Below are 44,354 nucleotides of genomic sequence, written 5' to 3'. Positions count from 1 at the left end.
GGCCGGCAATGCCGCGCCCGCGCCGGCAGCGTCGCCCTCGCCTGCGCCGACCCCGTCGGCATCGTCAACGCCGGCGTCGAAATAAGCGCCTCGCCCGATCTGGTCCGGCCGCGATTTTTTTCGCGGCTGGAACGGCTTGCGCCCTTAAAACGCCATCGCGGCACACCAGTTGTTAAATCGGATGGCGGAGATATCTTTCGCTCCGCCGCCACGTTGGTCGAACCCAGGGGACGGGTTCGCTTAGTCCTCAATCTCAGGCCCCGTATGGTTTAACCGCGATGCGCGCCGTCGTCGCCGTCCTGTTGCTTGTCACCGCCGCTCACGCCGCCCTGTGGGGTCTCTTCCAGGAGAAACAGGCAGCGCCCGATTTCCGTGGCACGTTGCCTAGCCTGTCCTACGCTCCGTTCGAGTCGGGCCACACCGTCGCCGACGTTGCTGCTGACACCGAGAAAGTGCGCACCGACCTCAGGAAGCTCTCCACGCTGACCAAGGCGGTCCGTCTCTATTCGTCGACGGAAGGCAACGAGCTGGTGCCGCAGGTTGCCGCCGAGTTCGGCATGAAGGTCACGGTCGGCGCCTGGATCGACAAGGACGCCAACCGCAACAATCGCGAGCTCGAAGCCGCGATCAACCTTGCCAAGCGCAACAGCAACGTCATCGGCATCGTGGTCGGCAACGAGACCGTGTTCCGCGGCGAGCAGGTGCCGCTCGAAAACCTCGGCTCGGTTCCGGAGGTCGGGGTGCCGCCTGAGGAATCCGAACGGATCCTTCGCGAGGAAGCGCAGCGCCTGCACGACGCGGAAATGCAGCCCGAGGACAAGCGCGCCGAAGCGGTCAAATGGGCGATTGCCGAAAGCAACGTGCACCGGCTGATCAAGGTGATCCAGCGCGTCAAGAAGTCGGTCAACGTTCCCGTCACGACAGGTGAAATCTGGAACATCTGGCGCGACCATCCGCAGCTCGCCAATTCGTCCGACTTCATCGCCGCGCACGTGCTGCCGTACTGGGAAAACTTCACCGACAAGCAGGCGGTGGACCAGGCGGTCGACCGCTACAATTTGTTGCGCGACTCCTTCCCCGGCAAACGCATCCTGATTGCCGAATTCGGCTGGCCGAGCCAGGGCTACAATCTGCGCAGCGCCGAGCCCGGTCCGTTCCAGCAGGCCACGGTGCTGCGCAACTTCGTCACCCGCGCCGAAGCCATCGGCATGGACTACAACATCGTCGAAGCCATCGATCAGCCGTGGAAGTTCTTCGAAGGCGGCGTCGGTCCCTACTGGGGCATCCTCAATGCCGATCGTGAGGCGAAGTTCGCCTGGACCGGTCCGGTTACCGATCTGAACTACTGGAAGATCGCGCTGGTCGCGGTCCTCGTCGGCCTCTTCATGTCGCTGCCGATCCTGCGGCTGGACCAGCCGACCGTGATGCAGGCGCTGCTGCTGTCGGCCGCGGCCAACGGCGTCGGCGCCTGGGTGGCCACCGTATTTTCATATTGGACGACGCACTATTTCGTCTGGGGCTCGGCCTTCGCGCTCAGCCTCGGCCTCGTGCTGCTGGTGCCGCTGGTGCTGATCGCGATGGCACGGATCGAGGAGATCGCGGCGGTGGCGTTCGGCCACGGCCCGCGCCGGCTGATCGCAAGGAGCGAGCCGCTGGCACCCGCCACGATCGGCGAGGACGTCAAATTCCCCAAGGTCTCGATCCACATCCCGGCCTATTTCGAACCGGTCGAGATGCTGAAGCAGACGCTCGATGCGGTGTCACGGCTCGACTATCCGAATTTCGAGTGCGTCTGCATCATCAACAACACGCCCGATCCCGATTTCTGGCGGCCGATCCAGGACCACTGCCGGCAGCTCGGCGAGCGCTTCAAGTTCATCAACGCCGAGAAGGTGCAGGGCTTCAAGGCCGGCGCGCTGCGGATTGCGATGGAGCGGACCGCGGCGGACGCCGAGATCATCGGCATCATCGATGCCGACTATGTCGTGCATCCGGACTGGCTGAAGGACCTCGTGCCGGCGTTCGCCGATCCGCGCGTCGGCCTGGTGCAGGCGCCGCAGGAGCATCGCGACGGCGACCGCTCGCTGATGCACTACATCATGAACGGCGAGTATGCCGGTTTCTTCGACATCGGCATGGTCCAGCGTAACGAGTTCAACGCCATCATCGTGCACGGCACGATGTGCCTGATCCGCCGCGCCGCGATGGACAAGGCCGGCGGCTGGTCCTCTGACACGATCTGCGAGGACACCGATCTCGGCCTCTCGATCCAGCAGCAGGGCTGGCTCACGCACTACACCAATGTGCGCTACGGCGAAGGCCTGCTGCCCGACACCTATGAGGCGTTCAAGAAGCAGCGCCACCGCTGGGCCTATGGCGGTTTCCAGATCGTCAAGAAGCACTGGCGGCGCTTCCTGCCGGGCGCAAGCCGGCTGACACCGGACCAGCGCCGCGAATTCTCGCTCGGCTGGCTCAACTGGCTCGGGGCCGAAAGCCTCGGCGTGGTGGTCGCGATCCTCAACCTGATCTGGGTTCCGATCGTCGCCTTCGCCGACATCGCGATCCCCGACAAGATCCTGACGCTGCCGATCATCGCCTCCTTCGTCGTCTCCCTGGTGCATTTCGTCGCGCTCTACCGGCTGCGCGTGAACATCAAGGCCGGCCAGATGCTGGGCGCCATGATCGCGGCGATGAGCGTGCAGTGGACGGTGTCGCGCGCCGTGGCGCAGGGCCTGATCACCGAGCACCTCGCCTTCGCCCGCACCTCGAAGGGCGGCCTGTCGCGGATGTCGATCGAATTCCAGGCGTTCTGGGAAGCCGTGATCGGCGTGCTGCTGTTGATCGGCGCCATCGTGCTGGTCGTCACCAACGGCTACAAGCAGGTGCGCGAGATCTACATCTTCGCCGGCGTCCTGGTGTTGCAGAGCCTGCCATTCCTGGCGGCGGTCTCTATCGCGATCCTGGAGAATTCGCGGATCAACGAGTTCGCGTTCTGGCGCAACAGCGCGATCCGCACCGCGGAACTGATCGGACTACGCCCGGTCAGCCTGCCCTCGGTCACCGCCCCGTCGCAGCCGGTCGGCTCGGAAATCGGCCGCGACAACTGAGCTACTTCAAGAAACGGCCCTAAACACAGGCATCGGAACGGCAAATCCGCCCCAACGGCGCACAATTGACCGCCCCTCGGCTATTGACCCGATGGGCCCTGCCCCCTACACAGCGCGGGCTGGAGCATGATCCGGAGCGGTTTCACCGCTCGGTCCGGATCCGATGTTCAGGTGAGTGAGCGCGTAGCTCAGGCGGTAGAGCACGTGACTTTTAATCATGGGGTCGAGGGTTCGAGTCCCTCCGCGCTCACCAAACAAAATCGAGCACTTAGGTTATATTTCGACTAGCGGCCTAACGGCCGGTTTTCCCTCCGTTCTCTCGCCCATCCCTCATAACGAGGGGCGGCCATGATCGCTCTCGCACTGTGGTGCTGTTCATGCCTTTGCTCGCCGCGGTCGCGTTGATCGCCAAGGTCAACAGCTTCGGTGAGGCGGGATAGGATGTCGCCATGTGGTACCTATTCCAGTTGCTCGTGACCTTCGCGGTAGTCGCGTCGAACATTCATTGGCGCTGGACACCGAATTGGTACGGGTATTTGGCGGCTGCGATCGGCGCCGGGCTTGCGTGGCTGCTCACCCAGATCGTCAACGAACTGCCGCAGACCCTCGCCGGATTGCGGTGTCGCTTGTTCCCAATGAAACCATTTTGACAGCCTCACGAAATAGGCCTGAAACAGAACAGTGCCTACCGTAGCTCCTCTCTTCGCCAACGGAGCGACGGCCATGATGGATTCACAGCGTGTTCGCAAAGTACGCGTGCTGGTGATCGCAAATCTGCTGGCCTGCGCCGCCGTTCTGTTTGCATTGGCCGCGCCGCGTGCCGTCTCAAACGTCGAGCTCGGTGATGAATGGCAATGCAGCAAGGCTGCATTCGTAACGACGTGCCGTCAGGCTCCCAATCAGTAACCCGGAAGCTGCCCGCGGTGCCGAACGGTTCGGCACAGACCGTGCAGTTCTATCGGTGCTGGGGATTTCAGTGTCCCAGTTCAGGAAGAAACCGCCGCCGGGCGTGTATTTGTGAGACCGGCGGCGTCTTTTTCTGGGATTTGAGGCAGGTCAATAGGAGCTTTTGCACAAGTTGTAAGTTGAGGCGCAGCACCGGGGCAGGTCCAAAACCGAGGTCGAGCCATGGGTACTGTCCCTCTGGACGTTGAACGAAAGATCGCGCAGCGGTGGGCCGCAAGATTTGCGCGACCGGAACTCTCGCCGCCCGGGCACGAGCCCGAACAACCGTGCCGCGCCAGCCTACCGCCTGGACAATCGCCACCGCTCGAACTTGAGCCTGTAGCGCATCAGCAAAGCTCGGATCAGGCGCATTAGGCCATCGCCCCCTGCTGCCAATCCTGGGGGCCGACTTGCTCGAGCAGGCCATCCCAATCGCCTATCCCGCTGTCGTTGTCCTCCTCCAGGTCGTCGGCGCCGCCGGCCGCCCAATGGAGCTGGATGGGCCGTTCAGCGCTTCCAAGGTAGGCTCGTCGTCTTCGAAGCAGTCCTCGCGGTCGCAGGCAGAATCTACGCCTATTCAGTGACTTAAGGTGATTTTTGAGATTTATGCGGCGATGAAAGGACTTAGCCTGTGTGCCGCCTGTAACTTTTAATCATGGGTCGAGGGTTCGAGTCCCTCCGCGCTCACCAAAAATAGCTTGCGCAAAGCCACCCGGCCGCTGGCCAGATCAACGAACCGGCGGGTTGTAGCGATCCCAGATTACGGTTCTCGAGCCACTCTGCGTCGATCGCGAGATGGCGTCGTCGAACTTGTGATAGTGGTCGAACTGCTGCTGCTCATCGCGCAACTGCGACGCTTGGGCAGACGGGTAAAGACTATTCGTACCGTTCCACTGATCAGATCCCGACACGACACAACCCCATCCTGGTTCAGATGCACGCTGGTTAGCATCGTTGCGCTTGTACCTCTGTATCGTCGCCGCAACAGCGCCAGCAATCCGCGCAAATATGCGCACACGGATTGTTTCCGTGGTTCTCCGTGCGTGAACGGTGTTCCAACCCTTGATTTCCGTGACGATACTGCAAAATGCGATGCCAGGAGCCAGCACATGAAACTTGCCAGGGCCATCGCGGTTTGGCTCGCGCCTTGCGTATTTTCCGCAGCTGCCAATGCACAAAGCTGCCTCACGGGCCCCATCAAAACGAAGGACGGCACGTTGCAGACATGGACCGTCGTCAATCGCTGCGGCGCGCCGGTAACATTGCGCTATTCGCTGACAGGTCCCCTGGGCAAGGAGCCGAGAAGCGCAATCGTCTCCGCCTGCAGCAGACAGCGGATCGTGCAGACCTTCGCGACAGATCAGGTCGATTTTCTGGACACGGCCTATGGTCCCGGCTGGGAGAAGACTTGTCCGTCATTGGACGATGAGGTTCGTCCCAGGACACGACCGGCAAAATCAACCAACGAAACAGATCAGATCCCGTTTCCATCCATTAGCCCTCCGCCCCTGGCGGGTCCCAAGCCGATAAGCCCTGCGGGAGGGAAACCGATTCCCAAGGGATAGGCTGAGAGCTGCGGAAGCAATCGGGCATGCTCCAGCACCGCGTCCAGCACAGCGGCCAGATCAGCGTCGACCGAAGTTCAAGTTGTTCACGATGACAACGGCAGCTCGCCCTGCCCGCCCGTCCAGTCGATGATATCGACCTGGAGTCCTCGCTTCAGCATCTCGGCCTCAAGACTGCCGGCGTGCCGCTTCCACTCGGGCGTCGAGCGGACGCGGAATTTCGGCTCCTCGCCGTTGACCTCGAATTCATCGTCGGCCTTGAGCGCGCCGCGGACGGCTTCGTACATCATCTTCAGGCTGGCGTCGGTGAAGGCGCCGTAGTCCATCGGTCGTCTCCCTCAGCACTCTCGGAGCGCAAAAGGCCGCCACGGAGCTACTCGTGACGGCCTTCTGCACAGCGGCCCACCCAGACGGCCCAACATGAGCGTTGCGTGAGTCGGGTTAATGAAACGTTGTCGCGCGACGGCGCATCGCCTCGCGGAGCTCGCCAACAATGCCGACAAAAAAGGCCTCGCCGAAGCGAGGCCCCCTTTGATTGCACGAGATCCGTCCGGCGCTCGCTAGTCGTCGTCCCAGTCACGACCACGGATGACGACGCCACGGTCGCGGTAGTAATCGCGATGATGGTACCAGCCGTGGTGCCAGCCGCGATCGTACTCCCGGTATACGCGCGGGCCGTCATATCGATAGCCGTAATAGCCGGGGCTGCTGCCGATATAGACGCCCACGCCCTGCGCGCTAGCAATGGTGGGTGCCGCTATCGAAAGCGCCGCCGCTGCGGCAAGAGCGTAAGTAAGCTTCGTCATGACATCCTCCTTTGCAGTACCCGGTGCTAACGGCTGACGTCCGCGCATGTTGCAGGAACACGTTCGGAACTTTCGTGAACGCCTGTTCAACATCATGGCGAGTTCGACGCCACGGTAGGGGCGCGCGGAGGAAGACCGTAAGAGCCGTTTGCGATCCCGTGTTTCCCCGGATCCCGCTTTAGTCGCAAACCGCGCTACCAGCCGGGAACCGGGACTGGTTCCGTTCGGTCCGCAGTTTCCAGATTTGCCGGTGGGGCTGTGGCGTGACGCGGCCCCTTTCATTTGGCCGTGCGCCGAAGCGCGGGAGTTCTTCCGAGCACGCTTTGATCTACGTCAGCCGTAGCGGACGTCGCGGCTCACAGCTTCAGGCATCGAACCAATTGGGCGAGCGCCGTGTTGGCGGATTGCGCGCGCCGTTCGAGCATCTCGGCCGCGGTGGCGTAGTTGCGGGCGAGGATCTGGAGCGCATGTCGAGCATCCGGCAGTGTCGACTGCTTGGCCATCTCCAGGCACTGGTGCTCGAAGTATCGAAGCTCCTCGAGTTCGGTCATTTCGATTCGTCCGATTCCGTTCGGCATTTTCGAACTCACTGCGCCAACGGCCTAGTGAAAGTTTGGCAAGATTGTTGCGAACGCCGGACTATCTGGTCGGAGTGTTGCTGGACGCATGATTTGATAATCACCGCTCCGTGACCAGCGCGGCTGCGCACCGGGCGCGGACGCGCGCGGAAGCCGCGCCGGGCTGATCGACAAGCGCACCCGATCGCTTCAGTATGCGTGAGTCTTGCTTCGGACGCAGCAACTCTCGACCGGAGTGCGGGGGCATCTTCGCGAGGATGGCGGCGGCGCGGCGCTGAGTTGGCTTTGTTGAACCAGATGAGGAAACGCGATTGGGTCTTCGTGGCGGCGTGCGTGGCAGGCGCGCTGCTGTTCGGTATCTGGAGTGTCCAGATGGGCTTCGCGTTTCATCGCTCCCGGCAGGGCCCGACCGATCTGTCGAGCTCGCACCGGCGCAGCCAGGACACCTCGTCCGCGCGCAGCCCTGCCCGGCTCGAGGCCGATCACGGCGATCAAGCGGACCACCAGTCCCGATAGGCCGTGCAATCGCGTTTCTCATCGCCACAGAGCCTAAGCCCAGGCCAGGCCTGCGACGACGGCGCCGTCATCGTCGTCATTCCCGGCACGCGTGAGCCGCCTGCGGCGCGCGCTGTCCGTTGCGCGACGATGACGCATGTCAAACCTTTGCAGCGCCGCCGGCACACGCCCCGCGATGTCGCGAACGAACGCGATGGCCTGGCTGACGATGGCCATCACGGTCGCAACGCGCGCGAACAAGCCGATCAGGAAGACCATCGAAAAGACGTCGATATAGGCCAGCACATCGCCAACCAGCATCAATTCGGGAGGAAGCGGAATCCGGTGCAGGTAGGCGACGATCAGGATGACGACCGGGATCAGCGCAATCAGCTTCCGGAGCGTCAACCGGTCGAGCAAGGCGGCGAGCTCAACGACCAGGACCAGCCAGAGCCAGTCGCCAAACGCGGCCGGCTTGTCGATGGTCCAGGTTTGCCACAACCGCTGCCACAACCGTTTCCACATTACCGCGTCCGCCTTGTCCCCAGGGCAATACGGCTACGGCTTTGCCGTCGCCTCGCTGCCGTCGCTCTCGACCGCGGCGCCCTGCGGATCAGCCGGATCGGCCGATGGGAAGATGCGCTCGTAATTGGCCCGGGCCTCGCGGATCAGACGCGCGCGCTCCAGTTCCGACTTCGAGATGAACCTGATGATCTCGCCCATGTGCTCTCCAACGCAGGGGGGAATTATTCGACCATCGGCGATGCAACCATCGTGCCTGATGGCTGCCCGGCCGACATGCGCGCGGCGCCTACCGGGGTGCCCGCGGCGCCGTCCGCTGCTGACTGAACGCAACGCGCGGATTGATGCCGCAATAGGCATCACGGCCTGACGCCGACGCCTGGCACTGCTCGTAGGTCTGATAGCCGCAATAACCGGGATATCCCTCGTCCCGGCCCTGGATGCACCAGGGATAATCGTAGGGATCGGCCGCCGCCGGCTGCACGGAGCCGGCCATCCAGCTCATCCCGAGCGCCGCGAACGCGACAATCGCCCAACTCGTCCTGCGCATGATCCTGCTTCCTTCGTCGATCTGCATCCAGCCGTCGATGTAGGTACGCCGGCGAGATCTGCGAGGTTTCTGCTCACGGCCTCAAGAAGCTGTGACCCGGGCGTGACCGCGCGCAGGGAGGACAAAGGCGCCCGGATGGGATCGGGACCATACAAAAAAACACGAGGCCCGGTGTGCCTAGGAGACCGGGCCTCGTGTCTGATGTCCCCCGCCTCGTGGCGGATCAGGTGTTGTGGTTACGCGAGCTTGCGCGCGCGATCCATCCCGGATGACTACGGGGATCAGCCGCGCGCGGACATCACTTGCTGTAGCTGTAGAACCCCTGCCCGGTCTTGCGGCCGAGATGGCCGGCATCGACCATCTCCTTCAGCAGCGGCGCCGGCCGATATTTGGGATCGTTGAAGCCGGTATAGAACACCTCCATCACCGACAGCATGGTGTCGAGCCCGATCAGGTCGGCGAGCGCGAGCGGTCCGATCGGATGGTTGCAGCCGAGCTTCATGCCGGCATCGATCTCCTCCGCCGTCGCAATGCCTTCCTGCAGCGCGAAGATCGCCTCGTTGATCATCGGGCACAGGATACGGTTGACCGCAAAGCCCGGGCTGTTCTTCGCGGTGATCGCGACCTTGCCGACGCGCTTGGCGAACGCTTCGGCCTTGGCGACCGTGTCGTCCGAAGTCTGCAGTCCGCGGATCAGCTCGAGCAGCGCCATCACCGGGACCGGATTGAAGAAGTGCATCCCGATGAATCGGTCGGGACGATCGGTCGAGGCCGCAAGGCGGGTGATCGAGATCGACGAGGTGTTGGTCGCGACCAGCGCGCTCGGCTTCAGCCCGGCGCAGAGATCCCTGAGGATCTTGACCTTGAGCTCCTCGTTCTCGGTCGCGGCCTCGATGACGAGATCGCAGGCGGCAAGCTTGGACTTGTCGGTGGTCGCGGTGATCCGCGCGAGCGTCGCGTCGCGATCGGCGGCGGTCATCTTGTCCTTGGAGACCAGGCGATCGAGACTGCTCCCGACCGTCTTCAGGCCGCGTTGCACCGCCGCGTCCGAGATATCCACCATGGTCACGTTCAGTCCTGCGGCCGCGCAGATCTGCGCGATGCCGTTGCCCATGGTCCCGGCGCCGATAATGCCAACCGTCTCAATCATTGCGTTCGTTCCTCGCAGCTAGCGCGGCCGCACGGCCGCATCCTCAAAAACGACGAACCCGTGGGGTCCGCGGATGGCGCAGGAATAGCAGTCCGGCCGGGTGGCCGATACAGGAGACGCAGGTATTATGGTAAGGTTTATTCGGGGCGCGGGGGCAGCGGCCGCCGTGGCGGAACGGCGGTGCGCGACGGCAGCTCGGTACGCGGCGGATCGGCCATCCGCGGCGGCTCGAACACGCGATTGAGCCGTACGATCCACCAGGCCAGTCGCCCGTAGTTGCGGCGAAGAGCCGATCCGAATCCTTCGTCGATGTCCTGGTCGCGATCCATACCCCTCTCGTTAACGTGCATCCTTGAAGGAACGGTGAGTGCCGTCACGTGCTGTGCCGGCAATCGTTAGGAACTTGGCAACTATTTCGCGCAAGCCTTGGTGCGTTGACGGCGCCGGCACCGGTAATCGTCCGGATTGCGTATTGAAGACCCTGCGCCGCAGCATCGCCATAGCGGTGCGACTCGCATTTAGTTGATCGAATTTTCCGCGGAGCGCCGCGACATAAGGACATTAGACGACGAGGGCTACGCCCATGCTTTCTGAAAAGTTCTTTTTGGTTCTCGAGACATTGCTCAACGGTCAGACCCATTCCGACGGAAGCCCGCGCGTGGTGAGCACTTCGCCGCACGTCCCGGTCAAGCTTCCGCGGGAAGGCAAGCCCGAAGGCAACCAGCCTCGCTAGGCCGCTTGCGGGCGGCAGGTGAGCCTCCACCGCCCATCCGATTTCTCAATCGCCGCGGCCACCACCCGGCGCAAGCGGGATCGTTGCTCTCCGGCTCGCCGGCCGGATCGATCGCCGTGACGTGCGAAGCCGATCGACGGCCTCGCACCCGATTGCACTGGATTGCTGTGCACCGACGCGTGCGGCGCAGTGGCAGCCTGCCGCGTCCGATCTCTCCCCCGTCGTACACGCGCCTGAAGCAACATAGCGCTAGGTGAAGCGACGCGAATCAGCGTTACTTTGCAACTGATCACTTCGTGGGATTTGGCTGCATGACCCAGCCCGGCGTGGATCAGAAGGTTTTGGATCAGAACATTCGCGAGCTGCAGGAATGGCTCCGCAACGCCTGGCAGCAGCTTGCGGACCCCTCGCTCACCGCGTTCTCCCGCCGCGAACTGCGCAACCAGATGAAGCAGTGCAACGCCGATCTGCGCGTGCAGCTGCAGGCCGCTTCCAAGCAAATGCTGAATCAGCCCGCGGCATCGGGCAAGATATTCGCCAAGCCTGAGCTGCGGATCCTCGCCTAGAAGCGCGCCCGCGCGAAGCTGGCGCTTGCCGGCATTTGCGGCCGCATCCGTGTCACGAACGCCTGCGCGCCAAAATGCCGCGATCTCGTGCTGCATGCGCGCCATACGCACCCTCTGCTTGTGCAGATACGCACGACGAGGCACAGCAAAACCGCGCCGGCATGCCTATATTGGGCGTCGTCAAGCGGCCAACGCCGCCAAAGCTTAGGGACTTCCGTGTTATATCTGGAACTTGCGATCGTGGCGGTCTTGATCGTCGTCAACGGTCTGTTGTCGATGTCGGAGCTTGCGATCGTCTCCTCCCGTCCGGCGCGGCTCGCGGCGCTGGTCGAACGCGGCGTCAGCGGTTCACGCCGCGCGCTGGCGCTGGCCTCCGATCCCGGAAAATTCCTCTCCACCGTGCAAATCGGCATCACGCTGATCGGCGTGCTGTCGGGCGCGTTTTCGGGTGCCACGCTCGGCCAGCGGCTCTCGCAATGGCTGTTCGAGCTCGGGCTGTCTGCAAACGTCGCCGATGCGGCCGGTGTCGGCATCGTCGTCGGCGTGATCACCTATGCCTCGCTGATCGTCGGCGAACTGGTGCCGAAGCAGATCGCACTGCGCGACCCGGAGTCGGTCGCCGTGCGGGTCGCCCCTGCGATGACCATGATGGCGCGGCTGTCGCTGCCGCTGGTGTGGCTGCTCGACCGTTCCGGCAAGTTCTTGCTGTGGGTGCTCGGTCATCGCGAGGACGCGCAGGACCGCGTCAGCGAGGACGAGATCAAGACGCTGGTGGTGGAGGCCGAGAACGCCGGCGTGCTCGAGCCCGGCGAAAAGGAGATGATCGCCGGCGTGATGCGGCTCGGCGATCTTCCGGTCGGCGCCGTGATGACGCCGCGCCACGAGGTCAGCTTCATCGACCTGTCAGATCCGACGCCTGAGATCCTGGCGGCGCTGCAGAAGAGCAATCACTCGCGCTGCGTGGTGTTCGACGGCAACCGCGATCATGCGCTCGGCATCGTGCAGGCCAAGGACGTGCTCGACGTCTACCTCGCCGGCCAGACGCCCGACATCCGCGCGCTGACGCGTAATGCGCCGATCGTTCCCGAGACCGTCGACGCCCGCGACGTGGTCGCGATCCTGCGCGACTCCGCGGTGCATATCGGCCTCGTGCACGATGAATACGGCACCTTCCAGGGCGTCGTGACCAGCGCCGACATTCTCGAGGCCATCGTCGGCGCCTTCCATACCGAGGAGGGCCCTGCCGAGCCCGCCTATGTCAGGCGCGACGACGGCTCCTATCTGATCTCGGGTTGGATGCCGGCGCTCGAGTTCAGCGAACTGCTTGGCATCGCGCTGCCCTCGCCGCGGCCCTACCAGACCGCAGCCGGCTTCCTGCTGCATGCGTTCGGCGCGATCCCCGATACCGGCGCGAAGACCACCGCGCAGGGCTGGGACTTCGAGATCGTCGACCTCGACGGCCGGCGCATCGACAAGGTTTTGGCGAGCAAGCCTGCGGCCTGACATTGCCAGCCGGCCGGCCTGTTGATAACGGGCAGGACAGCGAAACAGGCGGCCGCTGTGTGCTATCCGCATAACGGCCGCTGAAATCCCTCCGAGTAAACCCCACGGAATAGATCCCCATGCGCATTACCCTTGTCGGTTCCCGCCATTTCGGCGTGACGACCCTGAACATGCTGCGCGCGCACCACGTTACGCTGGTCAGGGTGGTCGTCCATGACGGCGAGGACCGGCTGGCGGCGGCGGCAAGAGCGGCCGGCATCGACGTCGTCGTCCAGGCCGATCCCAAGCTGGTGACCGCCGACGAGATCGCACCCGGCACCGACCTGATCGTGACCGCCCACAGCCATGCCCGCGTCAGCAGAGAGGCGCTTGCCGTGGCCAAGTTTGGCGGCATCGGCTACCACCCGTCACTGCTACCCCGCCATCGCGGCATCGCGGCGGTGGAATGGACCATCAAGGAAGGCGATCCGATCGCCGGCGGCAGCATCTATCACCTCGCCGACCGCATGGACGCCGGCGCCATCGCCGCGCAGGACTGGGTATTCGTCAAGAAGGGCGAGACCGCACGCGAATTGTGGGAGCGTGCGCTCGCGCCGCTCGGCCTGCGCCTGCTCGGCGAAGTCATCGACTACGGCAAGGTCAACGGCGCGTTGCCGGCCAAGCCGCAGGACGAGCAGTTTGCGACCAAGGCGCCCAATCTGAGCCCGGGCAAGCACTGATCCGAATTTCGGTATTAAATTACCGAAGCTCAACTGACAGGGATCGGATTCTTCGTTCCCTAGCCGGAACCGAATTCACCATGATGTGTTTGAGTTCACAGGAACATTTGGGGACTCCCGCGACGCAGCAAATTTTGAACACATTGTGACAGGATAAGCCGCGTCATCACACGAAATGACAGGGATTTGATTCATGCGTTCGATCCGCATTCGCGACCTGATTTTGGTCACCTCGGTCGCTTCGGCTGCCGCGCTCACCGCAGCTCCCGCCTCCGCCCAGCAGCCTTATGACGGCCTTTGGAACGTCACCGTGGTCACTAAGACCGGCAGCTGCGAGCCGTCGCAGAGCTCGACCGTGACCGTCGCTGAAGGAAAGATCTCGGCGCAGGGCGCGGCGATCTCCGGCACCGTCGGCAGCGGGGGCCTTGTGCGAGTCTCGATCAATGGTGCATATGCGAACGGACAACTCAGTGGCAACTCCGGATCGGGGAAGTGGAATGGGGCATCAGCTGGCGTACCGTGCAGCGGCCGATGGGAAGCGTCCCGTCAGTAAGATCACCAGCGTATCGCGTTTCTTCGCCATCGCGCGGCGGCCAGCATTTGCAGCCGCCGCGTTTTTCGTGACCGCACTCGCGAGCACCGCCGGCCATGCCCAGTCCGGCCCGTTCGCCGGCATGGCGGGCACCTGGTCGGGTGCCGGTTCGGTCATCCTCGACGACGGCTCCAGCGAGCGGATTCGCTGCCGTGCGACCTATCACGTCGGCGGGCCCAGGATGACCATGAACCTGACCTGCGCCAGCGACGCCTACAAGTTCAACCTGGCGGCCGACGTGCAGGCTGAAGGCAGCGCGGTCGCCGGCAACTGGAGCGAGGCGAGCCGCAATGTCAGCGGCGACCTGCGGGGTCGCGGCGGCGGCGGCAACTTCCAGGTCGTTGCCAGCGCCCCCGGCTTCAACGCCGACATCGCGATGCGTACCGCCGGCAACAAGCAGTCCGTCACGATCAGGGCCGACAGCCAGTTCCGCGGCGCCAACATCACGCTGACGAGGTAACCGGCCTTCAGACAACAACGCCCCCGAGACCCAAGTCTCGAGGGCGTTTTTCGTTGGCCATGCACTCGCTATGCCGTGCGTGGCTTGCCAAGATTCTCGGCGGTCTGCTGGATGGTGCGGGCGATCAACAGCGCCTGCTCCTTGGTGACCGCAAAGTCGTGCACGTCTTTGTCCGTCGTCATGGAGATCACCATGATATCCGGCTGTTGCTCCGGCCAGCCGGTCGCGAACCCCGTGAGGAGGTCAGGCGCCTTTCGCATGTTGCTCTTGTTCATCGCTGAAGGTCCTATGCTGCGGGAACGAACGCCGTGACCTCGATCTCGACCTTGGCGCGCTGATCGACCAGCCCGTCGATGTAGAGCAGCGTGGACGGCGGGAAATTGCGCCCGAGCGTCTCCTTCCAGGCCGCACCGATACCGGCGCCCGCCGCCTCGTATTCGCTACGGCTGGTCAGGTACCAGGTCAGGCGGACGATGTGCTCGGGACCGGCGCCGGCTTCGTTCAGGAGCTTGATGATGCGCTTCAGCGCGGTGCCGACCTGCGCGGCCATGTCGGGCGCATACTCGCCCTTCTCGTCGCCGCCGGTCTGCCCCGCCAGCACGATCCATTTTCCCGGGGCGTCGAACGCGACCCCGTGCGAGAAGCCGCGGGGTTTCGACCACTCGGCCGGTTGCAAGACACGCATGAACAGATCCTCCTGATGTGATTATTCCCGACCTGCTTAGCATCGATCGCACGTCCGGCGCATCACCGCGTCGGCAGAATTGCGCGTTGCAAATTCGTATCAGCTCGCTGATACCGGGCGTCCTTTCTCACCTTGTTCCCCGTCATGGATCGCACGCCCTCAAAGACCCGCGCAGCACTGTGGATGTCCGGCTGGCTCGCGCTGATGCTGATCGTGGCGGTGGCCGGCCGCGAGGCGACGCGCGAGGTCAACGTCTTCCAGCTGATGGCCGTGCGCGGCGTGCTCGGCTTCGTGATGCTGTATCCGCTGATCCACATCAATGGCGGGCTTGCGATCGTGAAGACCGCGCGCGTCCACGTCCACATCGCGCGCAACCTGATCCATTTCTGCGCTCAGCTCGGCTGGTTCTATGCGCTGACATTGATCCCGATCGGCCAGGTGGTCGCGATCGAGTTCACGATGCCGATCTGGACCGCGATCCTTGCGGCGAGCTTCCTCGGCGAACGGATGACATCCTGGAAGATCGTCGCGATCGTGCTGGGCGTGATCGGCGTGGTCGTGATCGTCCGGCCGGCCACCGGTGCGATCAATCCGGGCCAGCTGATCGCGCTCGCCGCAGCCGTCGGCTTCGGCATCTCGGTCGCCGTGGTCAAGTCGCTGACGCGGACCGAGCAGACGCTGACGATCATGTTCTGGATGCTGGTGGTGCAGTCGCTCGCCAGTATCGGGCCGGCGCTCTATGTCTGGACCTGGCCGCCGCTTTCGACCTGGGGCTGGCTCGCGGTGATCGCATTCTGCGGCACGTTCTCGCATTACTGCATGGCGCGCGCTTTGCTCCACGCCGACGCGACCGTCGTGATCCCGATGGATTTCGTCCGCGTCCCGCTCACCGCGATCGCCGGGTGGCTGATTTATGCCGAGCGGCTTGACGCCTACACAGTCCTCGGCGCGGCCATGATCCTGGCCGGCAATCTGCTGAACCTGAAACCCGGCGCAACAAGGCCGGCGCGCGCAAGATGAGCGCCGCCTGCAACGCTGCCGCTCCATCACAGCAAAAAGCCCGGGGACCATCCCGGGCTCCTTTGCCTGCGACGCGCGTTACTTGCCGGCGGCCTTGCGCAGCGCCGCATTGATGCGGTCCTGCCAGCCGGGACCGCCCTCCTGGAAATATGCCAGCACATCCTGATCGATCCGCAGCGTGACCTGCTCCCGGACGCCGGGGACGGCCACGGTCTTTGGCACCGCGTCAGCGACCTTGGTGGTGGCGCGTTTGAACGCCGCCTCGGCTTCGCTACGGGCATCGTTCAGGGTTCGCGGGCGCCTCGGCTGATCGGCCATATCTTGGATCCTGTGTCTCAGATTCCTTCAAACAACACTGTGGAGAGATAGCGCTCCGAGAATGACGGCACAATCGCCAGGATGGTCTTGCCCGCAGCTTCCGGCCGCTTGCCGATCTGCAAGGCGGCCGCGATGGCCGCGCCCGACGAAATACCGCCGGGAATTCCTTCGTTGCGCGCCAACGCGCGCGCGGTCTCGATCGCAGTTGCGCTGTTGACCTTGACGATCTCGTCGATCACGGAGCGGTCGAGGATGTCGGGAATGAAGCCAGCCCCGATACCCTGGATCTTGTGCGGCGTGTGCTGACCGCCCGACAGCACCGGGCTCTCCTCCGGCTCCACCGCGACGATCCGCAACGACGGCTTGCGCGGCTTCAGCACCTGCCCGACGCCGGTGATGGTGCCGCCGGTGCCGACGCCGGCGACGAAATAATCGATATTGCCGCCGGTGTCGTTCCAGATCTCCTCCGCCGTGGTGCGGCGATGAATTTCCGGATTGGCGAGGTTCTTGAACTGCTGCGGCATGACCGCGTTGGGTGTCGTGCGCACGAGTTCTTCGGCGGTCGCGATCGACCCCTTCATGCCCTGCGCCGCCGGGGTCAGCACGATCTCCGCGCCTAGGAAGGCCAGCATCCGCCGCCGCTCGATCGACATCGACTCCGGCATCACGAGCTTCAACCGATAGCCTCGCGATGCCGCGACATAGGCCAGCGCAATGCCGGTGTTGCCCGAGGTCGGCTCGATCAGCACGGTGTCGGCGTTGATGATGCCGGCCTTCTCCATCGCCACGATCATCGCCGCCCCGATGCGATCCTTCACGCTGGCCGCCGGGTTGAAGTATTCCAGCTTGGCGAGGATCGTCGCGTTGACGCCGTTCGCCTGCGGCAGTCGCTGCAGCCGCACGATCGGGGTCGAGCCGATCGCATCGACGATCGAGTCAAAGACGCGGCCGCGTCCGGGTTGCACTGCACTCGTTGTCGACGGCGCGTCCATCAGGCGGCTCCTGTTGCGGGATATGCAGGGAATATGCGGTCTTCTCTCATGTGGAGCAGCGCGTCATGACGCGCAAGTGAGAAACCGCTGCGACGCACATTCGTTGCATCTTCGCTGCATCGCAAAAATCAGAACCCGCACAAATAACGTAAAAGCTACGCATTTGTGTTGCGACAAGGTCAAACAAATGGGCTTATATACTTTCGTCAGGTGCAGCTCAGAACGCAAAGGGAGGCGCACAATGCCGGCACTTGCTGAAGTTCTGTCGACGGTCGCGTCCAGGCCCGATCCGCGCGGTAGCGATTTGCCGACCTGTCCGGTGTGTGCTGACTCAATGGTCGCGGCGGAAGCGTCCGCGTACCTGTTCGACAATCTGATCAGCTATCTCTGGACCTGCGACAATTGCGGTTACGGGTTCGTGACCAAGCACTCGGTGAAACCGATCCCGATCGTGTGCAACTGATCACATAAGCTCATCTCGGAGCGATGTCACCGCGCGCCCATCCGGCGCGCGTTTTCGTTCTGAAGTCCTCGAACGTGCCGTTGGCCACCGCTGCACGGATGCCCTGCATCAGCTCCTGGTAATAGGCGACGTTGATTTCGGACAGCAGCATTGCCCCAAGGGTTTCGCCTGCTCGTACCAGATGGTGCAGATAGGCGCGCGAATAGTCGCGTGCCGCCGGCCATGGACTCGCTTCATCGAGCGGACGCGGATCGTCGATGTGACGGGCGTTGCGCAAATTGATCTGCCCGAACCGGGTGAACGCCATGCCGTGGCGCCCGTTCCGTGTCGGCATCACACAATCGAACATGTCGACGCCGCGCGCGACCGCCTCAAGAATGTCGTCCGGCGTACCGACGCCCATCAGATAGCGCGGCCGATCGGCCGGCAGCGCCGGCGCGGTCTCCTCGATCATCGACAGCATCACCGCCTGCGGCTCGCCGACGGCCAGCCCGCCGATCGCGTAGCCGTGAAAGCCGATGTCCGTCAGGGAGCGCGCGCTGGCGTAACGGAGATCGGGGATATCGCCGCCCTGCACGATGCCGAACAGCATGTAGCCGTCGGGTGCGCTCTCGAAGGCGCGCTTGGAGCGTTCGGCCCAGCGCAGCGAGAGCTGCATCGCACGCTCGATGTCGGCGCGCTCGGCCGGCAGCCGCACGCATTCATCCATCTGCATCGCGATGTCCGAGCCGAGCAGCCGCTGCACCTCGATCGAGCGCTCCGGCGACAGTTCGACCTTGGCGCCGTCGATATGCGAGCGGAAGGTCACGGCCTTCTCGGTCACCTTGCGCAGCTCCGAGAGCGACATCACCTGGAAGCCGCCGGAATCCGTCAGCATCGGGCCGCCCCAGCCGGTGAAGCGCTGCAGGCCGCCAAGCCCTGCGATCCGCTCGGCGCCCGGCCGCAGCATCAGGTGATAGGTATTGCCGAGCACGATGTCGGCGCCGGCATCACGCACCTCGCGCCAATGCATGCCCTTCATCGCCCCCGCAGTGCCGACGGGCATGAATGCGGGCGTCCGGACGAGACCATGCGGCGTGGCCAGGCGTCCGGTGCGGGCGGCGCCGTCAGTTGCCAGCAACTCGAAATGATTGGGAAGATTCATGCGGCTGCTTATTGCGTGTCACTGAAGCCCGATCAACCCGTCCGATAACGGCTTCCGCGCGACTTCGTGAACGCGAACCGACCGACGGACGCTTGCCCTGCAACGGAACCTCCGTTAAACAAAACGAAACCGTATCGTTTTATGTCAACAATAGGGCGACGGACCTCCCCGCCGCGACTTCAATCCGCGCGAAACCAGACCGAGATGTTCCCCCTCTTCACAGCCCGGCCTGACGGCGCCCGCCATCGGACGGCAGTCGCCCATGCGATGGGCCAAGTGGCCCTGCTGTGCGGGCTCGCGTTCACCCTTGCGGCCTGCAGCTCGCTGCCGCGGACGCCCTACACGGCTGCCGACGCCGTCAATTCGCGGGTGCTCGATCTCGACGGCCTGCGCCGCTATGCCGACGAGCCGGCATCCAAGTTCAAGCTCGAGAAAGACACCCTCGCCCCGATCAAGACCTATCTCGCCCTCTCCGGCGGCGGCGCCGACGGCGCCTATGGCGTGGGTGTGCTCAACGGCTGGACCGCGGCCGGCAACCGGCCGAGCTTCTCGGTCGTCTCCGGTGTCAGTACCGGCGGGCTGATTGCACCGTTTGCGTTCCTCGGCTCGCGCTACGACGAGACGCTGAAGGAGGTCTACACGTCGGGCATCGCCGAAAGCCTGCTGCAGGACCCGAGCCTGATGCGGGTGCTGTTCGGCTCCGGCCTGTTCGGCAACAAGCGGCTGCGCCAGCTGGTGGCGCGCTACGTCGGCGAGGACATCCTGAGCGAGGTGGCGCGCGAGAACGCCAAGGGCCGAAAGCTCCTGATCGTCACCACCGATCTCGACACCCAGCGCACCGTGATCTGGGACATGGGACGGATCGCTGCCGTCGGCACGCCCGAGGCGCTGCAGCTGTTTCGCGACGTGATGGCCGCCTCGGCCAGCATCCCGCTGGTGTTTCCGCCGATCTTGATCGACGCCGAGGGCCAGGGCCGGCGCTTCCAGGAGATGCATGTCGACGGCGGCGTGACTGCGCCCGTGCTGACGCTGCCGGACGCATTGATGTTCCGCGAGCGTGCCTGGCCAGCCAATGGCCGCATGAACATCTACATCCTCGTCAACAAGAAGCTCGAGGGCAATTTCGAGCTGGTGTCGAATTCGACGATCGACGTCGCCTCGCGCAGCATTTCCGCGATCACGCAGGCGCAAACCCGCTCCGTCATTCTCTCGACCTATGATTTCGCCCGGCGCAACCGCCTCGGCTTCCATCTGTCCTATATCGAGCGCGACTACCCGGCCGCGGAAACCCAGGGCTTCGACACCGCCTATATGCGCGCGCTCTACCGGTACGGCTACGACAAGGCCGCAGCGGGGCAGGCCTGGACCGCGACGCCGCCCTGAGCGGCTCCCCGCCCCCCGGTACCGCCGAATGGACGAATCCGCACCGCGCGGGTTATAGACCGGACGAACCCGTCCGGCGCACAACGAGATGAATGGGCAAATGGGATTGACGGCTACCAAGGCCAAGGCGGCCAACAAGGCGGCCAAGCGCGGCGTGATCAAGTCACGCGGCGGCCGGCCGACCCGGGACGCTGCGATCGAGCGCGACCAGCGGCTGATCGAGGTCGCCACCCGCCTGTTCCTCGAGCGCGGCTTCGATGCGACGTCGATCGACGCGGTAGCCGAGGCTGCCCGCGTCAGCAAACCCACCGTGTACGGCCAGTATGGCGACAAGCGCGGCCTGTTCACGGCGGTGCTCCGGCGCGAAATTGCCCGCTGGCTCGCTCCGCTCGCCGCCGCCGCGGCCGAAGCGCAGGGCGACGGCACCTGCGATGGCTCGGCCGAGGAACGGCTGATCGAGCTCGGGCGCCAGCTATTGGTGCTGAATTGCAGCGCCGACTCCATCGCCTTCAGCCGCATCCTGACCGCGCAGGCGATCAATTTCCCCGAGGTCGCCAAGCTGGCCGTCGACGAGGGCTGGTCGAAGGCCGTCTCCACGACCGCTGATTTCTTCGACCATCTGGCCGACAAGGGCGTGCTCGATCTCGAGGACACCACGATCGCGGCCGAGACCTTCCTCAACATGGTGGTCGGCCACACCCACCGGATGGCGACATTCGGAATTCCGATCGACATGAAGGCGGCCGAGACGCGGATGGAGGTCTCGATCCGGCTGTTCCTGGCCGGCGCCGTCGGGCCGCGGGATCGGCTGCGCGACACCGCCAAGGGGGCGGCCAAAGCGCGCCGCCGTCCGGCCCGCTGACCTTTTTTAGGATCGTTCGATCGTCTTACACGTTGCCGTGATGAGCCTTGAACAAACGGAACGAAACCGTATTGTTTAGTTGCAAAGAGACGCGAAACCCAAGTTCAGCCCCCAACGGTTTTGCGTCACCTTGTAACTTCGATCGTCACGATGGAGCAGCCGCCATCGCTTCATCTGAACGTTCGGCGGCCGACCTCTGACTAACAAGGGTCGGCCGCATCTTTCTTTGCCTGGGCGGCGGTTCGACGCGACGGATGCGACATGACGATGGGACGATCACACGCACTGCGGCATTGGGCATTCGGAACGCGGCTGCTTGCGGCCGTGCTGCTGGCCCTGCCCCTGAGCCTTCCCTTGGCGTCGCCGGCTCATGCGGTCACGGGTTCGGCGGCCGCAGCTCTCACTCCGCCCGACAATGACAGCGCGTTCGACATGCACGCGGTGCGTCGCGAGCTCGACAGCTTCCAGGCCGCCCAGATCTCGCTGCGCAAGGCGATGGCGATTGCGGAGGCGCTGCACTCCGGCGCGATCACCGCCGACGTCAGCTTCGACGGTGCGACGGAGCCCGCGATCTACCGGGTCAAGACTATGCAGCGGGACCGCATCTGGCAGCATTCGATTGACGCCTCGACCGGCGAAGTGATCGGTGGCGAGGCGCCTTCGTCACTGGCATCCCTCGGTGCCGAAGACCGTGACAACCTCGCCGTGCTCAGGGCGCTCCGTCATCGCCTCGCCGATGCGGTGCGGGTTGCCGAACGCACCACCTCGGGCAAGGCGATCAGCGGCGGCCTGATGCGCGAGCGCGGCAAGCTCAATTTCGTCATCGTGGTGCTCGCCGGCAGCGATCTGAAAGAGGTCATCCTCGAACCGCCGGGCGCACGCAGGCGCTGAGAGCCGTATGGGCGCTGCCAGATTTTCGCCCAAAAGCCGTTGACGGACGCCGATCCGTCCCGCATAAGTCCGCACCATGATCACCGCGACCAAACGCACCACCAAAACCACCAAGCCCTCCGGGGCCTCGGGAGGCGTGCGCGCGTAGCCGGTCGTACCGCATCATCTCTACCCGAAGCCCCGCCTGATGAAGGTCCGGGGCTTTTTTGTTGCCTGCAGCACAACCGCATGATCCGGAAAAGTGGGAACCGGTTTTCCGATCAGATCATGCTCAACCGAGACTCGAATGGAGGACAAAGTGAGTAACGATCCCGTCGTCGCGATTGTCGGCGTCACCGGCGCAGTCGGCGCCGAATTCATCGCCACCATGGACAAGCGCGGCTTCCGCGTCGGCAAGCTGAAGGCGCTGGCGAGCGCCCGCTCGGCCGGCAAGACCGTCAGCTTCCGCGGCAAGCCGGTCGTGATCGAGGAACTGACCGAGCGCGCCTTCGAGGGCGTCGACATCGCACTGTTCTCGGCCGGCAGCGGCATCTCGAAGAAGTTCGCGCCCGTAGCGGTGAAGTCCGGTGCCGTCGTGGTCGACAACTCCTCGGCGTTCCGGATGGATCCGAACGTGCCGCTGGTGATCCCCGAGATCAACGCCAACCGCATCCGCGATCACAAGGGCATCATCGCCAACCCGAACTGCGCCGCCATCACCGCGCTGGTGCCGCTGTGGCCGATCCATCAGAAGAACCGCATCAAGCGCGTGATCATTTCGACCTACCAGGCCGCGAGCGGCGCGGGAGCAGCCGCGATGGAGGAACTGGTCGAATCGACCCGCGCCAATCTCAACGGACAGGTCTACACCCCGAAGGTGATGCCGCACCCCTACGCCTTCAATCTGTTCAACCACAACACGGCGGTCGATCCGGAGACCGGCTACAACGACGAAGAGACCAAGGTCATCAAGGAGACCCGCAAGATCTTCGAAGACGAGAAGATCGCGATCGGCGTCACCTGCGTGCGGGTGCCGGTGCTGCGCGCGCATTGCGAGGCGATCACCTTCGAATGCGAGAAGCCGATCACCGAGGACCAGGTCCGCGCCATCATGGCGCAGGCGCCGGGCGTCAAGATCGTCGACGATCGCGTCAAGAACTACTTCCCGATGCCGATCGACGCCTCCGGCCAGGACGACGTGCTGGTCGGCCGCATCCGCAAGGATCTCAGCGATCCCTCGGGGCACTCGATCTCGATGTTCGTCGCCGCCGATCAGCTGCTCAAGGGCGCCGCGCTGAACGCGGTGCAGATCGCGGAGCTGCTGCCCGAACGCGCGATGGCGTGAGGTAGCGGCACGAAGCTCTCTGACCCGTCATCCTGAGGTGCGAGCAGAGCGAGCCTCGAAGGATGCATCGGCCCCAATCGGGCCGTCGCCCTTCGAGGGCCGCTGAAGAAGCGGCCACCTCAGGGTGACGGTTATCGAATTGTGCTCGCTGAACTACCCGATTGCCCGAAACAGCAGGCACGCATCGCCATACGAATAGAACCGGTAGCCGTTCCTGATCGCGTGCGCGTACGCGCCTTGCATCGTCTCGAGGCCGGAGAAGGCCGAGACCAGCATGAACAGCGTCGAGCGCGGCAGATGGAAATTGGTCAGCAGGACATCGACCGTGCGGAAGCGGTAGCCGGGCGTGATGAAGATCGAGGTTTCCGCCGCGAACGGCTGGACCTCGCCGTCCGGTGTCGTTGCGCTTTCCAGCAGCCGCAGTGACGTGGTGCCGATCGCGACGATCCGGCCGCCGTTTGCGCGGGCGGCATTCAAGGCCGCGGCGGTCTCGGCGGTGATGCAGCCCCATTCGGCGTGCATCTTGTGTTCGGAGGTTTCGTCGACCTTCACCGGCAGGAACGTCCCTGCCCCGACATGCAGTGTCAGGCGATGCAGCGCGACGCCGCGGCCCTTCAGCGTGGCCTCCAGCGCCGGCGTGAAATGAAGTCCCGCCGTGGGCGCCGCGACCGCGCCTTCATTGGCGGCGAACATGGTCTGGTAGTCGCTGACGTCCTGGTCGTCGGGCGTGCGCTTGGAGGCGATGTAGGGCGGCAGCGGCGTGGCGCCGACATCGGCGATGGCCTGGTCGAGCACCGGGCCATGGAACGAGAATGACAGCGTCACCTCGCCCTCCTGCCCCTTGGCTTCGACTTCTGCATCGAGATTGCCGAGCAGGCAGACCTTGCCCTCATTGCCGAAGCGGATGGTGTCGCCGGGGCTAAGCTTCTTCGCCGGCTTGACCAGCGCCTGCCAGCGCGAGCCGTCGAGCCGCTTGATCAAGGTCGCCTCGATCTTCGGCTCGGTCTCGCGCCCGATGCGACGGCCCTTGAGCTGCGCTGCGATCACCTTGGTGTCGTTGACGACGATCTGGTCGCCGGGCTCGAGCCAATGCGGCAGATCGGCAATCGTCGCGTCGCGCAGCACGCCGTCCGGATGCACCACCAGCATCCGCGCGGAATCGCGTGGGCTCGCGGGCCGGAGCGCGATGCTCTCGGGCGGCAGTTCGAAATCGAAGAGATCGGTGCGCATGGCGCGATTGTTACTTCAACGTTGCCGTCACGGGATCACGCACAGCGTGATCCCGTGACGACGGTGTGTTCAACTCAGGCCGCGTCGGCGGCCATGCGCGCTTTGACGATCTTGTCCGGATCCTTCACCGGCTCGCCGCGTTTGATCTTGTCGACGTTCTCCATGCCCTCGGTGACCTTGCCCCACACCGTGTACTGGCCGTTGAGGAAGGAGGCGTCGTCGAAGCAGATGAAGAACTGGCTGTCGCCGGAATCCGGATTGGCGGCGCGGGCCATCGACGCGGTGCCGCGGACATGCGGCTCCTTGTTGAACTCGGCCTTCAGCTTCTTGCCGGAGCCGCCCATGCCGGTGCCCTGCGGGCAGCCGGTCTGCGCCATGAAGCCGTCGATCACGCGGTGGAACACGATGCCGTCGTAGAAGCCTTCGCGCACCAGCTCCTTGATCCGTGCGACGTGGCCGGGCGCGAGATCCGGACGCATCTCGATCGTGACCGGGCCCTGGGTGGTTTCGAGGATCAGAGTATTTTCGGTAGCAGCCATGCTCGCTTCTCCTGGCTTCGGGGTGGATATTTCTTATTCCTGAACGGGATTGCGAATGGGCGGCCAGCCACTGCGCCGCCCAGGCTTTCGGTAAATGGCATCGGCGTGCAGCGTTGCAACGCCTCCATCACCGCGACCCGGTATGCAATCCGGTCGTTGTCGGTCGCTTCCTGCGATTCATAGCTGATCCTGGGATGCCCGAGGATCGCGCCCTCACGGTTGAAGCTGACAATGACGGTAATGTCGATCGGGCCTGCCTTGTCCGGCGGCGGCGGCCGCCAGCAACGGTGGATGGCAAGAACAACGTCCCTGATCGTGTTGAGTTGCTCCGGCTCGGCAGCTGCCGGTCCGGACAGCGCGAGCCACACCGCCAGCGGCGCGGCGGACCAGGCAAATGGTTTGCTGCGCGCCGCCATCGCGGATCACTTGATGTCGGATGCGACCTGCACCTTCACCATCTTGTCGGGATCGGTGACGGCGCCGCCGGGCGAGCCCGCGGAGGCCTTCTTCAGCTTGTCGACCACGTCCATGCCCGACACCACTTCGCCGACCACGGTGTATTGCCCGTTCAGGCTGGAGCCATCGGCGAACATGATGAAGAACTGCGAATTGGCGCTGTCGACGCTGTCGCCGCGCCGGGCCATGCCGACGATGCCGCGCTTGAACGGCACCTGCGAGAATTCCTGCTTCAGGTTCGGATATTTCGAGCCGCCGGTGCCGTTGAAGTTCTGGCCGTCGCCGGTCTGCGCCATGAAGCCGTCCATCACGCGATGGAACGGCACGTTGTTGTAGAAGCCCTCGCGCGCCAGCTGCTTGATGCGCTCGGCGTGGTTCGGCGCGATGTCGGTGCGCAGCTTGATGACGATGCGGCCCTTGGTGGTGTCGATCACGATCGCATTGGCCTTGTCGAGATTGGCGGGCAGCGGCTGCGCGACCGCAGGCACGACGCAGAGCAGCGCGGCAACGAATGCAAGAATGCGGATCATGGAAACTCCGGATCTCTGTAACGTTCGGGGTGTGGCAGGCCGCCGGGATCAGCCGGCGAACTTGGCCTTCAGGCTAGCGGCGACTGATGACGGCACGAATGCAGAGAAGTCGCCGCCCATCTGGGCGATTTGGCGCACCAGTGTGGCGGTGATCGGGCGGACCGTGACCGATGCCGGAACGAACACGGTATGCACCTCGGGCGCCATGGCCTCGTTCATGCCGGCCAGCTGCATCTCGTAGTCGAGATCGGTGCCGTCGCGCAGGCCGCGAATCATCAGCGTCGCCTTCGCCGCGCGCGCCGCCGCGACCGTGAGGTTGTCATAGGTCGCGCTTTCGAAGGCGCAGCCCGCCTTCTGGGCGATGGGTCCGAATACCTCATGGACCATGGCCAGCCGTTCCTCGGTGGAGAACAGCGGCTTCTTGCCGGGATGAACGCCGATGGCGACGATCAGGCGGTCGCAGAGGAAGACGGCCTGTCTCACCACGTCCAGATGGCCGTTGGTGACGGGATCGAAGGAGCCGGGATAGATCGCGATACGGGACATGGTCCCTCCTAACCCGCCCGGCTCGCCCCGGCAAGCCGCCCGGGTTCCGGCCACGGCGTGAAATAAATTTCCACTGGCCCACTGAACGAGTCCTGGGATGCCAGCGTCTACGAGGGTGAATGTTTCGTCGGCCGCTGGCGGACGAAACAAAGCCGGCCCGCGATGAAACCATTTTCAATCCCGGCGAAGACGCCAAGAAACGTGCGGCCGGTAGACATTGGACAACGAAACGACGGGCCCGGGGGGCTCGTTCATATGGGGACCGTCATGATCAAGGCACTTTCCGCTATCACCGTTGCCGCGTTCATTGCCGCCGCGCTCACCGTTCTGCCGGGCTTTGCGCCGCAGGTCGAAGCCTCCACCCCGCAGCCGCTGGCCAAGGCGGACCGTCTCGACATCCACCCGGTCGGCAAGGACTGTTCGCAGCAGGCCTGGCCGAATTTCGAAGCGTCCTGCCTGCGCAGCGCCGGCAACAAGACGGTGGTCCGCGAGGCCCGTCTCGTCACGGCCGACCGCACCCCGTAGAAGAAATTTCCAGGCGAGACGGATACCGGTTCGCGCGGAGACCGCGCGCAGCAGCAAATCGTTCAGCCTTGCGTAAGGTCAGGCTGTCACGCAAATCCCATGGTAATTTGCGACGACCCGTCGCAGACTATCGTCTAACGCGCCCGACCGGATGATCCGGCGGGCGCAAGCCATCGGGGGATTGCCGTGACCAGTACGCCCGCCATCGTTTCTTCTGGCCATCCTCCAAGCAGTCCGATCCCGGTTGCCGTCACACTGGGTGCCCTGGGTGTCGTTTATGGCGACATCGGCACCAGCCCGCTCTACGCTCTCAAGGAAGCCGCCAAGGCCGCCGCCCATGGCGGTCCACTCACCCACAGCGCAGTGCTCGGCGTGGTCTCGCTGATCCTGTGGGCGCTGATCCTCATCATTTCCGTCAAATACGCCATGCTGATCCTGCGCGCGGACAACCGCGGCGAAGGCGGCATCGTCGCATTGCTGGCGCTGCTGTCGGCGCGCAACGCGGCGCCGGGCACCTGGCGCTCCCATCTTCTGGTCGTCGGCCTCATCGGCGCCGCCCTGCTCTATGGCGACGGTGCGATCACGCCGGCAATCTCGGTGCTGTCGGCGATCGAAGGCCTGAAGGTCGACGCGCCTTCGCTGACGCCGGCGGTGGTGCCGCTCACCGTCGTGATTCTGATCGGCTTGTTCTTCATGCAGAAGCAGGGCACGGGCTTCATCGGCAAGATCTTCGGCCCGGTGATGCTGTTCTGGTTCGCCGTGCTCGCGGCCCTCGGCATTCATGGTATCGTCAAGGCGCCCGGCGTGCTGGTCGCGCTGAGCCCGTTCTATGCGTTCGATTTCCTGATCCACCAGGATTTTCACGTCAGCTTTGCGATCCTCGGCGCCGCATTCCTCGCGGTCACCGGCGGTGAGGCGATGTATGCCGACATGGGGCATTTCGGCCGCTTTCCGATCCGGCTCGCCTGGTTCGCAGTCTGCCTGCCCGCGCTGGTGCTGAATTATTTCGGCCAGGCCGGCGAACTGATCAACGATCCGAACTCGATCGACAACCCGTTCTTCCAGCTCGCCCCCGACTGGGCGCATTACCCGATGGTATTGCTCGCGACCGTCGCCACCGTGATCGCATCGCAGGCGATCATCTCCGGTGTGTTCTCGCTGACCCAGCAGTCGATCCAGCTCGGCTTCCTGCCGCGCATGCACATCCAGCACACCACGAGCGATGCGATCGGCCAGATCTACGTGCCGCTGGTGAACTGGCTGCTTGCAGCGGGAACGCTCGGCGCGGTGCTCGCCTTCGGCACCTCGGACGCACTCGCCGGCGCCTACGGCATTGCGGTGTCGCTTTTGATGGCGATCACCACGCTGCTCGCGGCGCTGGTCGCGATCCAGTGGGGCTATTCGCCGATCCTCGTGATCGCGGTGAACGGCTTCTTCTTCATCATCGACGCGATCTTCTTTGCAGCAAATACCGAGAAACTGTTTGAAGGCGGCTGGTTCCCGCTGCTGCTCGCCGCTGCGGTGGCGTTCCTGATGATGACCTGGCGCGGCGGCGTGAAGCTGGTCGAGAAGGCGCGCGCCAAGCTGCGCCAGCCTGAAGAGGATCTGATCGAGACCGCGGTCAACAAATGCAGCGCTCGCCTGCCCGGCACCGCCGTGTTCCTGGCCTCGGCGCCCAATGGGGTGCCGCTCGCGCTGACGCAATTCGTCAAGCACAACCACGTGCTGCACGAGCGCGTGCTGCTGGTCACCGTGCAGATCGAGGAGCGGCCGAGGATTCCCGACGAGGAACGCGCCGACGTGCACGAGATCAGCCCGGGCATCACAAGGATACTCCTGCACTACGGCTTCATGCAGTACCCGACGATCTATGAGGGGCTGCAGCTCGCCTGCCGGCAGGGCAAGCTGCCCGGCATCGACCTCTCCGACGTGACCTATTACATCGGCCGCGAGACCATCATCCCGCGCGAGGACGTTCCGGGCATGTGGGTGTGGCGGGAATCGCTGTTCGCCTTCCTGCAACGCAACGCCGAACGATCGGCAGCCTTCTTCGGCGTGCCGACCGGCCAGGTCGTGGAGTTCGGCACGGAGATCGAGATTTAGGACTGGACATGCATGAGCAGCTCATTTGAGCCGGCGGCGCATCCGCCGGTTTCTGGCGCCTGGTCGTGAGACTCGGTCTCGCCGCGATGCTGTTGTGGCTAGCCTTCACGTCGTTTTTCCTAACGTTGACAATCTAAGGGCCACGTAACCCAGAAGGAGCGCGCTCAACCTGGGCCACAAATGGCTTTACGCGCGCGTCCCACGATCCGCCACTTCAGCTCAAACGCTGGAGCTCTGGTGCTATTTGGCCTGACTCTTTTCGCAGGCGTCGATCGTCTTGGCTTCACACAGACATGGAGCCAACAGATGAGCCTCGAGAAAAAAAGTCGCCGTCGTCACCGGTGGGAGCCGCGGTCTCGGCCTTGGCCTGGTTGAAGCGCTTGTTGCCGAGGGAGCGAAAGTCACGGTCGTTGCACGCGGAACGGGCTCGCTCAAGGCCGTCCGCGACCGGCTCGGCGTAGCGACGATCCCCGCTGACGTGACCGATCGCGCCGCCGCCAATCGCATCCTCTCCGACATCAAGCCGGATATTCTGGCGCTCAACGCGGGCGTCACGCCGCGGATGGGCCGACTGGACCAATTGAGCTGGGAGGACTTTTCCGCCGCCTGGGAAACCGACGTCAAAGCGGGCCTGTTCTGGCTTCAGGCAGCCCTCAATCTCCCCTTGAAGCCGGGCAGCACGGTTCTCGTGGGGTCGAGCGGCGCCGCTGTGACCGGGTCGCAAATGTCGGGCGGTTACGGGGGCTCGAAGCGAATGCTATGGTTCATGGCCAAGTATGCCAATGGTGTTTCGCAGGAGTTGAATCTCGGTATCCGTTTTCAGGCCATCGTGCCGCGGCAGATGATCCTGGGGACCGGGATCGGAGATGCCGCGGCCGGTGCCTATGCGGGATCGATGCGGATTACGCCCGAACAGTTTGTCGCGCGCTTCGGCGCACCCATGCCTCCCCGGAAATTCGGCGATCTGGTGATCTCGATCTTGAAGGACCCGCAATACGCCGACGGCATCGTGTTCGGACTCAACGGCGATGCCGGCGTGACCGTCATGGAGGGAGCGGCAGCTTGACCGGCGGCGAAGACCATTCGAGCACCAATCGGTGGGCCGCGCTTCTCGCACTCGCTGAGGAATTGCGGCCCGAGCTTCACCGCTATTGTTCGCGTCTGGTGGGCTCGGTGATCGAGGGCGAGGACGTCGTGCAGGACACCTTCGCCAAGGCCTTCGTCGCCCTGGAAGCAATGACCGAATTGCCGCAACTTCGCGCGTGGCTGTTCCGTATCGCTCATAACCGTGCCCTAGATGTCTTGCGCAGCAAAGCCATCCGCGCGGCCGAACCGATCGAGGCGGCGTACGATGTTATCGACGGAGCAAGCCCTGATCCTGTGGAGCAGTTGATGCATCAGGAAGCGCTGCGGACAGCGGTATCGCGCTTTGCGGAGCTGCCAATTCTGCAACGCAGCGTGATCATCCTGAAGGATGTCCTCGATGAGCCGCTCGCCGACATCGCCGCACTGCTTGATCTCAGCGTCGATGCCGTGAAAGCGCATCTTGCGCGGGGGCGTGCGCGTCTTCGCGAGATCAACGCGGCCGCATCCCGGCCGCCGGACGTCAGATCGCCCTCCGCAGCGGTCATGCGGTATGTCACCCTGTTTAACCAGAGAGATTGGGACGGGTTGCGCGCGATGCTGGCGGATGACGTGAAACTCAATCAATCGGCTCACGCCGTCCGGACAGGACGGACGAACGTCGGGATGTTCTTCAGCATCTACGCGAAACATGACCGGGTACGGCTGGCGCCCGCCTGGCTGGAAGGCCGGGAAGTCATCGCGGTGTTCGAGGGCGATATGGAAGCCAGGCCGAGCTACTTCATGTGGCTCGAGTGGCGCGGCGACGAAATTACGTTCATCCGCGACTACCGGTACGTCCGCTATATCATGGCGGACGCCGAGCTCATCTTCTCAACGAGCGATGGAACGTAAGCGCAGAGCACGGCGCGCCGCAGCCGACTAGAAAGGCGGCATAAGCCTTTTCGTAGCCCGGATGCAGCGAAGCGTAATCCGGGATGGAAGTGCCGGATCGAGAGCCCCCGGATTTCGCTACGCTTCATCCGGGCTACGGGACTACGGCGGCGCTAGCCGCCGTTGCCGTTCTCGCCGTTTTCCTCTTCCGGAATGTGCTCGACCGAGACCACGTGCTCGTCCTCGGCGGTGTCGAACACGATCACGCCCTGGGTCGAGCGGCCGGCGACGCGGATGTCGGCGACCGGGCAGCGGATCAGCTGACCCTTGTCGGTGACCAGCATGATCTGGTCGGCGTCCTCGACCGGGAACGACGCCACCAAATTGCCGTTGCGGTTGTTGACGCTCATCGCGACGATGCCCTTACCGCCGCGGCCGGTGGTGCGGTACTCGTAGGACGAGGTCCGCTTGCCGAAGCCGTTGACGGAGACGGTCAGCACCACCTGCTCGGCCGCCGACAGCTCGGCATAGCGCTCCTGCGACAGCTGGATCGAGTCGCTTGCCGTCTCCTCGCCCTCGGTCTCGACCGGCTCCTCGGTAGCGGCTTCGCCAGCCACCGCGCGGCGCATCTTCAGGTAGGCCGACCGCTCGTCCGAGGTGGTGTCGACATGGCGCAGGATCGCCAGCGAGATCAGCCTGTCGGCCTCGGCCAGCGCGATGCCGCGCACGCCCATCGAGGTGCGGCCGGTGAAGACGCGCACATCGGGGACCGGGAAGCGGATGCACTGGCCGCCGGCGGCGGTCAGCAGCACGTCGTCGCGCTCGGTGCAGATCTGCACGTCGACGATCGCCTCGCCCTCCCCGAGCTTCATCGCGATGATGCCGGAGCGGCGGACGTCGACGAAGTCGGACAGCTTGTTGCGGCGAACGGTGCCGCTGGTGGTCGCGAACATCACGTCGAGATTGCCCCAGGAGGACTCATCCTCCGGCAGCGGCATGATCGTGGTGATGCGCTCGCCCTGCTCCAGCGGCAGGATGTTGATCAGCGCCTTGCCGCGCGCGTTGGGAGCGGCCATCGGCAGCCGCCAGACCTTCTCCTTGTAGACCTGGCCGCGCGACGAGAAGAACAGCACCGGCGTGTGCGTGGAGGCCACGAACAGCCGCGAGACGAAATCCTCGTCGCGGGTCTGCATGCCGGCGCGGCCCTTGCCGCCGCGGCGTTGCGCCCGGTAGGTCGACAGCGGCACGCGCTTGACGTAGCCGGCATGCGAGACGGTGACGACCATGTCCTCGCGCTGGATCAGGTCCTCGTCCTCGACCTCGCCTTCCTGCTCGATGATCTGGGTCTTGCGCGGCGTCGCGAACTGCTGCTTCACCTCGGCGAGCTCAGTCTTGACGATGCCCTGTACCCGCGCGCGCGAGCGCAGGATGTCGAGATAGTCGGCGATCTCGGCGGCAAGCTTGTCGAGCTCGTCGGAAATCTCGTCCCGCCCGAGCGCAGTCAAGCGTTGCAGCCGCAGGTCGAGGATGGCCCTCGCCTGCTCCATCGACAGCCGAAGCGTGCCGTCATCGTTGATGCGATGCCGGGGATCGTCGATCAGCGTGATCATCGCCTCGACGTCCCGCGCCGGCCAGTCGCGCGACATCAGGGTGTCGCGCGCGGTGTTCGGATCGGGCGAGGTCCGGATCACCCGGATCATCTCGTCGATATTGGCAACCGCGATGGCAAGGCCGACCAGGATGTGGGCGCGATCACGGGCCTTGCCGAGCAGGAACTTGGTCCGGCGGGTCACCACCTGCTCGCGGAACGCGACGAAGATGGTGAGCAGATCCTTCAGGGTCATCGTCTGCGGACGGCCGGAATCCAGCGCAAGGATGTTGGCCGGGAAGTTCGTCTGCAGCGGCGTGAACCGGTAGAGCTGATTCAGCACCACATCGGGCACCGCCTCGCGCTTCAGCTCGATCACGACGCGATAACCGTCGCGGTCGGACTCGTCGCGGAGGTCGCCGATGCCCTCGATCTTCTTCTCCTTCACGAGATCGGCGATGCGCTCGACCATCGTGGCCTTGTTCACCTGGTAGGGAATCTCGGTGATGATGATCGCTTCGCGGTCCTTGCGGATGGTGTCGATCGTCACCTTGCCACGCATCACGATCGAGCCGCGGCCGAGATGATAGGCCGAGCGGATGCCCTGGCGGCCGAGGATGATGCCGCCGGTCGGGAAATCCGGGCCCGGAATGATGTCGATCAGTTCGTCGATCGTGAGCGCCGGGTTGTCGATCAGCGCCACGCAGGCGTCGACCACCTCGCCGAGATTATGCGGCGGGATGTTGGTCGCCATGCCGACGGCGATGCCGCCGGCGCCATTGACCAGCAGGTTCGGGAACCGGGCCGGCAGGACCGACGGCTCCTGCTCGGAATTGTCGTAGTTCGGCTGGAAATCGACAGTTTCCATGTCGATGTCGGCGAGAACGGCGAGCGCCGCCTTGGTCAGGCGCGCTTCGGTATATCGGTAGGCCGCCGGCGGATCGCCGTCGATCGAGCCGAAATTGCCCTGGCCGTCGATCAGCGGCACGCGCAGCGAGAAATCCTGCGCCATGCGGACCATCGCGTCGTAAATCGACTGGTCGCCATGCGGATGGTATTTACCGATCACGTCACCGACGACGCGCGCGGATTTCACGTATTTCTTGTCCGGCGTATGCCCCTGCTCATGCATCGAATACAGGATGCGCCGGTGCACCGGCTTGAGCCCGTCGCGCGCATCGGGCAGCGCACGCGACACGATCACGCTCATCGCGTAATCGAGGTAGGACTTCTTCATCTCGTCGAGAATGGAAACGGGACGAATATCTGAGGGCGCCGGCGGCTCGCCGGGCTTGTCATCTTCGTTATCGGACAAAGGGGAAATCCGGTCAGTTTTACTGGGGAATCATATAGCCCATCGGGGGCCTGATAACCACCCCTGAGCGGCTCCGGCAAGCCGTTTTTCCCTTCGTTTTTTCATACACTTACCAGCCGCATTGCGGGCTTGCCGCGAGCCTGCTTTGCATCGCGATCACAAGCCGGCCGGGACCCGATGGAACCGGCCCCGCGACGCCCTCAATCGCCCAATCAGTGGCCGAAAATCACGGCATGCATGATCCGCCCGGGCATGAAGGTGAACAGCCCGGCAATGACCAGCGCGCCGAAGAAAATGCCGATCATCGTGAACTTGTGGCTGCGGACATTGTGGCTCCGCGCAGCCATCACGCCGAGCACCAGCATGACCAGCGAGAAGATCGACAGCAGGTGGATCGGGCTCCACGGGCCGACCAGGCGGATCTGATGGACCCAGAACGAGCTCCCGGCGACCACCAGCATCAGGATCACCCAGATCCAGCCCAGCGTCCGGTGCGGCAGCGTGCCCTTCGGTGCGGCGAGCTGGATGGAGCCGAGCACGAAGGCGGCCATCGCGGCGAAGGCATGGAGCGGGATCGCAGGCGCAGCGTCGAGCAATGGCGCGAGGCTCATGGTGGCGGCCCTTGAATTGAACTGGCGGCCAGACATCGCCCGCCGCAGGCCGATGTAAATATCATTCACATCAGCCTGTGTCAAAGTCAGGGGAACTCGCCCTCGCCGTCTCCAGAGATCCGTGATCCAGCAAGCGACTATAGAGTTATCCTCATAATTCACACGAGGAACTTGCCATCACGCATCGCAACGCCGCTCCGGGAAATGATCTTCACGGAGCGGCGGCATGAGCGCCCGCAAGTGGCGTTCGATCAGAACGGGATATCGTCGTCCATGTCGCTGTTGCGGCTGCCGCCGCCGGCGGCGACCGCGCGCCGCGGCGCCGAGCTGACCGGACCGGACGAGCCGAAATCGCTGCCGCCGTCATCGGAGAAGCTGCCGCCTCCGCCGCCACGCCCGTCGAGCATCGTCAGGTTGGAGTTGAAGCCCTGCAGCACGACCTCGGTCGAGTACTTCTCGACGCCGGACTGGTCGGTCCATTTGCGGGTCTGCAGCTGACCCTCGATGTACACCTTGGCGCCCTTCTTCAGATACTGCTCGGCGACCTTGCAGAGGCCCTCGTTGAAGATCACGACGCGGTGCCACTCGGTCTTTTCCTTGCGCTCGCCGGTGCCCTTGTCGCGCCAGGTCTCCGAGGTAGCGATCGAAAGGTTTGCGATCGGACGGCCGTCCTGCGTCCGCCGGATTTCCGGATCCTTGCCGAGGTTTCCAACCAAGATCACCTTGTTCACGCTTCCTGCCATCGCATCATCTCCACTCAAAAACCGGGCGTCCGGACATCGGCCGCCGCTCTCAACCTTCGCCACTTACTTTGCAGGCGTCGTGGATGACCCTATACGCCGGCGCCGGCTCGCCGCCTTTGCCCTCGCGCGGTTATCCACGATATTCGAGATATAGCACCGCAGCCGACCATGTTCCAGTTTTGTTCGCCACAACCAGCCGTAGAGCCGGCGAGTGACGATGGAACGGCAGCCGATTTCGATCCCGGCCGCCTGTCGGCCTGATCGACTTTGGAAAACACAAGACAAATCAATCACTTGCCTCGGCCCCACTTCTTCCGCAAGTGTGGCTTTTGGGAGACGGCGTTTCAGGTTGAATCAGCGTATAGCTACCACCCATGACGCGGGCGCTCGCGTCTGAGATCGCGCTTCGGGACAATATTGGAAGCCGATCGGGGAGCTGGGAGATTGATGATGAAGAAGTTTTTGCTCGGTACGGTTGCCCTGATTGCGTTCGCCGCGCCTGCTGCGGCCGCCGACCTCGCGGCGCGGCCCTACACCAAGGCACCGCCGATGATTGCCGCCGTCTATGACTGGAGCGGCTTCTACATCGGCGCCAACGGCGGCTGGGGCTCGAGCCACAATTGCTGGGACCAGGTCCCGGGTGGCGTGTTCATCGGATCGGATGGTTGCCATGACGCAACCGGCGGCGTCGCCGGCGGCCAGATCGGCTATCGCTGGCAGGCCGGCGCCTGGGTGTTCGGCCTCGAAGCGCAGGGCGACTGGGCTGACCTGAAGGGCAGCAACAACAGCGCGCTGTTCCCGGGCCTCTTCACCAACCAGAGCAAGATCGACGCGTTCGGGCTGTTCACCGGCCAGGTCGGCTACGCCGTCAACAACGTGCTGCTCTACGCCAAGGGCGGTGCGGCGCTCACCGACAACCGCTTCAACACCTACTTCACGCCGACCGGCGTGCTCGCCGGCAGCGCCAGCGACACCCGCTGGGGCGGCACCATCGGCGCCGGCATCGAAGTCGGCTTCGCGCCGAACTGGACCGCTGGTGTCGAATACGACCACCTGTTCATGCAGGACAAGACCTACAACCTCACCACCCCCACCGGCGCGCTGTTCAGCAGCATCCGCGATCGCCAGGACGTCGACATCGTCACCGTCCGCGTGAACTACAAGTGGGGTGGCCCGGTGGTTGCGCGGTACTGATCGCGCGATCCGGGTTTGATCCAGACGAAAGGCCGGCTTCGCGCCGGCCTTTTTGTTTGCGCGCTCGGCCAGCGACACACGCTAGGGCTGGACCGCCGACGCCGGCGTCGAATACATGTTCGCCGCCAACTGGTCGGCGAAGCTCGAATACAACTACATCGATCTCGGCCGGGTCGCGCCGATCCGGTACACGCCGGCATTGAACGATCGCTCGGAGTGGAAGGACACGTTCCACACCGTCAAGCTCGACATCAATTACCACTTCAACGCAGCGAGCCCGGTGGTGTCAGCGAAATACTGAGCCTGCCGCTGATCACGCGTTGCTGCGTTTACATCAAGAACCGACTTCGCGCCGGCTTTCTTCGTTGCGCGCGAGCGCGCGCTTCAGCGGGCCGTTTTCGGTGCATTGTGGTTTCGCGGATACACAACTTCCAAGATTTCTATGTAGAAGCACGCGAGCGTCACACGACACTGCTGTGACGTTCCCTTCAGCGTTTGAAGGGACAACAAGAAAATGGGACTGGGACTTTGAAAATCAGGAATGTTCTGCTGGCCTCGGCCGGCATGTTTGCCCTCAGCGCAATTGCACCGGCAATGGCCGCCGATCTCGCCGGACGCGGCCCCTACGTCAAGGCTCCGCCGCCGGCCGCGATCTACAACTGGACCGGCTTCTACATCGGCGGCTTCGGCGGCTACGCCAGCGAGGATTCCGGCAATCCGAAGATGGAAGGCGGCTTCGCCGGCGGCACCGTCGGCTACAACTGGCAGGCCGGCAACATCGTGTACGGCATCGAGGCCGACGGCGGCTGGGCTGACGTCAACGCCTCCGCCACCGCGTTCGGCATCACCGCGACGAGCAAGATCGACGCGCTCGGCACCGCGCGCGGCCGCATCGGCTTCGCGGTCGACAAGGTGCTGTTCTACGGCACCGGCGGCTACGCCTGGGTCGATAACAAGCTGACCCTCAGCGCGGGCGGCGTGAGCGCATCGCAGAGCAACTTCCACTCGGGCTGGACCGTCGGCGCCGGCATCGAAGCGTTCATCGCGCCGCAGTGGTCGATCAAGGGCGAATACCTGTATCGCAGCCTCGGCGGCGAGACCTATTTCGGCGTTCCGTCGGCCGACATCAACCTGCACAGCGTCCAGTTCGGCGTGAACTATCACTTCGGCGGCCCGATCGTCGCCAAATACTGAGCCAAACTGCGAGCAGATCGCATGGAAAGGCCGGCCTCGCGCCGGCCTTTTTGCGTTTCGGAACCGGGCCCTGCTGACGGCTGCTGCCATCAGGCAAACTATCCGTTGATGGACGCCATTCAGTACTGGAAATTGTCGGCCGTTCTTCCTACGTTCCAGTCCTCACACCCCATCGGCGCAAGCTCCCGGCATCACCGGCGATGCGCGCCCAAAAGGCGCCCAAGCATGCGCCCGGAATTGTCGCAATGGATGAAGTGCTCAAGGCGAAGCGCCAACAGAACGCCGGCTCCTCATCGCGCGCCATCACGATCCGTGGCGCGCGCGAACACAATCTGAAGAACATCGACGTCGAGATTCCGCGGGACAAGCTCGTGGTGTTCACCGGCCTGTCCGGCTCCGGCAAGTCCTCGCTCGCGTTCGACACTATCTATGCCGAGGGCCAGCGCCGCTATGTCGAGTCGCTGTCGGCCTATGCGCGGCAATTTTTGGAGATGATGCAGAAGCCGGACGTCGACCAGATCGACGGCCTGTCGCCGGCGATCTCGATCGAGCAGAAGACCACCTCCAAGAACCCGCGCTCCACGGTCGGCACCGTCACCGAGATCTACGACTACATGCGCCTGTTGTGGGCGCGCGTCGGCGTGCCCTATTCGCCCGCCACGGGCCTGCCGATCGAGAGCCAGATCGTCTCGCAGATGGTCGACCGCGTGCTGGCGCTGCCGGAAGGCACCCGCCTCTATCTGCTGGCGCCGGTCGTGCGTGGCCGCAAGGGCGAGTACAAGAAGGAGCTCGCCGAATACCTCAAGAAGGGCTTTCAGCGCGTCAAGATCGACGGCACCTTCTATGAGCTGTCGGAGGCGCCGGCGCTCGACAAGAAATTCCCGCACGACATCGACGTCGTGGTCGACCGCATCGTGGTGCGTCCCGACCTCGCCCAGCGTCTTGCCGAAAGTTTTGAGACCGCGCTGAAGCTCGCCGAGGGTCTTGCGGTGATCGAGTATGCGGACGCGCCCGCCGCGGCCGCGCAGGACGAGAAGAAAGAGGACAAGAAGAAAACGGCAAAAATCCACGACAAGAGCGGGCCCGAGCGCATCCTGTTCTCGGAGAAGTTCGCCTGCCCGGTGTCCGGCTTCACGATCCCCGAGATCGAACCGCGCCTGTTCTCGTTCAACAATCCCTATGGCGCGTGTCCGGCCTGCGGTGGTCTCGGCGTCGAGCAGCATATCGACGAGGACCTGGTCATCCCCGACAAGGAGCTGACCCTGCGCAAGGGCGCGATCGCGCCTTGGGCGAAGTCGTCCTCGCCCTATTACATCCAGACCCTGACCGCGCTCGGCAAGCACTACAAGTTCACGCTCGACACCAAGTGGAAGGACCTCACCAAGAAGGTGCAGGCCGCGCTGCTGCACGGCTCCGGCGACGACGAGATCAAGTTCTCCTATGAGGACGGCGTCCGCTCCTACGACACCAAGAAGCCGTTCGAGGGCGTCATCACCAACATCAACCGCCGCTACCGCGAGACCGAGAGCGAATGGGCGCGCGAGGAGCTCGGCAAGTATTTCTCCGACGTGCCCTGCGCCGGCTGCCACGGCCACCGGCTGAAGCCCGAGGCGCTGTGCGTCAAGATCGGCGGCAAGCATATCGGCGAGATCTCGGAGCTCTCCGTCAAGCGCGCCGGCGAATGGTTCGAGACGGTGCCGGAGGCGCTGAACGCGCAGCAGAACGAGATCGCGACGCGTATCCTGAAGGAGATCCGCGAGCGCCTGACCTTCCTGCTCGACGTCGGCCTGAACTACCTGACGCTGTCGCGCTCCTCGGGCACGCTGTCCGGCGGCGAGAGCCAGCGCATCCGCCTCGCCTCGCAGATCGGCTCGGGACTGACCGGCGTGCTCTACGTGCTGGACGAGCCCTCGATCGGCCTGCACCAGCGCGACAATGCCCGGCTGCTCGACACGCTGAAGCGGCTGCGCGACCTCGGCAACACCGTGGTCGTGGTCGAGCATGACGAGGATGCGATCCGGCTCGCCGATTACGTGCTCGATATCGGCCCCGGGGCCGGCATGCATGGCGGCCACATCGTCGCCGAAGGCACGCCCGACCAGATCATGCGCAACCCGAAGTCGCTGACCGGCAAGTACCTCACCGGCGAGCTTTCGGTCCCGATTCCCGACCGGCGGCCGCCGAACCACCGGCGCACCATCAAGGTCATCAATGCCCGCGGCAACAATCTGAAGAACGTCTCGGCCGAGATCCCGCTCGGCCTGTTCACCTGCGTCACCGGCGTCTCCGGCGGCGGCAAGTCGACGCTCCTGATCGACACGCTCTACAAGTCGATCGCGCGCAAGCTGAACAACGCCAGCGAGGGCGCGGCGCCGCACGACCGCATCGAGGGCCTCGAGCACATCGACAAGATCATCGACATCGACCAGTCGCCGATCGGCCGCACGCCGCGCTCCAACCCCGCGACCTATACCGGCGCCTTCACGCCGATCCGCGAATGGTTCGCCGGCCTGCCGGAAGCGAAGGCGCGCGGCTACGAGCCCGGGCGCTTCTCCTTCAACGTCAAGGGCGGCCGCTGCGAGGCCTGCCAGGGCGACGGCGTCATCAAGATCGAGATGCACTTCCTGCCCGACGTCTACGTCACCTGCGACACCTGCAAGGGCAAGCGCTACAACCGCGAGACGCTGGAGGTGCTGTTCAAGGGCAAGAGCATCGCCGACGTGCTCGACATGACGGTCGAGGAAGCCGCCGAGTTCTTCAAGGCGGTGCCGCGCGTGCGCGAGACGTTCCAGACCCTGCATCGGGTCGGCCTCGATTACATCCATGTCGGCCAACAGGCGACGACGCTGTCCGGCGGCGAAGCCCAGCGCGTCAAGCTGGCAAAGGAATTGTCGAAGCGCGCCACCGGCCGCACGCTCTACATCCTGGACGAGCCGACCACCGGCCTGCACTTCCACGACGTCGCAAAGCTCCTGGAGGTGCTGCACGAGCTGGTCGCGCAGGGTAACACGGTCGTGGTGATCGAGCACAATCTCGAAGTCATCAAGACCGCCGACTGGGTGATCGACCTTGGCCCCGAAGGCGGCGACGGCGGCGGCGAGATCGTCGCCTGGGGCCCGCCGGAAGACATCGTCAAGGCGCCGCGCAGCTATACCGGCAAATTCCTGGCGCCGGTGCTGAAGAAGGCGAACAGCAAGCCGAGGAAGAGCTCGGCGAGCGAGGCGGCGGAGTAAGCGCTTGCACTAAAGAGATCGTAGGGCGGACTAGCGAAGCGTAATCCGCCCTATTGCCACCGGGGGCAGCGCATTTCGGCCACCGCTAACCCGCCTTGCGCGTTCGACGATCAAGGATCTCTTTCACGACGAGCCGCACCAACCGATTGCTGGACTCGGCATTCTTGGGAAAGCTGTAAGCCGGACCACGATACCAGAACTTCTCCCATTCTCGGTCGCTGAGGTTCTTCGATGCAATTTGTTGCAGTTCAGTCAGCAGCCTCTCAATTTCGCTTTCGTGGAAGAATTCGAGCAAGAACGCCGGCAGTTGGTCTTCTGAGGAAAAGCTTCGACCGACACCTTGAAAAAGACCTACGACCATCCGGTTGAACAGCGGGTATTGTATCGGATCGATAGGTTTCATTTGTCTCTGTCCAGTTCGCCCCATGTCCGCTACGCAAGAAACTCCGGCGGCACGTGGTCGATCAGCCAGACGCCGTTGTCTGCGCGGTAGAACTTGAACCCCTTCCGGTGCATGCCGCCGGCATCGACCGTGAAGATATGCGGCTTGCCATGCCGCTGACCGACCCGCAGCGCCGTCGCTTCATCGAGCGACAGATGCACCTGCTGCCGCGCTTGCGGCTTCAGACCTTCGACGAGGATCGCGTCGACAAACCGCGTCGCGGTCCCGTGATACAGGATTGACGGCGACTCCTGCGGCGACAAGCCAAGCTCCACCGTGACCGAATGTCCCTGCGCGGCACGGATGCTGAGGCCGTCGGCCGAGATCGAAAACCGCTTCTTGTCACTGGTCGCAACGACATCGAGCAGATCGGCCCGGCCGAACTTCGTCCCCGCCGCATTGGCCCTCTCGATCAACTCGTCGATATTGGCCCAGCCTTCGGACGTGAGCGTCAAGCCGATTTCACTAGGCTTGTGCCGGAGCACGAAGCTCAAGAATTTGCTGAGCTGGATTGGATCGACCGGCATTGCTGGATTTCCTGTCCTGCCGGCTTATACCCAAGACCATTCGTGACGAGCAAGGACTAGCGCGTAGGATGTGTATCGCTTCGCTCCACCCATCCTACGGAGTGCCGCGGTACGTGGCGATCTGCCAGACGTTCGCCCAGGCATCCCGGACCATCGCTCGTCTGTCGCCGTAGGGCGTATCCGCGGGGGTCTCGATCGATTCAGCGCCTGCCGCAATCGCGCGCCGATAGGTCTCGTCCGCGTTCTCAACATAGACATAGAGAAGGGCCGGCATCGCCTCGCGCATGCCCCCGCCGTCGCTGATCAGGATGATCGAGTCTCCGATCCGGATCTCCGTTGGCGCACCGGAGCGGACTTCGCCTTCCGCATCGAAGACGTCTCTCAGAAACGTAGTCAAACCGGCGAGGTCGTGCGTAATAATTCTCGGGATGACGGAAGGCCAGCCGACGGGCTTGAATTGGGTCATGTATCTGCCATTGAATAAGTACGTAGCCCGGATGAGCAAAGCGATATCCAGGATCACCGGGCGGACACATCGACCGCTCCCGCATGTCGCTTCGCTCATGCGGGCTACGACAACCGCGACGACAGCGCCCTCACCTCCGCGCTACACCGCCCAATAATTCGGGTGCGTGTACGACTGCGAGCGGTCGCCCCAGTCGAATTCGTCGCCGTCGAATTCGGACGGCCCGGCGCGCAGATCCTCCAGCGTCACCTCGGCCTCGAAGGCCTGCCGCACCGGATCGAAGTGCAGCGCGGTCCATCTGACGGGATAGTGGTGATGGCTGCTCAGCACGCCGCCGGTCTTGATGATGGCGTAGGCCACCGTTCCGCTCACCTTGTCGAGCATCAGCCGCTCGATCAAACCGAGCTTTGAACCGTCGCGCCCGAAGACGCAGACATGCTCGACCCGGTCACTGGGCACCAAGGTATGATGCATGGCATCCTCCCTGTTTTCCTCGTATTTGCCCGACAATATATGCCTACCGCCATGGTGAGCCAATGGGCGCTCGGCGACAGGCCATAGCAGGGATTGGTTATCGCACCGGCGGAGGCACAATTTCGGAATAATAGAAACGTATCGCTGATTTGCCCGACGTGTCAAGTCGCGTTTCCGAGTGTGGCGGCAGCCTGCTCCTTTGCATGGGGTTGTTTTCGATATTTTGGAACACCCCACGCTTCTCACCTACTCGGTCCGCCTGAGGAACGCCCCGAACGCGCGCGGGCCGTCGCCGACCTTGACCTCGCCGGTGACCTTCAACTCGGCGGCGTCGATCAGGCTGAGCGTGTTGCTCTCCCAGTTCGCGACCACGACCCACTTGCCGTCGGCCGTCGCCTCGATGCCCTCGGGGTAATCGCCGACGGTGATCCGCTTCACGGGCTGCAAGGTCGCGAGATCGAACACGCTGACCTTGCCGTCATACTGGTCGGTGACGAAGCCGCGGCCCTGCGCCAGCGCCACCGCGTAGGGGCGCAGGCCGACATGGACGCGGCCGATCTCGCTGATAGTCGCGATGTCGATCACGGAGACGTCGTTGGAGCCGACATTGGCGGTGTAGGCGCGCTTGCCCTCCGCATCGATGGTGACGCCGAACGGACGGGTCCCGACCTTCACGATCCCCCTTCGCTCATGCGTTGATGTGTCTGTTATGGAGACGCTGTCGTCGTCGCGGTCGGCCGAGAGCAGCAGCCGCCCGTCCGGCGTCACCGCAAGCCCTGATGGCGATGCGCCGACTGCGAGGCTGGCGACGACCCGCTGCTCCCTCGCATCGATCACCCGCACCGCGGCGGCGTACCAGTCGGCGACATAGATCGTGGCGCCATCGGGTGCCACCGCGATGCCGAGCGGCCCGCCGCCGACATCGACCCGGCCGACCACCTTGCGCGCCGACGCATCGACCACCGTGACCGCCTTGGCATCCGGGCTCGTCACATAGGCGAAGCGGCCGTCATGGCTGACGGCAACGCCCGCGGGCTTGCCGCCGATCGCAATCGTCGCGACCGGCTTTGCGGTCGCGAGATCGACCACCGTGAGATCGTCGCTGAGCTGGTTGGTGACGAACGCCTCCTCGGCCCGCGCACCGCCGAGGCCGGCGAGCAGCGCCAGCAGCGCGACCGCGCGAACAATCGAGGTTGAAGCAGTCTCGCCGCCGGCTCGTTTCACCTCTCCCGCTTGCGGGGGAGGTCGGATCGCATCGTCAGATGCGATCCGGGTGGGGGCTCTCACCAAGATACGACTCGCGGACGGA

General features: G+C 64.1%; 49 protein-coding genes, 1 tRNA gene and 2 pseudogenes. 26 read left to right on the top strand and 26 right to left on the bottom strand.

Translation table 11 applies throughout. From position 1 onward, the window contains the following. From AC628_RS44795 to AC628_RS42930, 6 genes are all read left to right on the top strand, one after another. Window positions 1–273: hypothetical protein (locus tag AC628_RS44795; RefSeq protein ID WP_210190216.1), on the top strand; the 273-nt coding region annotated here is incomplete at its 5' end. A gap of 5 nt (window positions 274–278) precedes the next feature. Next, window positions 279–3,107 (top strand): glycosyltransferase, encoded by a 2,829-nt coding sequence (locus tag AC628_RS16365; RefSeq protein ID WP_074127797.1) that lies wholly within the window; start codon window positions 279–281, stop codon window positions 3,105–3,107. Between the two features lie 177 nt (window positions 3,108–3,284). Continuing rightward, a tRNA-Lys gene (locus AC628_RS16360) sits at window positions 3,285–3,360 on the top strand. A 196-nt stretch (window positions 3,361–3,556) separates the two neighbouring features. Beyond that, window positions 3,557–3,757: a hypothetical protein gene (locus tag AC628_RS16355; protein ID WP_074127796.1), complete on the top strand. Its 201-nt coding sequence runs from the start codon at window positions 3,557–3,559 to the stop codon at window positions 3,755–3,757. A gap of 73 nt (window positions 3,758–3,830) precedes the next feature. Continuing rightward, window positions 3,831–4,013, top strand: a complete 183-nt coding sequence (locus AC628_RS42935; RefSeq protein ID WP_143201635.1) for a hypothetical protein — start codon at window positions 3,831–3,833, stop codon at window positions 4,011–4,013. A 1,148-nt stretch (window positions 4,014–5,161) separates the two neighbouring features. Beyond that, on the top strand, window positions 5,162–5,617 hold the full coding sequence (locus tag AC628_RS42930; protein WP_143201634.1) for a hypothetical protein: 456 nt from the start codon (window positions 5,162–5,164) through the stop codon (window positions 5,615–5,617). Window positions 5,618–5,703: 86 nt separating this feature from the next. Here the strand turns inward: AC628_RS42930 and AC628_RS16350 are convergent, their stop codons facing one another. The 3 genes from AC628_RS16350 to AC628_RS16340 form a co-directional block, all read right to left on the bottom strand. Further along, entirely contained in the window at window positions 5,704–5,943 is a 240-nt protein-coding gene (locus AC628_RS16350; protein ID WP_074127795.1) for a hypothetical protein, read from the bottom strand. Between the two features lie 234 nt (window positions 5,944–6,177). Then, entirely contained in the window at window positions 6,178–6,423 is a 246-nt protein-coding gene (locus AC628_RS42925) for a hypothetical protein (RefSeq protein ID WP_074127794.1), read from the bottom strand. Window positions 6,424–6,779: 356 nt separating this feature from the next. Further along, window positions 6,780–6,974 (bottom strand): hypothetical protein, encoded by a 195-nt coding sequence (locus AC628_RS16340; RefSeq protein ID WP_074127793.1) that lies wholly within the window; start codon window positions 6,972–6,974, stop codon window positions 6,780–6,782. Between the two features lie 315 nt (window positions 6,975–7,289). Between AC628_RS16340 and AC628_RS16335 the strand changes: the two genes are divergently transcribed. Continuing rightward, window positions 7,290–7,517, top strand: a complete 228-nt coding sequence (locus AC628_RS16335) for a hypothetical protein (RefSeq protein ID WP_143201633.1) — start codon at window positions 7,290–7,292, stop codon at window positions 7,515–7,517. Between the two features lie 33 nt (window positions 7,518–7,550). Here AC628_RS16335 and AC628_RS16330 read toward each other — a convergent pair whose 3' ends face one another. The 5 genes from AC628_RS16330 to AC628_RS16315 all read right to left on the bottom strand — a co-directional run bounded on the left by AC628_RS16330 (window position 7,551) and on the right by AC628_RS16315 (window position 10,047). Further along, window positions 7,551–8,021 carry a hypothetical protein gene (locus AC628_RS16330; RefSeq protein ID WP_074127791.1) on the bottom strand — a complete coding sequence of 157 codons (471 nt, stop codon included), beginning with the start codon at window positions 8,019–8,021 and terminating at the stop codon, window positions 7,551–7,553. A 33-nt stretch (window positions 8,022–8,054) separates the two neighbouring features. Further along, window positions 8,055–8,219, bottom strand: a complete 165-nt coding sequence (locus AC628_RS44020; protein WP_168193387.1) for a hypothetical protein — start codon at window positions 8,217–8,219, stop codon at window positions 8,055–8,057. Between the two features lie 88 nt (window positions 8,220–8,307). Beyond that, on the bottom strand, window positions 8,308–8,568 hold the full coding sequence (locus AC628_RS16325; RefSeq protein ID WP_074127806.1) for a DUF3551 domain-containing protein: 261 nt from the start codon (window positions 8,566–8,568) through the stop codon (window positions 8,308–8,310). A gap of 298 nt (window positions 8,569–8,866) precedes the next feature. Then, window positions 8,867–9,718, bottom strand: coding sequence for a 3-hydroxybutyryl-CoA dehydrogenase (locus tag AC628_RS16320; protein ID WP_074127790.1), 852 nt, complete (start codon window positions 9,716–9,718; stop codon window positions 8,867–8,869). A gap of 137 nt (window positions 9,719–9,855) precedes the next feature. After that, window positions 9,856–10,047 carry a hypothetical protein gene (locus AC628_RS16315; RefSeq protein ID WP_074127789.1) on the bottom strand — a complete coding sequence of 64 codons (192 nt, stop codon included), beginning with the start codon at window positions 10,045–10,047 and terminating at the stop codon, window positions 9,856–9,858. A gap of 715 nt (window positions 10,048–10,762) precedes the next feature. Between AC628_RS16315 and AC628_RS16310 the strand changes: the two genes are divergently transcribed. The 5 genes from AC628_RS16310 to AC628_RS16290 all read left to right on the top strand — a co-directional run bounded on the left by AC628_RS16310 (window position 10,763) and on the right by AC628_RS16290 (window position 14,291). Next, window positions 10,763–11,017, top strand: a complete 255-nt coding sequence (locus AC628_RS16310; protein WP_074127788.1) for a hypothetical protein — start codon at window positions 10,763–10,765, stop codon at window positions 11,015–11,017. Window positions 11,018–11,233: 216 nt separating this feature from the next. After that, window positions 11,234–12,520, top strand: coding sequence for a hemolysin family protein (locus AC628_RS16305; RefSeq protein ID WP_074127787.1), 1,287 nt, complete (start codon window positions 11,234–11,236; stop codon window positions 12,518–12,520). Between the two features lie 119 nt (window positions 12,521–12,639). Next, the gene (locus AC628_RS16300) at window positions 12,640–13,239 is read left to right on the top strand and encodes a formyltransferase family protein (protein ID WP_074127786.1); all 600 of its coding nucleotides are present in this window, start codon (window positions 12,640–12,642) and stop codon (window positions 13,237–13,239) included. Window positions 13,240–13,432: 193 nt separating this feature from the next. Further along, on the top strand, window positions 13,433–13,792 hold the full coding sequence (locus AC628_RS16295; protein WP_016846110.1) for a hypothetical protein: 360 nt from the start codon (window positions 13,433–13,435) through the stop codon (window positions 13,790–13,792). A 121-nt stretch (window positions 13,793–13,913) separates the two neighbouring features. Further along, on the top strand, window positions 13,914–14,291 hold the full coding sequence (locus tag AC628_RS16290) for a hypothetical protein (protein ID WP_143201638.1): 378 nt from the start codon (window positions 13,914–13,916) through the stop codon (window positions 14,289–14,291). A 68-nt stretch (window positions 14,292–14,359) separates the two neighbouring features. Here AC628_RS16290 and AC628_RS16285 read toward each other — a convergent pair whose 3' ends face one another. Both AC628_RS16285 and AC628_RS16280 read right to left on the bottom strand, forming a co-directional pair. Further along, entirely contained in the window at window positions 14,360–14,566 is a 207-nt protein-coding gene (locus tag AC628_RS16285) for a hypothetical protein (RefSeq protein WP_074127784.1), read from the bottom strand. 11 nt (window positions 14,567–14,577) lie between these two features. Beyond that, the gene (locus AC628_RS16280) at window positions 14,578–14,976 is read right to left on the bottom strand and encodes a RidA family protein (protein WP_074127783.1); all 399 of its coding nucleotides are present in this window, start codon (window positions 14,974–14,976) and stop codon (window positions 14,578–14,580) included. Between the two features lie 144 nt (window positions 14,977–15,120). On the opposite strand from AC628_RS16280, the gene AC628_RS16275 reads away from it, so the two are divergent. Further along, window positions 15,121–15,996: a DMT family transporter gene (locus AC628_RS16275; protein ID WP_050424494.1), complete on the top strand. Its 876-nt coding sequence runs from the start codon at window positions 15,121–15,123 to the stop codon at window positions 15,994–15,996. Between the two features lie 78 nt (window positions 15,997–16,074). Here the strand turns inward: AC628_RS16275 and AC628_RS16270 are convergent, their stop codons facing one another. Beyond that, entirely contained in the window at window positions 16,075–16,314 is a 240-nt protein-coding gene (locus tag AC628_RS16270) for a BrnA antitoxin family protein (protein ID WP_021081279.1), read from the bottom strand. A 17-nt stretch (window positions 16,315–16,331) separates the two neighbouring features. Beyond that, entirely contained in the window at window positions 16,332–17,306 is a 975-nt protein-coding gene (gene cysK, locus AC628_RS16265) for a cysteine synthase A (protein WP_074127782.1), read from the bottom strand. 241 nt (window positions 17,307–17,547) lie between these two features. On the opposite strand from cysK, the gene AC628_RS16260 reads away from it, so the two are divergent. Next, entirely contained in the window at window positions 17,548–17,769 is a 222-nt protein-coding gene (locus AC628_RS16260; RefSeq protein ID WP_050630812.1) for a hypothetical protein, read from the top strand. Window positions 17,770–17,779: 10 nt separating this feature from the next. On the opposite strand, the gene tgt is transcribed toward AC628_RS16260, so the two are convergent. After that, window positions 17,780–18,913: a tRNA guanosine(34) transglycosylase Tgt gene (gene tgt / locus AC628_RS16255; protein WP_074127781.1), complete on the bottom strand. Its 1,134-nt coding sequence runs from the start codon at window positions 18,911–18,913 to the stop codon at window positions 17,780–17,782. A 267-nt stretch (window positions 18,914–19,180) separates the two neighbouring features. Between tgt and AC628_RS16250 the strand changes: the two genes are divergently transcribed. From AC628_RS16250 to AC628_RS16235, 4 genes are all read left to right on the top strand, one after another. After that, window positions 19,181–20,296: a patatin-like phospholipase family protein gene (locus AC628_RS16250; protein ID WP_074127780.1), complete on the top strand. Its 1,116-nt coding sequence runs from the start codon at window positions 19,181–19,183 to the stop codon at window positions 20,294–20,296. A 100-nt stretch (window positions 20,297–20,396) separates the two neighbouring features. Continuing rightward, on the top strand, window positions 20,397–21,158 hold the full coding sequence (locus AC628_RS16245; protein WP_074127779.1) for a TetR/AcrR family transcriptional regulator: 762 nt from the start codon (window positions 20,397–20,399) through the stop codon (window positions 21,156–21,158). Window positions 21,159–21,425: 267 nt separating this feature from the next. Continuing rightward, the gene (locus AC628_RS16240) at window positions 21,426–22,049 is read left to right on the top strand and encodes a PepSY domain-containing protein (protein ID WP_074127805.1); all 624 of its coding nucleotides are present in this window, start codon (window positions 21,426–21,428) and stop codon (window positions 22,047–22,049) included. A gap of 286 nt (window positions 22,050–22,335) precedes the next feature. After that, a complete protein-coding gene (locus AC628_RS16235) occupies window positions 22,336–23,373 on the top strand; it encodes an aspartate-semialdehyde dehydrogenase (protein ID WP_074127778.1) in 1,038 nt (345 codons plus the stop codon). A 153-nt stretch (window positions 23,374–23,526) separates the two neighbouring features. On the opposite strand, the gene queA is transcribed toward AC628_RS16235, so the two are convergent. From queA to coaD, 5 genes are all read right to left on the bottom strand, one after another. Then, entirely contained in the window at window positions 23,527–24,603 is a 1,077-nt protein-coding gene (gene queA, locus AC628_RS16230; RefSeq protein WP_074127777.1) for a tRNA preQ1(34) S-adenosylmethionine ribosyltransferase-isomerase QueA, read from the bottom strand. 74 nt (window positions 24,604–24,677) lie between these two features. Then, window positions 24,678–25,142 (bottom strand): peptidylprolyl isomerase, encoded by a 465-nt coding sequence (locus AC628_RS16225; protein WP_016846097.1) that lies wholly within the window; start codon window positions 25,140–25,142, stop codon window positions 24,678–24,680. Next, window positions 25,118–25,558 (bottom strand): UCP034077 family protein, encoded by a 441-nt coding sequence (locus AC628_RS16220; protein WP_074127776.1) that lies wholly within the window; start codon window positions 25,556–25,558, stop codon window positions 25,118–25,120. The genes AC628_RS16225 and AC628_RS16220 overlap by 25 nt, the downstream gene beginning before the upstream one ends. A gap of 6 nt (window positions 25,559–25,564) precedes the next feature. Continuing rightward, a complete protein-coding gene (locus tag AC628_RS16215; RefSeq protein WP_074127775.1) occupies window positions 25,565–26,128 on the bottom strand; it encodes a peptidylprolyl isomerase in 564 nt (187 codons plus the stop codon). A 48-nt stretch (window positions 26,129–26,176) separates the two neighbouring features. Next, complete coding sequence (coaD, locus tag AC628_RS16210; RefSeq protein ID WP_074127774.1) at window positions 26,177–26,674, bottom strand: pantetheine-phosphate adenylyltransferase; 498 nt, start codon at window positions 26,672–26,674, stop codon at window positions 26,177–26,179. Between the two features lie 267 nt (window positions 26,675–26,941). Here coaD and AC628_RS16205 point away from each other — a divergent pair, with 267 nt between their 5' ends. From AC628_RS16205 to AC628_RS16190, 4 genes and pseudogenes are all read left to right on the top strand, one after another. After that, complete coding sequence (locus AC628_RS16205) at window positions 26,942–27,199, top strand: hypothetical protein (protein ID WP_074127804.1); 258 nt, start codon at window positions 26,942–26,944, stop codon at window positions 27,197–27,199. A gap of 204 nt (window positions 27,200–27,403) precedes the next feature. Then, window positions 27,404–29,302 (top strand): potassium transporter Kup, encoded by a 1,899-nt coding sequence (locus tag AC628_RS16200; protein ID WP_074127803.1) that lies wholly within the window; start codon window positions 27,404–27,406, stop codon window positions 29,300–29,302. A 316-nt stretch (window positions 29,303–29,618) separates the two neighbouring features. Next, window positions 29,619–30,368 (top strand): annotated as a pseudogene (locus AC628_RS16195) (SDR family oxidoreductase); the annotation flags it as partial. Continuing rightward, complete coding sequence (locus AC628_RS16190; protein ID WP_074127772.1) at window positions 30,365–31,279, top strand: sigma-70 family RNA polymerase sigma factor; 915 nt, start codon at window positions 30,365–30,367, stop codon at window positions 31,277–31,279. The pseudogene AC628_RS16195 and the gene AC628_RS16190, both read left to right, overlap by 4 nt. Before the next feature lie 152 nt (window positions 31,280–31,431). Here AC628_RS16190 and gyrA read toward each other — a convergent pair whose 3' ends face one another. From gyrA to AC628_RS16175, 3 genes are all read right to left on the bottom strand, one after another. Beyond that, complete coding sequence (gyrA, locus tag AC628_RS16185; protein WP_074127771.1) at window positions 31,432–34,161, bottom strand: DNA gyrase subunit A; 2,730 nt, start codon at window positions 34,159–34,161, stop codon at window positions 31,432–31,434. Window positions 34,162–34,373: 212 nt separating this feature from the next. Next, window positions 34,374–34,772, bottom strand: coding sequence for a DUF2306 domain-containing protein (locus AC628_RS16180; RefSeq protein ID WP_074127802.1), 399 nt, complete (start codon window positions 34,770–34,772; stop codon window positions 34,374–34,376). A 251-nt stretch (window positions 34,773–35,023) separates the two neighbouring features. Continuing rightward, window positions 35,024–35,515 (bottom strand): single-stranded DNA-binding protein, encoded by a 492-nt coding sequence (locus tag AC628_RS16175; RefSeq protein WP_021081257.1) that lies wholly within the window; start codon window positions 35,513–35,515, stop codon window positions 35,024–35,026. Between the two features lie 450 nt (window positions 35,516–35,965). Between AC628_RS16175 and AC628_RS16170 the strand changes: the two genes are divergently transcribed. The 4 genes and pseudogenes from AC628_RS16170 (at window position 35,966) to uvrA (ending at window position 41,136) form a co-directional block, all read left to right on the top strand. Further along, window positions 35,966–36,709: an outer membrane protein gene (locus AC628_RS16170; protein ID WP_074127801.1), complete on the top strand. Its 744-nt coding sequence runs from the start codon at window positions 35,966–35,968 to the stop codon at window positions 36,707–36,709. Window positions 36,710–36,806: 97 nt separating this feature from the next. Next, window positions 36,807–37,010: pseudogene (locus AC628_RS16165) on the top strand (outer membrane protein); the annotation flags it as partial. 233 nt (window positions 37,011–37,243) lie between these two features. Further along, window positions 37,244–37,903 (top strand): outer membrane protein, encoded by a 660-nt coding sequence (locus AC628_RS16160; RefSeq protein WP_074127800.1) that lies wholly within the window; start codon window positions 37,244–37,246, stop codon window positions 37,901–37,903. A 245-nt stretch (window positions 37,904–38,148) separates the two neighbouring features. Further along, window positions 38,149–41,136 (top strand): excinuclease ABC subunit UvrA, encoded by a 2,988-nt coding sequence (gene uvrA, locus AC628_RS16155; RefSeq protein ID WP_074127769.1) that lies wholly within the window; start codon window positions 38,149–38,151, stop codon window positions 41,134–41,136. A gap of 85 nt (window positions 41,137–41,221) precedes the next feature. Here uvrA and AC628_RS16150 read toward each other — a convergent pair whose 3' ends face one another. The 5 genes from AC628_RS16150 to AC628_RS16130 form a co-directional block, all read right to left on the bottom strand. Beyond that, complete coding sequence (locus tag AC628_RS16150) at window positions 41,222–41,539, bottom strand: hypothetical protein (protein WP_074127768.1); 318 nt, start codon at window positions 41,537–41,539, stop codon at window positions 41,222–41,224. A 29-nt stretch (window positions 41,540–41,568) separates the two neighbouring features. Beyond that, window positions 41,569–42,105, bottom strand: coding sequence for an RNA 2'-phosphotransferase (locus AC628_RS16145; RefSeq protein WP_074127767.1), 537 nt, complete (start codon window positions 42,103–42,105; stop codon window positions 41,569–41,571). A gap of 94 nt (window positions 42,106–42,199) precedes the next feature. Then, window positions 42,200–42,571, bottom strand: coding sequence for a VOC family protein (locus AC628_RS16140; RefSeq protein ID WP_074127799.1), 372 nt, complete (start codon window positions 42,569–42,571; stop codon window positions 42,200–42,202). Between the two features lie 141 nt (window positions 42,572–42,712). Beyond that, window positions 42,713–43,045, bottom strand: coding sequence for a PRC-barrel domain-containing protein (locus AC628_RS16135; protein WP_074127766.1), 333 nt, complete (start codon window positions 43,043–43,045; stop codon window positions 42,713–42,715). A 246-nt stretch (window positions 43,046–43,291) separates the two neighbouring features. Continuing rightward, window positions 43,292–44,233, bottom strand: a complete 942-nt coding sequence (locus tag AC628_RS16130; RefSeq protein WP_074127798.1) for a YVTN family beta-propeller repeat protein — start codon at window positions 44,231–44,233, stop codon at window positions 43,292–43,294. Window positions 44,234–44,354: the final 121 nt, after the last annotated feature.

Source organism: Bradyrhizobium sp. NAS96.2, from assembly GCF_001908235.1.
In the GTDB taxonomy this organism is placed as follows: domain Bacteria; phylum Pseudomonadota; class Alphaproteobacteria; order Rhizobiales; family Xanthobacteraceae; genus Bradyrhizobium.
This window is presented reverse-complemented; position numbering and strand designations above follow the sequence as displayed.

Excerpts from the sequence above, each read along its gene's own strand:
- AC628_RS16220 (WP_074127776.1), bottom strand. The coding sequence starts at position 25,558 with ATGGCGGCGCGCAGCAAACCATTTGCCTGGTCCGCCGCGCCGCTGGCG.
- AC628_RS44020 (WP_168193387.1), bottom strand. The coding sequence starts at position 8,219 with ATGGGCGAGATCATCAGGTTCATCTCGAAGTCGGAACTGGAGCGCGCG.
- AC628_RS16225 (WP_016846097.1), bottom strand. The coding sequence starts at position 25,142 with ATGGCTGCTACCGAAAATACTCTGATCCTCGAAACCACCCAGGGCCCG.
- AC628_RS16275 (WP_050424494.1), top strand. The coding sequence starts at position 15,121 with ATGGATCGCACGCCCTCAAAGACCCGCGCAGCACTGTGGATGTCCGGC.
- AC628_RS16310 (WP_074127788.1), top strand. The coding sequence starts at position 10,763 with ATGACCCAGCCCGGCGTGGATCAGAAGGTTTTGGATCAGAACATTCGC.
- AC628_RS16215 (WP_074127775.1), bottom strand. The coding sequence starts at position 26,128 with ATGATCCGCATTCTTGCATTCGTTGCCGCGCTGCTCTGCGTCGTGCCT.
- cysK (WP_074127782.1), bottom strand. The coding sequence starts at position 17,306 with ATGGACGCGCCGTCGACAACGAGTGCAGTGCAACCCGGACGCGGCCGC.
- queA (WP_074127777.1), bottom strand. The coding sequence starts at position 24,603 with ATGCGCACCGATCTCTTCGATTTCGAACTGCCGCCCGAGAGCATCGCG.
- AC628_RS16355 (WP_074127796.1), top strand. The coding sequence starts at position 3,557 with ATGTGGTACCTATTCCAGTTGCTCGTGACCTTCGCGGTAGTCGCGTCG.
- AC628_RS42935 (WP_143201635.1), top strand. The coding sequence starts at position 3,831 with ATGATGGATTCACAGCGTGTTCGCAAAGTACGCGTGCTGGTGATCGCA.
- AC628_RS16170 (WP_074127801.1), top strand. The coding sequence starts at position 35,966 with ATGAAGAAGTTTTTGCTCGGTACGGTTGCCCTGATTGCGTTCGCCGCG.
- AC628_RS42925 (WP_074127794.1), bottom strand. The coding sequence starts at position 6,423 with ATGACGAAGCTTACTTACGCTCTTGCCGCAGCGGCGGCGCTTTCGATA.
- AC628_RS16280 (WP_074127783.1), bottom strand. The coding sequence starts at position 14,976 with ATGCGTGTCTTGCAACCGGCCGAGTGGTCGAAACCCCGCGGCTTCTCG.
- AC628_RS16175 (WP_021081257.1), bottom strand. The coding sequence starts at position 35,515 with ATGGCAGGAAGCGTGAACAAGGTGATCTTGGTTGGAAACCTCGGCAAG.
- tgt (WP_074127781.1), bottom strand. The coding sequence starts at position 18,913 with ATGAATCTTCCCAATCATTTCGAGTTGCTGGCAACTGACGGCGCCGCC.
- AC628_RS16140 (WP_074127799.1), bottom strand. The coding sequence starts at position 42,571 with ATGACCCAATTCAAGCCCGTCGGCTGGCCTTCCGTCATCCCGAGAATT.
- AC628_RS16250 (WP_074127780.1), top strand. The coding sequence starts at position 19,181 with ATGGGCCAAGTGGCCCTGCTGTGCGGGCTCGCGTTCACCCTTGCGGCC.
- AC628_RS16145 (WP_074127767.1), bottom strand. The coding sequence starts at position 42,105 with ATGCCGGTCGATCCAATCCAGCTCAGCAAATTCTTGAGCTTCGTGCTC.
- AC628_RS16205 (WP_074127804.1), top strand. The coding sequence starts at position 26,942 with ATGATCAAGGCACTTTCCGCTATCACCGTTGCCGCGTTCATTGCCGCC.
- AC628_RS42930 (WP_143201634.1), top strand. The coding sequence starts at position 5,162 with ATGAAACTTGCCAGGGCCATCGCGGTTTGGCTCGCGCCTTGCGTATTT.
- uvrA (WP_074127769.1), top strand. The coding sequence starts at position 38,149 with ATGGATGAAGTGCTCAAGGCGAAGCGCCAACAGAACGCCGGCTCCTCA.
- AC628_RS16240 (WP_074127805.1), top strand. The coding sequence starts at position 21,426 with ATGGGACGATCACACGCACTGCGGCATTGGGCATTCGGAACGCGGCTG.
- AC628_RS16270 (WP_021081279.1), bottom strand. The coding sequence starts at position 16,314 with ATGGCCGATCAGCCGAGGCGCCCGCGAACCCTGAACGATGCCCGTAGC.
- AC628_RS16315 (WP_074127789.1), bottom strand. The coding sequence starts at position 10,047 with ATGGATCGCGACCAGGACATCGACGAAGGATTCGGATCGGCTCTTCGC.
- AC628_RS16330 (WP_074127791.1), bottom strand. The coding sequence starts at position 8,021 with ATGTGGAAACGGTTGTGGCAGCGGTTGTGGCAAACCTGGACCATCGAC.
- AC628_RS16340 (WP_074127793.1), bottom strand. The coding sequence starts at position 6,974 with ATGACCGAACTCGAGGAGCTTCGATACTTCGAGCACCAGTGCCTGGAG.
- AC628_RS16135 (WP_074127766.1), bottom strand. The coding sequence starts at position 43,045 with ATGCATCATACCTTGGTGCCCAGTGACCGGGTCGAGCATGTCTGCGTC.
- AC628_RS16150 (WP_074127768.1), bottom strand. The coding sequence starts at position 41,539 with ATGAAACCTATCGATCCGATACAATACCCGCTGTTCAACCGGATGGTC.
- AC628_RS16300 (WP_074127786.1), top strand. The coding sequence starts at position 12,640 with ATGCGCATTACCCTTGTCGGTTCCCGCCATTTCGGCGTGACGACCCTG.
- AC628_RS16320 (WP_074127790.1), bottom strand. The coding sequence starts at position 9,718 with ATGATTGAGACGGTTGGCATTATCGGCGCCGGGACCATGGGCAACGGC.
- AC628_RS16295 (WP_016846110.1), top strand. The coding sequence starts at position 13,433 with ATGCGTTCGATCCGCATTCGCGACCTGATTTTGGTCACCTCGGTCGCT.
- AC628_RS16350 (WP_074127795.1), bottom strand. The coding sequence starts at position 5,943 with ATGGACTACGGCGCCTTCACCGACGCCAGCCTGAAGATGATGTACGAA.
- AC628_RS16260 (WP_050630812.1), top strand. The coding sequence starts at position 17,548 with ATGCCGGCACTTGCTGAAGTTCTGTCGACGGTCGCGTCCAGGCCCGAT.
- AC628_RS16180 (WP_074127802.1), bottom strand. The coding sequence starts at position 34,772 with ATGAGCCTCGCGCCATTGCTCGACGCTGCGCCTGCGATCCCGCTCCAT.
- AC628_RS16325 (WP_074127806.1), bottom strand. The coding sequence starts at position 8,568 with ATGCGCAGGACGAGTTGGGCGATTGTCGCGTTCGCGGCGCTCGGGATG.
- coaD (WP_074127774.1), bottom strand. The coding sequence starts at position 26,674 with ATGTCCCGTATCGCGATCTATCCCGGCTCCTTCGATCCCGTCACCAAC.
- AC628_RS16285 (WP_074127784.1), bottom strand. The coding sequence starts at position 14,566 with ATGAACAAGAGCAACATGCGAAAGGCGCCTGACCTCCTCACGGGGTTC.
- AC628_RS16290 (WP_143201638.1), top strand. The coding sequence starts at position 13,914 with ATGGCGGGCACCTGGTCGGGTGCCGGTTCGGTCATCCTCGACGACGGC.
- AC628_RS16245 (WP_074127779.1), top strand. The coding sequence starts at position 20,397 with ATGGGATTGACGGCTACCAAGGCCAAGGCGGCCAACAAGGCGGCCAAG.
- AC628_RS16365 (WP_074127797.1), top strand. The coding sequence starts at position 279 with ATGCGCGCCGTCGTCGCCGTCCTGTTGCTTGTCACCGCCGCTCACGCC.
- AC628_RS16235 (WP_074127778.1), top strand. The coding sequence starts at position 22,336 with ATGGAGGACAAAGTGAGTAACGATCCCGTCGTCGCGATTGTCGGCGTC.